Origin of the sequence: Streptomyces sp. NPDC057307, from assembly GCF_042667665.1 — a bacterium.
In the GTDB taxonomy this organism is placed as follows: Bacteria; Actinomycetota; Actinomycetes; order Streptomycetales; family Streptomycetaceae; genus Streptomyces.
Map to the genome: position 1 here is coordinate 54992 of NZ_JBHUZM010000010.1, position 55457 is coordinate 110448.

Here is a 55457-nt window from a genome sequence, read left to right on the forward strand (position 1 = left end):
GGCCAGGGATCTGCTCGCGGCGACCCGCGTCGGTGCGGAGTGGGAGCGGCGCGGCGGGTACGTGCCGCGGCTGGCCGAGAGCGCGTTGCACAGCCCCGGCTGGCTCGACGCGTGGCTCGCCGAGTCGCCGCAGGATCCGGACGCCGTACTGGTGAAGGCCGAGCACAGCGTCCAGCAGGCGTGGGAGATACGGACGGGCGCCCGCGCGAGCAGCGTGGCACGCGACCAGTTCCAGGCGTTCTTCGCGCTGCTCGACGACGCGGTCCCGGTGCTCGGAGCGGCGGCCGAGCTGAACCCCACCGACCCCGTGCCCTGGCAGGTCGCGCTGACGCACGCGCGCGGGAGCCAGGCGCCGCGCGAGGTGTTCGACGCGTACTGGGCGGAGGCGACCGCCCGCGCCCCGCACCACTACGGCTGCCATGTCTCGGCGCTCCAGTACCTGTGCGACAAGTGGTACGGCTCGCACACGGAGATGTTCGACTTCGCCGAGCGCGCGGCGGAGGAGGCGCTGCCGGGCTCGAAGCTGCACGCGCTGCCGCTGCTGGCGGCCGTCGAGTACGACGTGGTGGCCGGCGGCCCGTCGCGGGAGGGCGGGCGGATCGAACGCTCGCGCATCCAGGCGGCACTGGACCGGGCGCGGAAACTGTCGGACGCGTACCCGCCGGGCGACCCGGAGGTGGCCGAGGTCCGGAACCATCTGGCGCTGATGCTGGTGCTGGCGGACCGGCACGAGGAGGCACTGGAGCAGTTCCGGGCGGTGGGGGTGCACGCGACGGAGTATCCGTGGGCGTATCTCGGGGACGCGCGGGGCGAGTTCCTGGACTTCCGGGCGGGTGTGCGGATGCGTGTGGCGGCGCGGATGCCGTTCTTCTCGCGGTCGAAGCCGACGGGGCGGATGGGACCGACGGGGCCGACGGGGCCGACGGGGCCGACGGGAGCGTACGAGGTCGAGACCGAGGCCGTCGCCACCTCCCGCCCCTCCCCCGTCACCCCGCACTGCCTCGCGCTCGTCGCCGCCCCGCCGCACACCGTCGCCGACGCCGCGCTGATGTGCGGTGTCCCGCTGCGCATAGCCCCGGCGCCGGGCCGGTCGTCGTACGTCGAACTCGCCGCCGACTCCGAGCCCGGCATCCGCGCCACCCTCCTCGGCGAGGACCGGCTCACGGCCGCCGCCGACAACTTCACCACCGGCGAACCGTGGCCCGCGCTGGTCCTCCGGCGGACCGGTGACCGGTACGGCTTCACGCTGCTCCGGCAGGGCAAGAAGGTCGCCGACCACGACTGGGACCCGGCGGCGCCGGTCCCCGACCACGCCGCCGTGGCGGCCACCGCCGCGACGCTGGCGGCGGTGTACGGCGTCGCCGACGCCCGCCCGGTCACCAACCTCCTCCGCGGCTCGGACGACCCGGCCCGCCGCCAGTCCGCCCTGGTCAAAGCACTCGGCCTGCCCCCGATCCCGGCCGGTTTCGGCACCCGCGACGAAGTCCTCACCACCCTCGCAGGCGCACAGGTACTGGCCCGCCGCGGCTTCCTGGCAGGCATCCTGGACACCCTGTCGGGCGACCCGTCCGGCCGCCCGCCGGTACCACGCCGGCCTCGCTGGTGGGTGCTGCGCATCGCGGGACTGGTGCTGTTCGTACCGGTCATGGCGTACGCCTGGTGGTCACCGGACATCGGCTGGTTCCGCGCGTCGCTGTCGACGATCGCGACGTGCTACATAGCGGGCCAACTGACGGGCGCGTGGCGGCGGCGGGGGCGCGTCAGAAAGGACTGAGGCCGGACCGGGGGTGGTGCGGGCGGTATCTCGGAGACGGGGGCGTGCTCTCTCGGCCCGTCGCGTGATCGTCGCTGGCGTTCTCAGTGGCTCGGAGCTTGTACTCGTGGGGACCACTGAGAGGCGGGGCTGCCGGTGGCCGGCAGGGATACGTTCAACGGTGCGCGTGAGCACGTACATGCGGACACGGACGCGGTCGTATTGGAGGGTGTGGCTCGAACTGTCACCGAAAGCCCAGTGGGACTCATGACTCCTGATCCGCAGTTCGAGCCGCCCAGTTCATACACACGTTGCCGACGATATTGCTGCTGATCACCCGTGCATCGAGGTTGATTTCAGGCGACGGCGCAATCCGACGCAGGCTCGGGGCCCGCCTGACATATCCTGGCGGGCCCCGAAAAACTTATGCCGTGGATCCAGACTGCGATTCTGCCTCGACCCAGCGGTCGTCGTCCGCCTCCAGGATCCCCTGATCACTCACGAAGAAAATTCCAGTACGGTAGAAATCACAGAAGGCATTCACCATGGCTTCGATGCTCTCATACACGAACCCTGATTCTCCGCCAATCATTGCATGAGCAACCTTGGGCGACCGCGATGACGCATCGTAAACCGCCGCATAGAAATCCCCACCACCTGTCGCAAGGAGCGGCGTGAAGAAATCTCCGAGCACAGGATCGCCGATCTCATACGATTCCCGCATCCCCATCGCTTCACGCAGCGAGAGCGGCTCATAGCCCGGCACCAGAGCAGCATCGTCCTGAACCTGTCCCGAGCGATACTCCACACCATTTGACCAGCCGAACCATACGGCAATGTCTTCTGGTACGGGACCTTGAAACACCGCCTCAATCTCACTTGCCGAGATGCCAGGCACACGAGATTCGACAACGGGACGATTCAGGTCCGCAACCTGCTGCCAGAGTCGCTCGATGGACTGAATTAGCATTTCTATTGCCACCCACCCACTACAAGATACGAACCGCGAAACGATCACCGTCACCGACTTTGTTCCTACTCCAGAACCACCTCAGCAGCGACCCATGACTCGAGTTTATAGACCCGGGAGAAAGGGTGAGGGTTGCCCCTCTCCCACCTTCATTGGTATGAGCGAAGGGGTATTCCTCCCATGTCGCATTGGACCCGAATTGACGGGGCCGCGGTGCGTGCGCCTGAGCTCGTCGTCGGTTGGCTCGCTCACGCGCCTGACTCGTGTGACGAGTCAGGATCGCCGGAGCACCATTATCAATCGCCCGCTGGGCATTGTCTGCTTGTGCGGCGTGAGTGCTGGAGTCGATCACATGCACCGGCAGGATCTCAGCGTTTCCGCTGGAGTCAACCGCAAACACTCTGGGGTCGCAGTTATGGACCAGGACCGGGGTGGCCCCCGCCAACACGTAGTACGTGTGGATGTCACTGACAGTCAGGTCGTGCGTCCGCTGCCGCTGGTCGAACTCACGCGTCGCGTCGATCGTCGCCGTGTCGCCGTCCGGTGTGCGCAGCGTCATCCCCAACTTGAGGTCGCCGGCTTCGATCCACTCCTTCTCGGATTCGACCCAGAAGGGGTGCGTCGTCGTGGAGACCAGCGCCGCCGACATCGGCGGCTCACCGTCGTTCTCGGCCTTCGCCGTGATCGTCAGATCGACGAAGTGCTTGTCGTCCTCGGTGACGATCGTGCCGACGACCTCGCGGGTCGTCGTCCCGCCCGTCTCCGGGTCCGTGACCGTGATCCTGTCGCCGAGTTCGACCTCCTCGATCGGCTTGGTCGTGCCGTCCGCGAGGAGTACGTCCGTACCTGGCAGGAAGCTGTGCTGCTCACCGACGGCACACCCCGGCCCGTCCGCCGACTTCCCCTTGCCCGCCGCGGCCTTGGCCTTCTCACGGGCGGTGGCGAGCGCGCTCTTCGCCTTGTTGACCGCCTTGGAGGTCTTGAAGTAGTCCTTCACCCCGCCGATGAGGTCGCCGACGAGGCCCACTATTCGTTTGGCGAGTCTCGCGCCGTCGGCCCATTTCCACGGAGCGCCGTATTTGGCGAGAACCTTGCCGGCCAGACCTCCCGCGAAGCTTCCCGCGATGTTGAGCAGCGTTTCGCCGCACGCGCCGATGTCGCCGCTGGAGAAGCAGTCCAGGGCCGCGTCCACTCCGGTGAGCGCACGGACGATGTTGACGAGTGCTTTCGCGGACTGCACCACACGCTGCTTGGCCTGCGACTGCTGTTCCTCGGCCGACGCGACTGCCTTCTCCGCCGAGTGCTCGGGGGTGATTCCGCCGACCACCCAGCTCCCGTCCCCGTTGGGCTTGCACGTGACGCCTGTCATCGCGCAGTCGTCAGGGGCCAGGCCGGTCGGGTCGGACTGGGTGACGGGGCTGTTGTGCGCGTACGCGTACGCGTTCATCTGCTCGGGCTGTGTGTAGTCGATCACCGGATCGACGGACATGAACTTGCCGAGACCCGGGTCGTACTCGCGTGCCCCGAGGTGCGTCAGACCGCTCTGGGCGTCGATCGTTCCGCCGACGAAGCCCTTCTCGCCCGGCCAGGAGCCGCTCGCCTCACCGCGCTCCGCCCCGAACGGGTCGAAACGCCGTTGTGAGACCGCGCCGGTGGTCGCGTCGATGGCGAGGCCGCTGGTGCCCTGGTGGTCGGCGGCGAGGTAGGACAGCCCGCCCCCGTCCTCCCGGACGGCGACCGTCTGGCCCGCGAGGGAGTAGTAACGCGTCGCCTCGACCTTGGTGCCGCCCTTGGGGAGGCTCAGTTCCATACCCGGCAGATAGACCGTCGTTGCCGAGGCGTCGCGACGGACCACACGGTTGCCGCCCGCGTCGTAGAGGTACGTGGTCTCCTTGCCGTCCGCCTCGGTGGTGCTGGTGAGTTCGCCCGAGTCGTTCCATTCCAGGACCTGGGTGTCACCGCCCACCGTGCGCTCGGTGGTGTTCCCGGAGGCGTCGTACGCGAAGGTCGACTGCCGGTCACCGGTCGGGGTGTTGTCGACCACCTTGGTGAGCGCGTGCGGTCCCGCCGGTCCCTCTCCGTAGGTGTAGCTGCGAGTGGTGTCCTTCGCGGCGTCGAGGCCCGTGTCGTGAACGACTTCCTTGGTCCGGTTACCGATCGCGTCGACGCTGTACGACTTCCAGTACGGGGCCGGTCCCCCCAGCGACTGCTCTCCCGGTGCCGCGGCACAGGCCGTTGGCGTCTTCGCGCCCGGCTGACCGCCGACCGTGCCCGACCCCTCCGCCGCTGTTCCGGTCGCCGCCGGGGTCCATGCCTCGGCCAGCCGCTGCGAGTTGTCGTAGGAGAAGCACTGGGTGTCGGGGGCGGTGCCGGCCGTGTCCGATATCGACAGGACGTTCCCGGCCTGGTCGTAGGAGTAGTCGGACCTCTTCACCGGTCCGTTCAATCCTTCGATGTCCACGACGGAGCGCGTCAGACGCTCGGTGCCCTTCTCGTGGAAGAAGGTCTGCCAGGCCCGCTGGTCGACCCCCATATTCAACTGCTTGAGCTGGCTGGTCGGCCCGTACTCCGCGGACGCGTACGTCGTGGCGCCGGTGAGGGTCGTCGGACGCTGGAGTTCGTCGTACCTGATGTCCGTGCTCTCGGCGGGCAGACCACCCGCCGCGGGCATCCCGTTGCCCTGGACGGTGCCGTCACGGTTGTAGCTGGTGCTGAAGGTGTAGATGCCCTTCAGCGCACCCTCGGAAGCCGGCACCGAGTAGGCGGTCTGAAGCGGACGGTAGAACGCGTCCATCGACTGGATGACCGACGCGAAGTACTCCGTTGCGCTGGTGTACCGGAGCGCCGCGTACGCCTGGCCGAGCCAGCCGGCCTTGTCGTAGCGGGTCTCGGTCAGTCTCGTGCCGGTGTTCGGCTCGCCCTCCCAGGTGGTCAGTGGCCGGTCGAGCTTGTCGTAGACCGTGGAGATCTTCTTGCCCCGGCCGTCGGTCGTGGAGACCGGACGGTCCAGGGCGTCGTACGCGGTGGTCGACGTGCCCGCGTCCGGATCGACGGTCTCGGTCACGCGGCCGAGCTGGTCGTACGTGTAGTCCCAGGTGTTGCCCTTGGCGTCGGTGACCGTCTTCAGCCGGCCGGCGTGGTCGTGGGTGTACTTGGTGGCGTCGTACTGCTCACCCGGGCCGGCGGGCAGCGGAGTGTCCGTGCGGTAGTGCCGCAGCTCGACCGTTCTGTCCTGACCGTCCTTGACGGAGGTCACCGGCACCTGGCCGGCCGGTGGGTCGACATGGGTGAGCTCGCCGTCGTAGGACGTTGTCGTACGCCACTGCTCGACACCGGCCACCTGGAAGATCTCGGCGGTCGTCCGACCGAGGCCGTCGTACTCGACCACCGACTGGGCACCGACCTCGCCGTTGGCCACCGTCAGTAGTTCGCCGGAGGGCGCGCCTTTCGCGTTGTACGTCTCGTTGGTCGCCCTGGGCTTTCCGGTTCCGTCGTAGAAGACGTCTCCGACGAGACGCGTGCCCTCCGGCCCCTCGGTCTGCTTCTGACGTGGCCGGAGCAGACCGTCGTAGAGCTGGTACTCCACGCCGTAGGTGCCACCAATCTCGATCTTCTCGGTCTTGATGGCGACGGGCTTGTCCCGGCTGACGACGTACGAGTACTTGATGCTCGGGATCGTGCGCTTCGGCTGGTCGGGCAGCCATACGGAGGTCAGCCGGCCGAGGGCGTCGTACGCGAGGTCGGTGCGCTTGCCGTTGGGGTCGGTCTGGCCCGCCGACATGCCCCAGGCGGGCGCGAAGTCCGTGATGGTGGCGTGCCCGAGAACGTTGGTCACCTTGGTCTGGCTGATCAGGCCGTTGACGTCGGTGTACTCGGTGGTGGTCTTCGTTCCGGCCGCGTCGGTCTGGGCGGTCGCCCGGCCGAACGCGTCGTACACGGTCGTACCGGTGGCCTGGTACGTGCCGGTCGTGCCGTTGTGCGAGGTCAGGCGTTCGGTCCTGGTGGCGTCGCCCTTCGTGGGGGCGGCGCCCCAGGCCGCTCCGTCGTACGACGTGCGCTCGTCGGCCAGGACCTGTGTCTTACGGTCCGGTGTGGCGGAGCAGTCGACGGAGACGGCCTCGCTGCGCGAGGGCAGTTCGTAGAGGTTCTTCGCCGGGTTGTCCGCGTACCAGAGCCGGGCGCACGAGTCGTCGTCGGCCGTGGCCAGATCACCGAAGTCCTCGATACGGACGGGGCGCCCGGTGGGGCTGTCGGTGTCGAAGTGCTGGACCGACTTCGTCGAGCGCCAGCCGCCCGCGGAGAGCGGCGTGTAGCCACGGCTCGTCTTCGCCTTGACGAGGGTCGCCCTGGTCGTGGCCCAGGACTTGGTCTGGGTGGCGGTGTCGTGCTTCCACGGCTCGGTGATCGACCGGGCGACCGCCTTGCCCTTGTCGAAGGTCTGCGCCTCGACCTGGAATCCGGTGTACTCCTTGTGGCCGGTGTACACCGTGCCGGAGGAGTCCGTGACCTGTTCGGTACGGGTGCCGCCGCCGGGCTTCTTGTCTCCGTCGAGCCCCTGAAGGAAGGTGTGGTCGACGCGGTTCGTCATGGTCTGGCCGTTGCCGCCGACGATGCTGACCTTGCCGTATCCCTGCCACTGACCCCAGGTCAGATACTTCTCGTCGGTGATGCCGTCCGGCTCGGCGTGCCGCCAGCCCGCGGGCCCCTGGTAGTCGTACCGCGTGACCAGGTCGTCGCCCTTGCCGGTGCGGTCGGTCTCGGTGATCTGCTTGACGACGTACTTGTGGAACCAGTCGGTCTTCGGGTCGATGCTGCCGGGTGGCGCCCATACGACGGGATAGCAGCGCTTGGTGGATTCGCCAGGCTTGGGCAGGGCGTCGGCCGTGCACTCGGTGGGTGCGTATGTCACATCGAGTTGAGCACCGGTCTCGCTGAGGACCCTCACGAGGCGGAACCGGTGGAAGGCGTCGATGTTGTCGTCGTCGCTGTCGACACGGTTGGTCAGATGCATTCCCTGGAGTTCCAGGGACGGCAGTTTGACGCTGCCGTCGACGCGGCCCTCGTGGTCGATCTTCGACAGCCACAGCGTCTTGGTGTCGTCGCCGTTGTCGGTGAACGTATGGGTCAGCGTCCAGGCGTCGACCTCGTCCTCGTAGGTGCCGGCGGTGCCGCGCATCTGTGTGGTGATGCCGGTCAGCCGCTTGGTCGTCCAGAAGGTGGCGGTCGACTGACTCGCGTCGCACTTCGTGGCCGCCTTGCAGTGACGGTCGACCGGTGTGTCCGGCCAGTACTTGGCGTTGGCGCCGGTGAACTTCGACTCGGCGCAGTCGAAGTCGGCGGTCTTCAGGCAGCGTTCCGAGGTGTCGAACACCATGCGGGCGGGCGCCTTCGCGGCGTAGACCTGACCGTCGCGCTGCCCGTAGTCGATCCGCTTGAGGTATCCGCCGCGGTCGTACTCGGTTCCGTTGACGTCGGTCTTGCCGTTGAGCGCGTAGCGATTGGTCTCGGCCCCGTAGAAGTAGGACAGCACGTTGCCGTGGGTGTCCTTGACGTGGTCGAGGTTCCATCTCCATGCCTGCTTGCAGTGGGCGCTGGTGAACGTCGCCTTGTAGCAGGGCTCGTCGGTGTCGTCACCGAAGACCGGGGCCGTCCAGGTGGAGCGTGTCTCCTCCTTGCCCGTGGTCCAGCCGGGCAGGCGGTTGAGGCCGAAGTAGTACTCCGTGCCGTCCGCCGTGGTGATCTTCCAGTGCTCACCGTCGTTGTCGCCGTTCCCGGTGACGCGATCGGTGTTGGTGAGCTGCTCGATCTTGCTGCCGTTCTCAGCGGCGAAGTGCCACTTCTTGGTCGTGTCGTCCTTGATCAGCTGAGAGGCCGACCCGTTCAGCATCACGGTGGCGTTGTCGTACGCCCAGCACTGCTCGGCGGATTCCTTGTGCCCGTCGTCGGAACAGGGTTTGTACGACCGCTCGACGTACCCCGGCTCGTACGAGAAGCCCTCACCGATCCAGGAGCCCTGGTTGTTGGTGGCGGAGGTTCGGCCGTCGGCCGACTGTGAGGAGTAGCCCAGTCCGACCGTGGGGGTGAGGCCGCCGGGCGTGGGGATCGCGCGTAGCGGATAGTCCCAGGAGAATCCGCCCGACGATTTGGCGACCGACCAACTGGCCGACGGGGAAAGGGAAGTGGCCTTGTAGTCGCCCTTGTCCGACGAGTCGCCCGCCTGAAGCGCGAGAACGGTGGATCCGGCCGCGTCCGCCTCCGCCATCCGCGCTCCGGGCGCGGTCGCCGTGGACCTCACCGGCTTCGCGGTCGCCGGATCGGCCAGCGTGACGGTCGCGCCGACCGACTTGGTGTCGGAGTCGTTGACGGATCGCAGGACCTTGGGACGCCCGTCGCACTCGTCGGTGCCCAGATCGTGGACGGCCGCGCACTCAGGGAGTTCGACGAGTCTCAGTCTCGACCCGTAGCTCCCGCCGTACGCCTCGTCGAAGGCGGAGTAGTCGACGGCGATCCGCACCGTGGACGGCCCGGTGGGGGCGTCGACGGGTTTGATCCGGATGACGGCTCCCGCCCCGAGGCGCCGGGCCCGGTCCTGGTCGAGCACCTCCACTCTTGCCTCGGCGGGGGACACCGTGACCGCGCCCCTGGCGCTCTTCCCCTGCCCTGCCACTCCGGTGAGCGTCACCGGCAGCCCGCCCACCTTGACGGGCGTGCCATCGGCCACGGCGACCGTGGCCACGTCGCGTACGGGCAGCGCGGCAGCATCGAGTCGCTTCACGGCGGCCTTTGCCACCGGGTCGGCCGGACGTGGCTCGGTCGTGGCGTTCTTGCCCGTCGCGGGGTCGGCGTCCTCCTGGACTCCCGGAGGTTTCGCCGTCCCGGGTTCGGCGGGCAGCGCCTGCACGGTGCTCGCCGACAGGGCGAGCAGCACGCCGAGCACCACGGCGCTGACCGTGTGCCGAGGCATACGAGCGGCAAGCGGGCGACCACGCAGAGACATCACACAACTCCGTAAGGACACGTCGGTCGAGCTCAGGGCAGGTGGGAACGTCGCGGGTCCGTCGGTGTCGGGGCCGAACCGAAACAGTCCAGACACCGACGGATCTCAGGACTTACAGATTCGGATCGCCGAGCAGCCGGTTCATACGCGAGACGCCGATGGGATCAATCGCCCCCGCGTACGCCCTGACTTCGTCCAGGGCCCCGGCGAAGTAGTCACGACCGCCCCCTTGTGCGGAGCGCCCGATCTGGAGCCCGCCCGAAGAGAGCCAGGCAGTGTGGTCGACCCCGACGGCGGTGGCCGTCAACTGACCGTCGATATAGAGACGGATCTCGTGGGTGAGGGCGTCGAAGACCACGGCGAGATGCTGACCGGAGCCGTCCGCGCTGGGCAGCACGACATCATCGGCCACAGTGGTGACGGCGGCCGTGGCACTATCGGCGTCGGTGACCGCCAACTCCCACAGTCCGGTGGCCCCTTGGTAGCGGACGGCCAGCCGGTCGGCCTTGGTCCCGGGCAGAGAGAGAACTGTCTGAGTGGCCGTCCCGTCGACGGCGGTCAGGTGCGCCCGCACCGCGACGGTGTAGCTCTTCGCCGTGTTCACCACCGCTGTCGCCGACGCACCCCAGTCACCGGCACCGTCGAGGGCGAGATGCCCGTCACCGACCAACGCGGCTTCGTCGAACAGCGGATCCGCCGGGCGGTACACGCTCGCGTCGCCGTGCAACGTCACCGGCTCGCCACCGCTCTGTACGTTCGCGGAACTGCCGCCCGGCGCCTCGTCCAGCGGCCAGTACGCCTTGCGTTGCGGTTTGACGGTCACCAACTCGGCAACCTGGCTCTGCGGCAGCACCCGGTCGTACGCCCGTACCTCCGCCACATCACCCTCGAAGTGGTCGCGGTAGCCGGACTTCGCCAGTGCTCGGCCGATCTGAAGGCTCCGCAGCGACGACCACACCGTGTGGCGTGCCGCCTTGCCCGCCTCCGTACCGCCTACATAGATACGCAGCTCGGGCCCGGTCGCGGCGGAGGCGTCGAACACGCCCGTCAGGAGGGTCCATTCGTCCTGGACCACGTCGATGCCCTTCGCGGTGGCCTGCCAGCGGCTCATCGATTCGACGTCCAGGTCCGGCGTGGAGAAGGCCCACGCCCGCTCGGTCGCGTCGTAGCCGAGGACGAATCCGGGCTCGCCGGTGCTGTCCTGACTCACCACCGCCATGTCGCGATTCAGGGCGGTGGGCCGGACCCAGGCACTGACCGTGAAACTGCGACCCGTGTCCATGACGGTGCCCCAGGCGTCGAGGTAGCCGTCGGCCGTCCCGTCGAACCGGGCAGCGCTGTCTGCGGTGCCACCGGGGCCGGGAACTCCGAAGGTCACGCCGGGCCCGGGAACGGCGGGATGCCGACCGGACTCGTCGTGCGCGTTCTCGGCGTCGGCCTCGTCAGCGAGATTCCACTGGCCGGCCGCCTGTTTTCCGTCGGTGACAAGGAATTCGTACTGGGCGGGGACGCTGGAGTTGTTCGCGGCGTCGTACGCCTCGACCGTCACCCAATGACGTCCGGCGCTTGTCGGCATCCAGTCCACCGAAGCCTTGCCGCCACTGGCCGCCACGGTCTTCAGGGGTGCGCCGTCGAAGGCGTACCGGAACTCCTTCACATCCTTGTCGGCGGCCGTGAAGGTGAATCCACCCGCGGTGCCGACGCCGTGGTGCCACGCCTCGTCCGCCGGATACTCGGCGGAGGTGACACGGGGAGCCTTCGGCCGGGTGCTGTCCCACACGATCTCGCAGCGCTGCGTCGTTCCGGTCGAACTCCACGGTCCCCAGCCGTCCCCGTCATTGGCGCGGGCCTCCCAGTAGATGACCGCGTTCTGCGGTATCTGGGGCTGGCCCGAGGGCCGTTGAGTGACGTTGTGGACGAAGGCGGTTCCCGCGGTGGGCGATTTGTAGCCGGTGTCGTAGGTGTAGGTGAGTTCCGTACCGGCGGCGTTCTTCCAGGCCACCCGGAACTGCATCTTCACCGGGTCCGAGCGTGACGACGTCTGGTCGGGATCGCGTGCTTCTGCCCGGAGCTGAGGCAGCACGTCGGTGTACGGGCGCCCCGCACCCCAGGTGCACTTCCCGCCGGGGTTGGTGGACATCAGCCGGTAGTCGACCTGCTTGGGCGGGGTGTTGTACTGAATGCTCAGATAGGTGTTGCCGCAGACGCGTTTCCAGCCGGGGTAGTCACTCTCGTCCTTGGCACGCAGTCCGAGACTGATGTTCGACCAGGAGTCGGCGGCGGCCGCCTGCATCTCGTCGAGCAACTCCCCGTTACTGAAATGGAGGTTGGCGGCGCCGGAGCAGGTGGTCGGCGAAATCTTGGTGTCCGTCGTCAGCAGGTAGTCGGACCATTCGTCCTGGGTGTTGGACCAGTTCGCGGCCGAGGTGATGACGCGGTTCTTCCCTCCGATCCGGTACAGATCGATGGGCTCTGCCTTGGCGTCGGCCCAGTACACATGCTCGACACGGGCGGACAGCTGGGCGCTGACGATCTGCTTGCCGGCGTAGAAGGACGTGGGAAAGGTGTAGAGGAGCCGCCGTACGCCGATGTCCTTGCAGGTGGTCGGGTTGTAGTTGATCGGGCACTTGCCGACACCGGCGCTGCCCGAGTACTTCCAGTCCTTCTCGGACGGGATCCCCGACATCACCCCGCTCCACGCGGTGCGCGACGTGGTCTTCGGTGTGGGGTCGATGACGACGGGATAGATCGTGTCGGCGCCTCGCAACAGGTCTTGGTCCGGCGCCAGCGTGAGGCGGTCGTCCGTCACGGAGAGACCGACGGGCGCGGTTCGGCCGGCGCGGCCGGCGTCGAGTGCTGCCTCCTGGGTGCCTGCTTCCGAGCGAAGGCCCGCCGGCTTCGCCGACACGTCCCCGCCCCGCTGACCGCCGGGCCCCTCCGGCGTGGCCGACGAGTCCCACATAACCGGTCGGCCGGCCTCGAAAACGGTACCGCCTGCGGTGTTGTCGACCGCCCGCAGCACACCGTCCTCGCTTTCCTCGGCCGTCAGCCCACGCAGAGTCAGACCGAGTTCGATCCGCTCCAGTTCCGGATCGTCCGCCGCCGCCGCGTTCTTGACGATGAAGTAGTGGCCGAAGCCTTCCGGTTCGGCCCGCACCGCCAGGTCGACTCCGTCAAGGACGTCCTTGTACGTCGCGACGGTGCCCTCGACCGTCGGAGTCGGGAGGGCTCCCGACGGCCAGGTCAACGCGTACTCTCGTCCAGCCTTGGTCATCCGGGCGAACGGGCCTTCCCCGCCACCCGAGAACTCAAGTCCGACGGTGGAGGCTTTGGCCGCCCAGTCACCCTCCGAGTTCCGGACCAGAGTGCCGTCGACCGGAACCCATGCTCCGTCCCGGACAGTACGTACCGGCTGTGTGTACTCCTGAGCGGTGAACGAGCCGTCCGGATTGGCGAAGACCTCCCGCCGCTCCTGACGCAGTCCCGTGACTTCGATCCGAGTCCCCTCCGCCTCGGCGGCGGCACTCGCCAGCGCCTCCGTGGGAGCGTCTCCGCGCTTCCCGGCCTCCGTGACGGCGCTGTCGAAAGCCGTCGCCGCGGCGGCGTCGGTCGCGTCGTCTCCGGGCAGCGCCCCCGTTCCCGACGCCAGTACCGCGGTCAGTGCTCCGACCACAGTGACGGCCCGCCACGCGCGTCTTCTCTTCTCGGCCGTACTCATCCCCACCCCTGAATTCCGTACCGTGCCGAATCGTCCCGGCGTCACTGGATCTCGGCCCCGAACGCCGTTCCACCGGTCGGGATTCCGTCCTCACCAGGCTTGAAGGTCTGCGAGGGCGCGGCGCCACTCGCGGCGGTCCAACCGAACCCGTACACCGCGCCCGGCGCCTGGCCGGACTCGTACGCGACGCCCACCAGCACCCCCGTCGGCGTCGCCGCGAGACTTGTGCCGACGAACATCTGGTGCGCGGGATCCACCGGGATGCCGTCGCCCGGTTCCCGCCACACATCGGACGCGCCCGCGGCGCCGACAGCGGGGAAGACCTGCACGCCACCCTTGTCCAGGTGTTCGCCGGACGACTCGTTGCCCGGCACGCCGACGGCGAGTTTCACGGTGGTGGCGGAGGAGACCTGGGTCGGCGCCGTATTGACGAGCGCGACGTCCTGACCGAAGAAGTCGCCCGGCGCGGCGACTCCTTCCACATCGGTGTAGTCCTGATCAAGCATGTTGTTCACCGTGGTGAGAGTGCTGTCCGGATTGACGCGGTACAGCGCCACACCGCCCGCGTCGACGAGGTCGTCCACGTCTTCGCCCGGAATGCCGACCGCGAGCAGGGCGCCGGTCGGCGCGGTCTCGGCGGTCGTCCTGTTGGCGACCATGGCCACCGACGTGCCGAAGCGGTCGGCGGCCTCGGCGGAGGCGTCGGAGCCGGGTGCGCGCGTCTGCGAGAAGCCGAACACGGGAGCGGGAATCCCGTCGGTGTTGAGGGACGGCCGGAACACCGAGACGCCGCCGGCGAAGGTCTTGCCTTCCACCGACTCCCCCGGCACACCGACGGTGAAGTAGCGGTCGGTCGCCGCCAACGATGCGCCGAAACGATCCTGCGGCTCGGCGTCCTCCCATACGCCGGCGCTGTCCTGGGTCACGTTCACGACCTGCTGCGAAACCCCGCTGACATAGTGCAGAAAGCCGACGTCCATACCCCCCACGCCGTCCTCTCCCGGGACGCCGATGACCATGTAGGCGATGCCCGTCGAGGAGGTCTCGGCCGCCACCGCGTAGCCGAGCAGGTCCCCGGACTCGGCCACACCCCCCAGCGGCTCGTCAGCTCCCTGGATGAACCCCTTACTCACCTTGCCCTGACCGATTCCGGCGGTGGAGCCGTAGATGATCTGGACGTAGCCGGCATCGCGAACCGCGCCCACATCCTCGTACGGAGTACCGACCACCAGATCGTCACAGCCGTCCTTGTCGGCGTCGTACGTCGCCAGTGAGTAGCCGAACCGGTCCCCCGCCTCGGCAGGGGTCGCGACATTGACGCTGTCCTGCCACACGACCGTCACGCCTTTTCCCCCGCCGTGGACAACAGTGACCCGACCGGCTCGCTCCTTGCCCTCCACTGTCGCGTCGGGGTCGGCGATCGCCGTGTCCCTGATGCCGTCCCCGTTGTAGTCGGATCCGGTGCCGCCGGAGCACGCCGCCTCGGCGGCCGTCGCCTTCCCGCCTCCGAGCCCCGGCCCCGAAATGGCGACGCAACCCAGCACCGTCAGACCGGCGATCCATCTCCGCACACGACCTCTGCTGCCCCACACCTGTCTGCCGCCCCTCCCCAGGAACCGAAGTCAGCAGTCAACTCGATCAAGGAAAGCCGCTCAAGACCACAAGTCCCAACATAAATGGACACGTTCAGTCACAGGACCATCACAGAATCTTCATGCTCACGTCGCACGGCTTATCCCCCCGTGATTCCCCGTGACCCCACGTGACCCACCGCACCCCACCCCCCACAACCACCCCCCACCCCCGACAATGGCGACGTGATCACACCGTCTTCGTCAGCACCCTCGCGCAGCGTCCAGCGGCGCGCCGAGCATGGGCCGACCCCCTTCGTCGATCTCAGCCGCGCCGAGTGGAGCGCGCTGCGCGACAAAACGCCCCTGCCGCTCAGCGCCGAGGAGGTCGAGCGGCTGCGCGGGCTCGGGGACGTCATCGATCTGGACGAGGTGCGGGACGTCTATCTGCCGATCTCCCGGCTGCTCAACCTGTACGTGCAGGCCACCGGCCAGCTCCGCGGCGCGCTCAACACCTTCCTCGGGGAAGCGGGCAACGGCCACGGCGCCCAGCGCGGCACCCCCTTCGTCATAGGAGTCGCCGGGAGCGTGGCCGTCGGGAAGTCGACCGTCGCGCGGCTCCTCCAGGCGCTGCTCGCCCGCTGGCCCGAGCACCCGCGCGTCGAGCGCGTGACCACCGACGGGTTCCTGTTGCCGATGAAGGAGCTCCAGGCGCGCGGTCTGATGTCGAGGAAGGGCTTCCCGGAGTCGTACGACCGCCGGGCACTGACCCGCTTCGTCGCCGACATCAAGGCCGGCAAGGACGAGGTGACCGCGCCCGTCTACTCACACCTCAAGTACGACATCGTGCCGGGCGAGAAGCTGACCGTACGGCGCCCCGACATCCTCATCGTCGAGGGCCTCAACGTCCTCCAGCCCGCGCTCCCCGGCCAGGACGGCCGCACCCGCGTCGGGCTCGCCGACTTCTTCGACTTCAGCGTGTACGTCGACGCGCGCGCCGAGGACATCGAGAGCTGGTATCTGAACCGCTTCCGCGAGCTGCGCGAGACGGCCTTCCAGAATCCGTCCTCGTACTTCAGGAAGTACACCCAGGTCTCCGAGGAGGAGGCCCTCGACTACGCGCGCACCACCTGGCGCACCGTCAACCGCCTCAATCTGCTGGAGAACGTCGCACCCACCCGCGGCCGTGCCACCCTGGTCGTCCGCAAGGGCCCGGACCACAAGGTGCAGCGCCTGTCCCTCCGTAAGCTCTGACAACTCCAACCGAGCGTCTGAGAGCCGTCGTGCTGCATTTGCGCCTGATCGTCCCCGCCGACCTGACCGACCAGGTCGTACGTACGGTGGAACAGACCGTCGGCACCACCCACCTGGTCGTCGTCCCCGGCGCCGCCCGCGATCCGGCGGGCGATCTCGTCCTGTGCGACGTCGCACGCGAGGCCGGCGACGGGCTCATCGCCGAGCTGCGCGAACTCGGCCTCGACCAAAGCGGTTCGATCGCCGCCGACGAAATCGGCCTGTCCCTGTCCCGGCGCGCCGACAAGGCGGAGGCGGACGCCCCCGGCGAGGGCGCCGACGCCGTGCTGTGGGACCAACTGGCGGACGCGACCCACGAGGAGTCCACCCTCTCGGTCACCTATCTCGCCTTCCTCACCCTCGCGACGATGATCGCCGCCTGCGGTGTGGTGCTGGACAACGCGATCCTGATCGTCGGCGCGATGGCCGTGGGACCGGAGTTCGGCCCGCTCGCCGGGCTCTGTACGGCGGTTGTACGGCGCTCCGCGCGGCTCGCCCTGCGCGCTCTGGCCGCGCTGATCGTGGGATTCGCGGCGGCGATGGTGCTGACGACCGGCTTCAGCCTGATGATGAACGGGTTCGGCCTGTTCAGCGAGTCCATGCTGGAGGCCGACCGCCCGAACACCTCCTTCGTCTACGCCCCCGACCTGTTCTCGTTCGTGGTCGCGATCCTGGCCGGCGTGGCGGGCATGCTCTCCCTGACGTCGGCGAAGTCCGGCCTGCTGGTCGGCGTCGCCATCTCGGTCACCACGGTCCCCGCCGCCGCCAACGCCGCGGTCGCTCTCGGCTACGGGGACTTCGACCAGGTGTGGGGCTCCAGCGTCCAACTCCTCGTCAACCTGGGCGGGATCGTCCTCGCGGGGACGCTCACGCTGCTGATCCAGAAGGCCCTCTGGAAGAGGACGCGCCTCGCCAGTCCTCGTCCGCGTCGGACAGCGCCTCGGTGAGAGGGCGGGTGGCGAATCCCGCCCCATCTGCCGATCGGGCGGGATCTCGTCAGCCGGTCACAACGACCGTTCGTCGGCGAGCATTAGCAGGGGCTGAGGTACCAGACCCAGGTCCAGTCCGCCGCGCGGTCCTCGCTGTAGCCGCCCGGTGAGGTCCAGCGCAGCACGCGGCCGCTGTCGTAGAACTTCGCCCGCAGCGCGGAGCGTTGGTTGTTGATCCATGACCCGGTCCCGCTCCAGTAGATGCGGGCTTGGTAGTCGCAGGTGAACAGACGCAGCTCGGTACCGGTGAAGTCTCTCCCCGGGTACGCGCACACATAGGTGTACGGGCAGGAGGCCGCGGCAGTACGTGCGCCGCCCTTGGCGTTGAGGTCGCGCGCGTACTTCTCACCGGGCAGGACGAGAGTCAGCTCCCCGCCGGGCAACTGGATCCTGTTGGCGGCCGTCTGGGTCCCGCCCCACTTGGCCAGATGGGCGTTGGCCTCGGCCTGAAGGGCCTTGGCCTCGGAGCCCGTCAGCCCGGCGCCCCTCGCCTGAGCCGCGAAGTCCGCCCGGCTCGGCAGTTTCTGGCGATTCGTCAGATCCAGCCGCTCCGTCGGAGCCTGCCGGTCCGGACGCGTATCCGCGTTGGCCGCGCCCACCGTGGTCACACACGCGGCCAGCGCCAGCATCAGCGCGACGGCCAGTCTTCCCACCCCGGTGGATCTGTGCGTGCGCTGCGGGTTCCAAGTCACTGAGTTGCCCCTCCTGTTGACAGCCCCCATGGGGATCGCCCCATGGTGCTGCTCAGTGCCCCCTGCGGTCGTCAGCGCGGAGCGCAGTCATCCTGTGCAGAGAGCGCACGGTGCGCGGCGTGCGTGAGGGAGGGCGTGACGGCGGGCGCGGCGTGCGTAACGGAGGACGTAACGGAGGGCGTCGCGTGCCTGTCCTCCGACAACGAATCTTGTTCGATTGCCATCGAAGTCTGACGAACCGCACTTTCCTGTCATCGGAGCTTGAGCACTCGTAGCGATCGCTGGTCTGGGGCATGGTGGGGGCACCTGCGCGTGCGTACGGGGATGCAGCGTTATCGGCCTTTGAGCTGGACTTTTCCGTGTCGGGTGAGCGGGTGAGGGTGCCTCTGGCAGAGGGGTGGAGCGCGAGGTTCGAGGAGGCCGAGCCGGTTCGCGGCTTCCGGTGGGACAAGGGGGCCCGGGGCTTCGCGGGCTGGTACTAGGCGGTCACCGCGGCGGACTTGATCGGGTTCGAGTCCTGGCTGGAGCGGGACCGGCTGATCCTGCTGGACCGGGATCCGGAGGTCGTGGGGGTGGCCTCCCAGCCGTTCTGGCTGCACTGGCACGACGGACAGCGTCCGCGCCGGCACGCGCCGGACTACTTCGTACGCCTCGCGGACGGACGGGCGCGCGTGGTCGACGTCCGGGCCGGTGACCGATGCCGAGACCAGGACTACCTCCAGCGCCAGCAGAACCCCGCCCAACCCCTCGCCGGCCACAGCGTCCCCACGGGCCCGACATGCGGCTTCTGCCGCACCCCCATGCAGCCGGCCTCAGCAGCCCGACGGTGGTGTTCGCACGCCTGCCGACAGGCCGCCTACCGAGCACGGAAACTCGGTGAGCTCCCGGCGACAGCTCTCTCCCGTCAGAACCGAGCGAACTGAGGCACCAGCGCTCGGCTCGACGAAGAAGCCTGCGTTTCGCTGGACTGCTCAGTGTGTTGCGGACCAATCGGCACTGACCTGATCAGCTACGGAGAAGCCGGTTTCGCAGTCCGGGCACGTCGCATCGCCGAAGACGTAGGTCGTCGCGCTGGCGACGTCCTGGTGCCCGTCGGCGAGGGCGATGTCGTGGAGCCGGCGGCCGATGCCGTCCATGGCCGCGGGGCTGGCGGGACGCAGGGGCGTCGTCTCGACGTCATCCTCCGACAGCGCGTAGTCACCGCTCGTGGAGAAGAATCCGCGGTCGCCGATGACGATGAACAGGTTGGCTTGGCAGCCAGGGCAGTTGACCTCGTACTCCTCGTTCACGAGGCCCCCGGCGAGGTCTTCGCCCCAGCTCACGACGCCTTCGAAGCTCAGCATGGATTCCAGGAGATAGGCGTACTCGTTCCGATCGGACGATGTCCGGAGGTGTTCGTTCACCACTACCAGCAGGGTCTCGACCTCCGCGGCGTGCTGGGCGCGGACGTCGCCGGCCCCGTGCGGCTGGTCAGAGCCCGCCAAGATCGCACCCGCCAGGTTCAAGGCGCTGACCGCCTGCTCCCGGTCATCGCGGCCGGCTACGTCGGCCAGCCACGGCAAGGCCGCGAAGCTGGCCGAGTAGACACTGCCTTGATGGCAGAGCGCCGACCACAGGTCGTTCCATCGCTCGGGGCTCGGCTCCGAAGCGATCTGGTCCAGCAGCACCGGTATGTCTTCCGCCGAGCCGTAGGCATGGCTGAGTTGCGCCCAATCCGTCATGCCGGAATCCAAGCAGGTCAGTCCTATCCACCGCGACTCCGGCCCTCGGACAGGGAAAGCTCCTGACCTGCACGGTTAAGGTTCGATGTCCCGAAACCGGTAGTCATCACGCTTCGATGGCAAACGAGCAAGATCCGATGGCAGAGGACAGTGCCGCCGCTCGCCCGGTGTGATCCCGTAGACGCCGCGGAACATCCGGCCGAACGCGGCCCCGTTCCCCAGCCCCCACCGCGCGCCGATGTCCTGGACCGACAGTCCGCGCAGACGTGGCTCCGCCAGATCCGCGTAGCAGCCCTCCAGCCGCCGGCGCCTTATCGAGGCGGCAACGGTCTCCTCCCGCTGCCGGAAAAGCTGATGCAGCAGTCGTACGGAGATGTGATGCCGCGCGGCGATCGCACCAGGGGTGAGCGCCGGGTCGGCCAGGTTGTCCCGGATGAACACGTCGATACGGCGCAGCAGCGACTCGTGCCGCGCCTCGGGCGCCAAGTGCTCCTGTGCGTCGAGCCGGTGGGCGAGGAACCCGGCCGCGAGATCGAGCCCCGTCTCGCCGAGCCGCGCGCGGCTCCGCTCGTCCAGCACGGCCGCCTCCCCCATCAGCGAGCCGAGAAAGCCGGCGAGCACCCTCCCGATTCCGGCGCGGGCCGACAGACCGTGGGCCAGCAGCCGATCGATCCTGGCCTCGGGCAACGGCACGAGCGCGCGCGGCAGATGCAGTATGAGCGCCTCCGAGGCCCCGATCACCGGCCCGCCCGCCGTCCGCCCGCCCGTCACCCGGCCACCCGCCGTCCGCCCGCCCGCCGTCCGCTCCCCCGTCACCCGGCCACCCATCACCGGCCCACTTGTCACCGGCCCGCTCATCGCCTGACCGCTGTAGGGCCGGGACGACGACCACATGGCGATGTCACCTGCGGCGAGCCGGCTCGTCTGACGCCCCTGCGAGATACCCATCAACCCGCCGAGGATCAGGGTCAGTTCATACGTCTCGGGATCCGCCCGCCGGATCAGATCCGCGGTGCGTTCCGACCGAAGGGCCGGGAACGAGATCCTCGTCAGCTGAAGGCGCCCCAGATCGAGAGCGCTGACGCTTCCCACGAAGTCGGAGGCGAAATCGCTGGTGATCCGGGTCGGCGCGACCCCTTGCCCGACGACCTCCCGCCACCAGTCGAACCGCTGCTCCCTCGGTAACAGCCCGGTGTCGAACTCCGTGAACGCCATCGGATCCCCCACCCCCAGGCGGTACGTGATTGCGCGCCCACAGTGTCCAACGGGGCCCACCACGCGCAATCCCACCTGGGAGCAGGACAGGGAAGGGGCCGGAAACCGCCCCCGGCTCCTCGAACCCGGCTCCTCGACCCCGACTCCGCCACCCCAAGCCCGCTGCCTACCCCAGCGCCGACTTCACCACGTCCGCCAGCCGCCCGGCCACCGCCCGCGCCTGTTCGATGTCGGCCGCCTCCACCATCACCCGTACCAGCGGCTCCGTGCCCGAGGGACGCAGCAGCACCCGGCCCGTCGAGCCGAGCTGGCGCTCGGCCTCCGACACCGCCGTCGCCAGCTCCGCCGACGTCGTGACACGTGACTTGTCCACGTCCGGCACATTCGTCAGCACCTGCGGCAGTCGCCGCATCACGCCCGCCAGGTCGGCCAGCGAACGGCCCGTGGCCGCCACGCGCGCCGCCAGCATCAGTCCGGTCAGCGTGCCGTCGCCGGTCGTCGCGTGGTCGAGGACGATGACGTGCCCGGACTGCTCGCCGCCGAGCGCGTAACCGTGCTCCTTCATCGACTCCAGTACGTAACGGTCGCCGACCGCCGTCTCCACGAGGGTGATGCCCTCACGCTCCATCGCGATCTTGAAGCCGAGGTTGGACATCACCGTCCCCACGACCGCGTCCCCGCGCAGCGTGCCCGCCTCGCGCATCGCGAGGGCCAGCACGGCCAGGATCTGGTCGCCGTCGACCTCCTCGCCCGCCGCGTCCACGGCCAGGCAGCGGTCGGCGTCGCCGTCGTGCGCGATGCCGAGGTCGGCGCCGTGCTCGACCACGGCGGCCTTCAGCAGGTCCAGGTGCGTGGAGCCGCAGCCGTCGTTGATGTTCAGTCCGTCCGGCTCCGCGCCGATCGTGACGATCTCCGCGCCGGCGCGTGTGAACGCCTCCGGCGACACACGGGCGGCCGCGCCGTGCGCCTCGTCCAGGACGACCTTGAGCCCGTCGAGCCGGTTCGGCAGCACCCCGATGAGATGCGCGACGTACTGGTCGAAGCCCTCGTCGTAGTTACGGATCCGGCCCACGCCCGCGCCGGTCGGCCGCTCCCACGGGGCACCCGTGCGGTGCTCGTCGTACACGGCCTCGATCCGGTCCTCCAGCTCGTCGGCCAGCTTGTGGCCGCCGCGCGCGAAGAACTTGACTCCGTTGTCCGGCATGGCGTTGTGGCTCGCGGAGAGCATCACGCCGAGGTCGGCGCCCAGCGCCCCGGTGAGATACGCCACCGCGGGGGTGGGCAGCACACCGACGCGCAGGACGTCCACGCCCGCGCTCGCGAGACCCGCCACCACGGCGGCCTCCAGGAACTCACCCGACGCGCGGGGATCGCGCCCGACCACCGCCGTCGCCCGATGGCCCTCGAACGTGCCCGCCTCGGCGAGCACATGCGCCGCCGCGACCGAGAGGCCGAGCGTCAGCTCCGCCGTCAGATCCGCGTTGGCCACGCCGCGCACGCCGTCCGTGCCGAAGAGTCGTCCCACAGCTGTCCCTCCGAAAAATGCTCAGAAAATGCCCCGAAGAGCTTCGCCAAGATCCAAGGAGAACACGGGGATTGCCCGAGGGATCGTCCAGGGGATCAGGAAGCTCGGAAAACGAACGCCCCGGCAGCACCTGAGTGCCGCCGGGGCGAACATATGCCATACATACGCCGTGAGGCCGTAAGGGCCCTGGCGCGGTAAGGCCGAGCGAGCGTTTAGCGCTTGCTGTACTGCGGCGCCTTGCGGGCCTTCTTGAGACCGGCCTTCTTGCGCTCGACGGCGCGGTCGTCGCGGCTCAGGAAGCCGGCCTTCTTCAGCGGGGCGCGGTTGTTGTCCACGTCCGCCTCGTTCAGCGAGCGGGCCACACCGAGGCGCAGCGCGCCGGCCTGGCCGGAGACGCCGCCACCCGAGATACGGGCGATGACGTCGTAGCGGTTGTCGAGCTCAAGCACCTTGAAGGGCTCGTTGACAGCCTGCTGGTGGACCTTGTTCGGGAAGTAGTCCTCGAGCGAACGCCCGTTGATCTTCCACTTGCCGGAGCCCGGAACGATCCGGACGCGGGCGATGGCGTTCTTACGACGGCCCAGGCCGGCGGCCGGCTGGGGGTCGCCGAAGCGGGAAGCCAGCGACTCGGAGGTGTACTCGCCCTCGACGGGGGTCTCCGACTCGAAAGTCGTCACCTCCGCGAAGGTCTCCTCCGCCTCGGGGGCGTCCACGGGGGTCTCTGCAGTGGTCTCGGCCACGATGTTCCTCAGATTTCTTTTCGTCTTAGGCGGTGGCCGGAATTACTGCGCGACCTGGGTGATCTCGAACGGAACCGGCTGCTGGGCAGCGTGCGGGTGCTGGTCGCCCGCGTAGATCTTCAGCTTCGAGAGCATCTGACGGCCCAGGGTGTTCTTGGGAATCATGCCCTTGATGGCCTTCTCGACGGCCTTCTCGGGGTTCTTCGCCAGCAGCTCGTCGTAGCGGACGGAACGCAGACCACCCGGGTAACCGGAGTGGCGGTACGCCATCTTCTGGGTCTTCTTGTTGCCGGAGAGGTGGACCTTCTCGGCGTTGATGATGACGACGAAGTCGCCCATGTCCATGTGAGGGGCGTAGATCGGCTTGTGCTTGCCCCGGAGGAGGTTCGCTGCCGTAGTCGCCAGACGGCCCAGGACGATGTCCTGCGCGTCGATGATGTGCCACTGGCGCGTGACATCGCCGGGCTTGGGGCTGTACGTACGCACGGTCGTAGCCTTCGCTTCTTCAGTGAGTGAGTCCTGACAAGGCCACCCGGACGATCACGACAGCCCTGGCAGACATACGGGGACGCAACCCGTGCCTGCCGCTGGATCATCGGCCCGGTGGACCGGCGTAAGGGCCTCTCACGTGAGAATGAACAAGCCAATACGCATAACGAACCAGAAGGATACCCAGGGTGCGCCGTACGGGTCAAAACGAGGCCCCGCCCCGCACCCTGCCCAGCCCTTCGCGGGCTCCGCCCCGGACCCCGCCCGTCACACGCGTCACCGCGCCCGCACCACCCGGCGCTCGTCCCACACCGGCTCCACGGACTCCCGCACGACCCCGTCCGACCCGAAGACCAGATACCGGTCGAAGGACTTCGCGAACCACCGGTCGTGCGTCACGGCCAGCACCGTCCCGTCGTACGCCTCCAGCCCGTCCTGCAGGGCCTCCGCCGACTCCAGGTCCAGGTTGTCCGTCGGCTCGTCCAGCAGCAGCGCCGTCGTCCCGCGCAGCTCCAGCAGCAGGATCTGGAAGCGGGCCTGCTGCCCGCCCGACAGCTTGTCGAACGGCTGGTCCCCCTGCCGCTCCAGCTCGTAGCGCCGCAGCACGCTCATCGCGCCGCCCCGGTCCTTCGCGTGCTCGGTCCACAGGATGTCGACCAGCGTCCGGCCCAGCAGCTCCGGATGCGCGTGCGTCTGCGCGAAGTGGCCCGGCAGCACCCGCGCGCCCAGCTTCCACCGCCCGGTGTGCCCCACCGAGGGATCGCCCGCCAGCAGCCGCAGGAAGTGCGACTTGCCGGAGCCGTTCGACCCGAGGACCGCGACCCGCTCGCCGTAGTAGATCTCCAGCGAGAACGGCTTCATCAGCCCGGTCAGCTCCAGGTTCTCGCAGGTCACCGCCCGTACACCGGTCCGGCCGCCCTTGAGCCGCATGGTGATCGCCTGCTCGCGCGGCGGCTCCGGCGGCGGGCCCGCGTCCTCGAACTTCTTGAAGCGCGTCTGCATCGCGCGATAGCGCGACGCCATGTCGGGGCTGATCGCCGCCTGCTGCCGCAGCCGCAGCACCAGTGCCTTCAGCCGCGCGTGCTCCTCGTCCCAGCGCCGCTTCAGCTCCTCGAAGCGCGCGAAGCGCTCCTGGCGGGCCTGGTGGTACGTCCCGAACCCGCCGCCGTGCACCCACACGTCCGAGCCGGCCGGGCTCGGCTCCACGCTGACGATCTTCTCCGCCGCCCTGGCCAGCAACTCCCGGTCGTGGGAGACGAAGAGCACAGTCTTACGAGTCTCCTTGAGCCGCTCCTCCAGCCACCGCTTCCCGGGCACGTCCAGATAGTTGTCCGGCTCGTCGAGCAGCAGGACCTCGTCGGGCCCGCGCAGCAGCGCCTCCAGCACCAGCCGTTTCTGCTCGCCGCCGGACAGCGTGGTCAGGGCGCGGAACTGCGCCTTCTCGTACGGGACACCCAGCGCGGCCGTCGTGCACATGTCCCAGACCGTCTCGGCCTCGTACCCGCGCGCCTCCGCCCAGTCGCTGAGCGCCTGCGCGTACCGCATCTGCGCGGCCTCGTCGTCGACCGTCATGATCAGGTGCTCGGCCTCGTCCACCGCGCGGGCCGCCTCGCGGATCCGCGGCTGCGCGACCGAGACCAGCAGGTCACGGACCGTACGGTCGTCGCGCACCGAACCCACGAACTGCGACATGACGCCGAGCCCGCCGCTGACCGTCACCGTGCCGCCGTGCGGCTGCAGCTCTCCGGCGATCAGCCGCAGCAGCGTCGTCTTGCCCGCCCCGTTGGCTCCGACGAGCGCCACGACGGCACCCTCACCCACCCGGAACGAGGCATCGTTGAGGAGCACCCGTCCGTCCGGTAGGTAGTACTCCAGGTGCGCGGCCTCTAGATGTCCCATGCTTCGCATTGTCGCGGCCAGGACCCCACTCTCCCAACCGATTTCCGTCCGAATCCGGTTCTCGGCCCGGAACCGGAACCCGCTCCGCGCGGTTTAAACTCCCGCCATGAGCTTTGGTCAAGGGGGGCCTTACGGGCCGCCCCCACAGGGGCCGTACGGATCACGGGACCCGCAGGGGCAGACACCGGACTGGGCCGCGCTCGCCGACGCCTCGGCACAGCGGGCCCGTCGCCGGCGGTGGATGCTGATAGGCGGCGGCGCGCTGGCGACCGCCGCCGTCGCGGCGATCGTCGCGACGGCTGTCGTGTCCATGAACGGCGACAGCGCTGACCGGGGCGGCGACAAGAACGCGAGCGATCTGCCCGCCCCGCCCGACCTGCCCAGCGAGAGCGCCGACCCCGAGCCGTCGTTCTCCGACGCCGTGCCGCTGCCGCCGCCGAACCCGAAGGACTTCATCTCCAGCGAGGACAAGGACACGGCGCCGCTCAGCGCCGACACCCTCTTCCCGGGCTCGAAGCTGACGATGGGCGACCGCGTCTACGCGAAGGGGCCGACGAACCGCACCACGAACTGCGCGGGCGCGACCCAGGGCGCCCTCGGCTCGATCCTCGCCGCCAACACCTGCGACCAGGTAATCCGCGCCACGTACACCCGGGGCGGCACGGCGGTGACCGTCGGCGTCGCCGTCTTCTCCACCGAGACGCAGGCGCTGAAGGCGAAGAAGGAGGCGAGCGGCGGTCTGGCCTCGCTCTCCGGCTCGGGTGTCCCGACGTTCTGCCGGGGCGGCACGATCTGCCGCAAGACCACCAACTCGGTCGGCCGGTACGTGTACTTCACCGTCGGCGGCTTCACCAACGGCAAGAACGTGGTGAAGGGCGACCAGGACGTCTTCGACACCGGCGACGACGTCGCGGAGTTCACGTTCCTCCAGATCCGCCGCCGCGGCGAGGCCCAGGCGTCAGCCGCAGCCACCGCACCCGTCGACGAGTGACGCACCGGCTCCACCGGAGCCTCCCGCCGCCGGCAGGGTCCGCTTGTTGCGGGCCAGCCGGTTGCGCGCGGCGAGCTGGTCGTCGGCCGGGTAGCCGACCTCCTCAAGGGTGAGGCCGTGCGGCCGTACGACATGGACGGCCGAGTCCCGCACCCCGGCGGCCAGCACCTTCGCCGGCCACTCCACGGGCCGGTGCCCGTCGCCCACGAACAGCAGCGCGCCGACGAGCGAGCGCACCATGTTGTGGCAGAAGGCGTCGGCCCGCACGGTCGCGGTGACGACGCCGTGCGCGTCGCGCTCCCACTCCAGCCGCTGGAGCGTACGGATCGTCGTCGCGCCCTCGCGCTTCTTGCAGTACGCCGCGAAGTCGTGCTCGCCGAGCAGCCCGGCCGACGCCGCGTTCATCGCGTCCACGTCCAACGTCCAGTCGTGCCACAGGACATGGCTGCGCAGCAGCGGGTCGACGCCACCGGGGTCGTCGGTGACGCGGTAGGCGTAGCGCCGCCAGATCGCCGAGAAACGGGCGTTGAAGCCCCGCGGTGCCTCCTCGGCCCGCCACACCCTCACGTCGTGCGCCAGCCGCCCCGCGAGGCGCCGCAGCAGCCTCTCCCGGTGCTCGGCCCACAGCTCGGCGGGCAGATCGACGTGCGCGACCTGTCCGCGCGCGTGCACGCCCGCGTCGGTCCGCCCCGCGACGGTCAGGTCGTACGTCTCCGAGGACCGCGTCACGACCTTCAGCGCGTCCTCGATGTCCCCCTGGACGGTCCGGCGGGTGGCCTGCCGCGCCCAGCCGGAGAAGTCCTTCCCGTCGTAACTCAGATCGAGCCGCACCCGTACGAACCCGGGCGCCGCACCCTCGATGTCCTCACTCACCACTCACCCCATTCATACGGAACGGGCCCGCACCGCCCCTGAGGGTGATGCGGGCCCGTTCTGCGACCTCGGAAAAACAGGTCAGGCGTCCTTGGAGTCCTTGGACTCCGCCTCGACCGGCTTGGCGTCCTCGACGGGGGCGTCCTCCGTGGAGGCGTCCTCCTTCTTGAGGGCGTCTTCCTTGACGGCGCGCTTCGTCGCGGCCTCGGCCTCACCGGTGGCCTTCTGCGCCACGGTCAGGGCCTCGACCAGCTCGATGACCGCCATCGGGGCGTTGTCGCCACGACGGGGGCCGATCTTGGTGATACGGGTGTAGCCACCGGGGCGGTTCTCGTACCGCGGAGCGATCTCGGTGAAGAGCGTGTGGACGATGCTCTTGTCCGTGATCGTCTGAAGAACGAGGCGACGGTTGTGGATGTCGCCCTTCTTCGCCTTGGTGACCAGACGCTCGGCGACCGGACGCAGGCGGCGGGCCTTGGCCTCGGTCGTCGTGATCTTGCCGTGCTCGAACAGCGCCTTCGCGAGGTTCGCGAGAAGCAGCCGCTCGTGCGCGGCGCTGCCGCCCAGACGGGCACCCTTGGCGGGCTTCGGCATGGTGTTACTCCTTCATATCTGCACCGGCCGTATCAGGTACCGATGTCAGTTCCCCGCAGACGGTCGTCTGCGGAAAGGCAAACTCAGCCCGTCCGGCGTTTGAGGACAGAGCCCCAACCCCGGGCCCGGGGTCCTAGTACTGCTCGGTCTCCACGAACCCGGCATCCGCGTCGTCGTCCGCGCCGAACGCGTCCGCCGCGGCGGTGGGGTCGAATCCGGGCGGGCTGTCCTTGAGGGCGAGACCCATCCCGGCCAGCTTCGCCTTGACCTCGTCGATCGACTTGGCGCCGAAGTTACGGATGTCGAGCAGGTCCGCCTCGGACCGCGCCACGAGCTCACCCACGGAGTGGATGCCCTCGCGCTTGAGGCAGTTGTACGACCGAACGGTGAGCTCCAGCTCCTCGATCGGCAGGGCGAGATCGGCGGCGAGCGCCGCGTCCGTCGGCGACGGGCCCATGTCGATGCCCTCGGCGTCGATGTTGAGCTCGCGCGCCAGACCGAACAGCTCGACCAGCGTCTTACCGGCGGACGCCATGGCGTCGCGGGGGCGCATGGCCTGCTTGGTCTCGACGTCGACGATCAGCTTGTCGAAGTCGGTGCGCTGCTCGACACGGGTCGCCTCGACCTTGTACGTGACCTTGAGCACCGGCGAGTAGATGGAGTCGACCGGAATACGGCCGATCTCCTGGCCCACCTGCTTGTTCTGGACGGCGGAGACGTAGCCGCGACCGCGCTCGACGGTCAGCTCCATCTCCAGCTTGCCCTTGCCGTTCAGCGTCGCCAGGACGAGGTCCGGGTTGTGGACCTCGACACCGGCCGGGGGCGCGATGTCGGCGGCGGTGACCAGGCCGGGGCCCTGCTTGCGCAGGTACATCACGACCGGCTCGTCGTGCTCCGAGGAGACGACCAGCTGCTTGATGTTGAGGATGAGGTCGGTGACGTCCTCCTTGACGCCCGGCACGGTGGTGAACTCGTGCAGGACCCCGTCGATCCGGATGCTGGTGACAGCGGCACCGGGGATCGAGGAGAGGAGCGTACGACGCAGGGAGTTACCGAGCGTGTAGCCGAAACCCGGCTCCAGGGGCTCGATCACGAACCGCGAGCGGTATTCGTCGACGACCTCTTCGGTCAGCGACGGACGCTGAGCGATAAGCATGGAAAATGCCTCCAGTCTTGGCACCCACTATTTGATGCCAACAGGAACAAGGGTACGGGCGGTACGGAGCCGAGGCCCCGTACCGCCCGCGATCCGTACCCTCAGGGGGTACAGAAGATCAAACGCGGCGACGCTTCGGGGGGCGGCAGCCGTTGTGCGGGGTGGGGGTGACGTCCTGGATCGAACCCACCTCCAGGCCGGTGGCCTGGAGCGAGCGGATCGCGGTCTCACGGCCGGAGCCGGGACCCTTGACGAAGACGTCGACCTTGCGCATGCCGTGCTCCTGCGCGCGGCGGGCGGCCGACTCGGCGGCCATCTGCGCGGCGAAGGGGGTGGACTTGCGCGAGCCCTTGAAGCCGACGTGGCCGGCGGAGGCCCAGGAGATCACGTTGCCCGAGGGGTCCGTGATCGAGACGATGGTGTTGTTGAACGTGCTCTTGATGTGGGCGTGCCCATGAGCGACGTTCTTCTTTTCCTTGCGGCGCACCTTCTTGGCAGCGCCCTGACGACCCTTGGGGGGCATCTATTACTCCTACGGGAGGTGGTCGGTCCTACAGCGAAGACCGCTGATGAGCGTCCGCTGAGGACTACTTCTTGCCCGGCTTCTTCTTGCCGGCGATGGCGCGACGCGGACCCTTGCGGGTACGTGCGTTCGTGCTCGTGCGCTGGCCGTGGACCGGCAGGCCGCGACGGTGACGCAGACCCTGGTAGCAGCCGATCTCGACCTTGCGGCGGATGTCGGCCTGGATCTCGCGACGGAGGTCACCCTCGGTCTTGAGGTTGCCGTCCACGTACTCGCGGAGCTTGACGAGGTCTTCCTCGGCAAGGTCGCGGACGCGGACGTTGGGGTCAACGCCGGTGGCGGCGAGGGTCTCCTTGGACCGGGTGCGCCCGATGCCGAAGACATAGGTGAGGGCGACCTCGACGCGCTTTTCGCGCGGGAGGTCAACGCCTGCGAGGCGTGCCATTCATGGCTCCTGTGTGATTTCGGAGGTCTTCCGCAGTGACTCTCCCGGACGACGTGCTCTCTCCGGGTCCCCGGCCTCCGCCGGAGGTGTCGGCGCCATCAGCTGGTGCGGATGACGTCGGACACTGCGTATATACGTGTTTCGCTCGCGTCGCGCGAAGTACTGCGAGATGCAGGGGGGTCGTGCGTCAGCCCTGGCGCTGCTTGTGGCGCAGGTTGTCGCAGATGACCATGACCCGACCGTGACGGCGGATCACCTTGCACTTGTCGCAGATCTTCTTGACGCTCGGCTTGACCTTCATGGTGTGAGGTTCTCCGGGTCAGTGCCGGCACCCCGGAAGCGGGGTGAGGCAAGATCTACTTGTATCGGTAGACGATCCGGCCACGCGTCAGGTCGTAGGGAGACAGCTCCACCACTACCCGGTCATCGGGAAGGATTCGGATGTAGTGCATCCGCATCTTGCCGCTGATGTGCGCGAGGACCTTGTGACCGTTCTGGAGCTCCACCTTGAACATGGCGTTCGGGAGAGACTCGATCACGGTGCCCTCAATTTCGATGGCACCTTGCTTCTTGGCCACGCTTCGCCCTTCGAATCGGCTACCTTGATCGATTCTGGGCCACCGTATGTGGACACACGGGTACACCAGAGCCGACGCGTCAGTCTACGGCAGGGCTCTCGAAAAGACGAATCCGTGGAGTTTGCCCACCCTCGTAGATCGTCAACCCCCTGATCCCCCGAATGCCCCGCTCGCGGGCTCGGCGCCAGGGGCGCCTCACAAGCTCCGCGAGGCTGTGCCGGACTCCGTCCGGCCGGCCGGGGCCGGGGCCGCGGGTTCCTCGTCAGGCCAACGGGTCCGGCGCCGCCGTCACGCCCAGCTCCGCCAGCTTCGCCCTGCCACCGTCGACCGCAGTCAGGACCAGCGGGCCGGCCTCCGTCAGGGCGACCGAGTGCTCCCAGTGCGAGGACCAGGTGCCGTCGGTCGTGATGACCGTCCACTCGTCCGCCAGGACCTCCGTGTGCGGCGTGCCGAGTGACACCATCGGCTCGATCGCCAGGCAGAAGCCGGGAATCAGCTTCGGGCCCTTGCCGCGCTTGCGCGAGACGTAGTTCAGCAGGTGCGGGTCCATGTGCATCTGGGTGCCGATGCCGTGGCCGCCGTAGTCCTCGACGATGCCGTACTTGCCGCCGCCCGGCTTCGGCTGGCGGCGGATGTACGTCTCGATCGCCCGCGACACGTCGACGAGCCGGTTACCGAGCCGCATCGCGGCGATCCCCGCCCACATCGACTCCTCCGTCACGCGGGAGAGTTCGATCAGCTCCGGTGCGTGACCGCCGCCGACGAACGCCGTGAAGGCAGCGTCGCCGTGCCAGCCGTCCACGATCGCGCCGGCGTCGATCGAGATGATGTCGCCGTCCTTCAGTACGGTCTCGGTGTCCGGGATCCCGTGCACCACCACCTCGTTGACCGAGGTGCAGATCGTCGCGGGGAACCCGCCGTAACCGAGGAAGTTGGGCTTCGCGCCGTGGTCCGCGAGGACCTTGCGCGCCACCTCGTCCAGATCCTTCGTGGTGGCGCCGGGCACCGCGGCCTCGCCGGTGGCCGCGTGGATCGCGGCGACGACCAGCCCCGCCTCACGCATCTTCGCGATCTGCTCGGGGGTCTTGATCTCCACCATGACGGCGGCCTGCCTCACTCGGTCGAAGAAACGATGTGTCCGCGCTGGGAGTCCGCGCCAGGACACCTACGGTAGTCCCCCGGACAGCAGTACGGCCGTGGTGCCCCTGGGGGCGCCCCGGCCGTATCACTGTGCCGTGCTGTCGTGCTTGTCGCGCTGTCGTGCCGTACGTACTGTGCCGTGCTCGGTGGTGCGGTCGCGCCGTGCCTCGCGGGGGAACCGGACCTATGCGGCCCGGCCGCCACCCTCCAGAGCCGCCATCGCGCGCTTGGTCACCTCGGCGACCTTGCCGAGCGCCGAGATGGTGACCACGAGGCCCTGCTCCCGGTAGTGGTCGATGATCGGCTCGGTCTGCGTGTGGTAGACCTCCAGCCGCGTGCGGACCGTCTCCTCGGAGTCGTCGTGCCGCTGGTACAGCTCGCCGCCGCACTCGTCACACACACCCTGCTCCTTCGGCGGGCTGTACGTGAGGTGAAAGACGTGCGAGCTGTCGTTGCGGCAGGTGCGCCGACCGGCGATCCGCTTGACCACCTCATCCTCGTCGACCTCCAGGTCCAGCACGGCGTCCAGGTGCAACCCCTCGGCCGTGAGCGCCTTGTCGAGCGCTTCGGCCTGCGGGACGTTGCGGGGGAAGCCGTCCAGAAGGAAGCCGTTCGCGGCGTCCGGCTGTGCCATCCGCTCCAGCGCCATCCCGATGGTGACCTCGTCGGGAACCAGGTTCCCGGCGTGGATGTAACTCTGCGCCTGCTTGCCGAGGTCGGTGCCCTGGCTGATGTTGGCGCGGAAGAGGTCACCTGTGGAGATGTGCGGAATGGAGAGGTTCTGGGCGAGGTACGCAGCCTGCGTTCCCTTGCCGGCACCGGGCGGTCCGACGAGGACGATTCGCATCAGCGGAGGAACCCTTCGTAATTACGCTGCTGGAGCTGGCTCTCGATCTGCTTCACGGTCTCCAGACCCACACCCACGATGATCAGGATGCTTGTCCCGCCGAACGGGAAGTTCTGGTTCGCGCCGCCGAAGCCTGCCAACGCCATCGTTGGGACGAGAGCGATCAACCCCAAGTACAGCGAGCCCGGCCAAGTGATCCGGTTGAGTACGTAACTCAGATACTCGGCAGTAGGTCGACCTGCCCGGATGCCCGGGATGAAGCCACCATACTTCTTCATGTTGTCCGCGACTTCTTCGGGGTTGAACGTGATGGCCACGTAGAAGAAGGCGAAGAACACGACAAGGATGAAGTACGTCGCGATGTAGTACGGATGGTCGCCCTTGATGAAGTGGGCTTCGATCCAGGTCTTCCAGCCGGACTGCTGACTGGAGAACTGCGCGATCAGCGCCGGGATGTAGAGCAGCGACGACGCGAAGATGACGGGGATCACACCCGCCTGGTTGACCTTCAGCGGGATGTACGTGGACGTACCGCCGTAGGACCTCCGCCCGATCATCCGCTTCGCGTACTGAACGGGGATCCGGCGCTGCGCCTGCTCGACGAAGACGACGAGTCCCACCATCACGAAGCCGATGAGGATGACCGTGCCGAACTCGATCCAGCCCTGAGCGAGCTTGCCGCTCTCCTTGATGGCCCACAGCGCACCGGGGAAACCGGCGGCGATCGAGATGAACATCAGGATGGACATGCCGTTGCCGATGCCCTTGTCGGTGATCATCTCACCGAGCCACATGACGGCGGCCGTACCGGCGGTCATCGTGATGACCATCGTGATGGTGATGAAGATCGACTGGTCCGGAACGATCTCCGAGGCGACCGGGCAGCCGCTGAAGAGCGCGCCGCTGCGGGCGGTTGCCACCAGACCGGTGCCCTGGAGCACCGCGAGGGCGACCGTCAGGTATCGGGTGTACTGAGTGATCTTGGCCTGACCGGACTGCCCTTCCTTCTTGAGGGCTTCGAGTCGGGGGATGACCACAGTCAGCAGCTGCAGGATGATGCTTGCCGTGATGTACGGCATGATGCCGAGCGCGAAGATCGTAATCTGCAGCAGCGCTCCGCCGCTGAACATGTTCACCAGCCCGAACAGGCTGTTATTGCCCTTCTGCGCTGCGTCGACGCACGTCTGCACGTTCTCGTAGCTGACGCCCGGTACGGGAATGTGCGCCCCGAACCGGTACAGCACGATGATGAACAGCGTGAAGAGCAGCTTCTTGCGCAGGTCGGGCGTCTTGAACGCCCGGGCGAACGCGGTGAGCACGGTGCCTCCTGCGACCCCCGCGCTCGCGCGTCAAGGGTGACGGTCTTGAGGATCGACAGATACATATCAGGCAAAAAGCCACACGAACACCCCTGCGGAGAGTCCGCGTGGCTCGGGGTCCGAGGGTGGACCCCCGGGTTCAATACAGCAACAGTGCACGCCACCTTACCGGCGTACCTGCCCCCCTAGGAACGACCAACCGGGGATGCCCCTTTTGAGAGGCATCCCCGGTTGGGTGTTCAGTCCATCAACTTGTCCGAGTCGTCTCAGACGAGCTCAGTGACGGAGCCGCCGGCGGCGGCAATCTTCTCCTTGGCGGAGCCGGAAGCGGCGTCAACCGAAACCGTCACCGCTACGGAGATCTCGCCCTGGCCCAGGACCTTGACGAGGCTGTTCTTACGGACCGCACCCTTGTCGACCAGATCGGCCACCGTGACCTCGCCACCCTGCGGGTAGAGCTCGGCCAGCTTGTCCAGGTTCACGACCTGGTACTCGGTGCGGAACGGGTTCTTGAAGCCCTTGAGCTTCGGGAGACGCATGTGGAGGGGCATCTGCCCGCCCTCGAAGCGCTCCGGAACCTGGTAACGGGCCTTGGTGCCCTTGGTGCCACGACCGGCCGTCTTACCCTTGGACGCCTCGCCACGGCCCACACGGGTCTTGGCGGTCTTGGCTCCGGGGGCGGGACGGAGGTTGTGGACCTTCAGCGGCTTCTGCTCCGCCATGTCAGTCGACCTCCTCAACCGTCACGAGGTGCCGCACGGTGTTGGCCATGCCGCGGAACTCGGGACGATCCTCCTTGACAACCACGTCGTTGAGCCGCTTGAGGCCCAGCGAACGAAGGGTGTCGCGGTGGTTCTGCTTGCTGCCGATGTACGACTTCGTCTGCGTGATCTTGAGACGGGCCATTACGCACCCGCTCCCGCACGTGCACGAAGCAGAGCCGCGGGGGCGACGTCCTCAAGGGGCAGACCGCGGCGGGCCGCGATCTCCTCGGGACGCTGCAGACCCTGGAGGGCCGCCACGGTCGCGTGCACGATGTTGATCGGGTTCGACGAACCGAGCGACTTCGACAGGATGTCGTGGACGCCGGCGCACTCGAGCACCGCACGCACCGGGCCACCGGCGATGACGCCGGTACCGGGGGACGCGGGCTTGAGCAGGACGACGCCCGCCGCCTTCTCACCCTGGATCGGGTGCGGGATGGTGCCCTGGATACGGGGGACCTTGAAGAAGTGCTTCTTGGCCTCCTCAACACCCTTGGCGATGGCGGCCGGCACCTCCTTGGCCTTGCCGTAACCGACACCCACGGTGCCGTCACCGTCGCCCACCACGACCAGCGCGGTGAAGCTGAAGCGACGACCACCCTTCACGACCTTGGCAACGCGGTTGATCGCGACGACACGCTCGACGTACGCGGTCTTCTCGGCGGCAGCGCCACCGTCACGGCCCTTCCGGTCCCGCCGCTCGCCGCCACCGGCACCGCTTCCGCGGCGCTGGGGTCCAGCCATTGGATTTACCTCTCTCTGTTACGTCCGCTAGCTCCGGAACCGGGGCTTAGAACTTCAGCCCGGCTTCACGGGCGGCGTCGGCCAGAGCGGCAATCCGCCCGGCGTACTGGTTGCCACCACGGTCGAACACGACAGCCTCGACGCCGGCGGCCTTGGCGCGCTCGGCGACCAGGGCACCGACCTGCTGTGCCTGGGCGCTCTTGTCGCCTTCGCCACTGCGGATCGACGTGTCCAGGCTCGACGCCGAAGCGAGCGTGTGGCCCGCGATGTCGTCGATGACCTGGGCCACCATGTGGCGGTTGGAACGCGTCACAACGAGGCGGGGGCGCGCTACCGTGCCCGAGACCTTCTTGCGTACGCGGATGTGACGGCGCTTGATGGCAGCGGCCTTGTAGGCCTTGCCCTTGGCGATCTTTACACCGTATGCCATGGCTACTTACCCGCCTTTCCGACCTTGCGGCGGATGACCTCGCCGGCGTACTTGACGCCCTTGGCCTTGTACGGGTCGGGCTTCCGCAGCTTGCGGATGTTCGCCGCGACCTCGCCGACCTTCTGCTTGTCGATGCCCTCGACGCTGAGCTTGGTCGGGGACTCGACCTTGAAGGTGATGCCCTCAGGGGCCTCGACGACGACGGGGTGGCTGTAGCCCAGGGCGAACTCCAGATTGGAGCCCTTCGCCTGGACGCGGTAACCGACTCCGCTGATTTCGAGCGCCTTGCTGTATCCCTGGGTCACACCGGTGATCATGTTCGCCACCAGCGTGCGGGACAGGCCGTGCAGGGCCTTGTTCAGACGCTCGTCGTTCGGACGCAGCACCTTGAGGGTGCCGTCATCGTCCTTGGTGACCTCGATCGGCGCTGCGACGGTGTGCGAGAGGGTCCCCTTGGGGCCCTTCACCGCGACCGTACGGCCATCGATGGTGACGTCCACACCGGTGGGAACCTGGATGGGGAGCTTGCCGATTCGCGACATGAGCTTTTCCTCCGTTCCCGACTACCAGACGTAGGCGAGGACTTCCCCACCTACGCCCTTCTTGCCTGCCTGCTGGCCGGTGAGGAGACCGTGGGACGTGGAGATGATCGCCACGCCCAGGCCGCCGAGCACCTTGGGCAGGTTGGTGGACTTGGCATACACACGCAGACCGGGCTTCGAGATGCGCTTGATGCCGGCGATCGAACGCTCGCGGTTCGGGCCGAACTTCAGCTCCAGGGTCAGCTTCTTGCCGACCTCGGCGTCCTCGACCTTCCAGCCGGTGATGAAGCCCTCCTGCTGGAGGATTTCCGCGATGTGCGACTTGATCTTGCTGTGCGGCATCACGACATCGTCGTGGTATGCCGAGTTCGCGTTACGCAGACGGGTCAGCATGTCTGCGATGGGATCAGTCATGGTCATGAATTGGCCTTCGGCCTCTCTCGCCGGGGTTTCCTGTATGCGCCATCCCTCTCCCCACTCAACGGCGGGACGGGTGCGGTGCGGGGACCTACGGCGTAGTAAGTTTCGGGCGGCGGACGCCCAACCCCCCAAGCCTACGGCATGGGGAGCAGGGCTTCCGCCGACCAGTTGCTTACCGAGAGCTCTGGTTGATTCCGTACTTCAACTCAACGCTGAAGTAAGGGAATTACCAGGAGCTCTTGGTGACGCCCGGCAGCTCGCCGCGGTGTGCCATCTCACGAAGGCAGACACGGCAGAGGCCGAACTTGCGGTAGACGGAGTGGGGACGCCCACAGCGCTGGCAGCGCGTGTAACCGCGCACGCCGAACTTCGGCTTGCGGGCGGCCTTAGCGATCAGAGCCTTCTTCGCCACGGTCAGTTCTCCTTGAACGGGAAGCCGAGGTGACGAAGGAGGGCACGACCCTCGTCGTCGTTGGTCGCCGTGGTGACCACGGTGATGTCCATGCCCCGGACCCGGTCGATCTTGTCCTGGTCGATCTCGTGGAACATGACCTGCTCCGTGAGACCGAAGGTGTAGTTGCCACGGCCGTCGAACTGCTTGGGCGACAGGCCGCGGAAGTCACGGATACGCGGCAGCGCGAGCGACAGCGTACGGTCCAGGAACTCCCACATGCGGTCACCGCGGAGGGTGACGTGGCAGCCGATCGGCTGCCCCTCGCGCAGCTTGAACTGCGCGATCGACTTGCGGGCCTTGGTCACGGCCGGCTTCTGGCCGGTGATCGTGGTGAGGTCCTTGATGGCACCCTCGATCAGCTTGGAGTCGCGGGCGGCGTCGCCCACACCCATGTTGACCACGATCTTGACGAGACCGGGGACCTGCATGACGTTCTCCAGGGAGAACTCCTCACGCAGCTTGCCGGCGATCTCCTCGCGGTAGCGCAGCTTCAGACGCGGCGCGGTTGTGGTCGTCATCAGATGTCCTCACCGGTCCGCTTGGCAACGCGGATCTTGTTGCCCTCGTCGTCAAAGCGGTAGCCGACGCGGGTGACGACCTTCTTGCCGTCCTTCTCCACGACCAGCTGAACGTTGCTGATGTGGACAGGGGCCTCGGTCGTCACGATGCCACCGGTCTGCGAACCACGAGCGGTCTGGCCGGCCTTGGTGTGCTTCTTGACCCGGTTGACACCCTCGACGAGGACGCGGTTCTGCGTGGGGATGGCCTGAATGACCTTGCCCTGCTTGCCCTTGTCCTTACCGGTGATGACCTGAACCAGGTCGCCCTTCTTGATCTTCATGCTTACAGCACCTCCGGCGCGAGCGAGATGATCTTCATGAACTTCTTCTCGCGCAGCTCACGGCCGACCGGGCCGAAGATACGGGTGCCGCGAGGGTCGCCGTCGTTCTTCAGAATGACGGCGGCGTTCTCGTCGAAGCGGATGTACGAGCCGTCCTGGCGGCGGCGCTCCTTCACGGTGCGAACGATGACCGCCTTGATGACGTCACCCTTCTTCACGTTGCCACCGGGGATCGCGTCCTTGACGGTGGCGACGATGACGTCACCGATGCCCGCGTAGCGGCGACCCGAGCCACCGAGAACACGGATGCAAAGGATCTCCTTGGCACCAGTGTTGTCGGCGACACGCAGTCGCGACTCCTGCTGGATCACGTGTTTCTCCTGATCGTCTGCCGGTTCCCGGCGGGGTCCGTCCTACTGGGGTCGGACCCCACCGAGCCTGGCGGAACTACTCCTAGGGAATGCCCTGGGAGGAATTGCTCGGCCTGGACTACTTGGCCTTCTCAAGGATCTCGACGATGCGCCAGCGCTTCGTCGCGGACAGCGGCCGGGTCTCCATGAGGAGGACACGGTCGCCGATCCCGGCGGCGTTCGCCTCGTCGTGCGCCTTGAGCTTGTTCGTACGGCGGATGACCTTGCCGTACAGGGCGTGCTTCACACGGTCCTCGACAGCGACGACGACGGTCTTGTCCATCTTGTCGCTGACGACCAGACCCTCGCGGGTCTTGCGGAATCCGCGCTCGCTCTTCTCGGTCGTCTCAGTCACGTTGCTCTCAGTCATCAGGCGCTCTCCACCGTCTCGATGCCCAGCTCGCGCTCACGCATCAGGGTGTAGATCCGCGCGATGTCCTTCCGGACCAGCTTCAGCCGGCCGTGGTTCTCGAGCTGACCGGTCGCCGCCTGGAAGCGGAGGTTGAACAGCTCTTCCTTGGCCTCGCGAAGCTTGTCGACAAGCTCCTCGCTACCCAGTTCACGCAGCTCGGACGCCTTGGTAACGGCCGCCATCACGACTCACCTGCCTCGCGCCGAACGATGCGGCACTTCATCGGAAGCTTGTGGGCGGCGCGGGTGAGCGCCTCCTTGGCAACCTTCTCGTTCGGGTAGGACAGCTCGAACATCACCCGGCCGGGCTTGACGTTCGCGATCCACCACTCGGGAGAACCCTTACCGGAACCCATGCGGGTCTCGGCGGGCTTCTTCGTCAGGGGACGGTCCGGGTAAATGTTGATCCAGACCTTGCCGCCACGCTTGATGTGACGGGTCATCGCGATACGAGCGGCCTCGATCTGACGGTTCGTCACGTATGCCGGGGTCAGCGCCTGGATGCCGTACTCGCCGAACGCAACCTGCGTGCCACCCTTGGACATTCCGCTGCGCTTCGGGTGGTGCTGCTTGCGGTGCTTGACCCTACGGGGGATCAGCATTTCGGTCAGGCCTCCGTTCCGCCGGTAGAAGTGGGCGCGGCCTCCGCGGCCGGAGCAGCCGTGGCGTCGGCCTTGGGGGCCTCGGCACCGGGAGCCTGCTGCGGCTTGCGGCCACCGCGACCGCCACGCTCGCCACCGCGGCCACCGCGGCCGGCGGGACGGTCGTTGCCGCCACCACGGGCCGGACGGTTGCCCGCGCGCGCCGCGGCGTTCTCGGCGCGCACCTCGGCGATGTTCTTGACGTCGCCCTTGTAGATCCAGACCTTCACACCGATACGGCCGAAGGTCGTCTTGGCCTCGAAGAAGCCGTAGTCGACGTTGGCCCGGAGCGTGTGCAGGGGCACGCGGCCCTCGCGGTAGAACTCCGAGCGCGACATCTCGGCGCCGCCGAGGCGGCCACCGCACTGGATCTTGATGCCCTTGGCGCCGGCCTTCATCGTCGACTGCATGCTCTTACGCATGGCGCGACGGAAGGAGACACGCGAGGACAGCTGCTCGGCGACGGCCTGGGCCACCAGCTGAGCGTCCACCTCGGGGTTCTTGACCTCAAGGATGTTCAGCTGGACCTGCTTGCCGGTCAGCTTCTCCAGCTCGCCGCGGATACGGTCGGCCTCGGCGCCGCGGCGGCCGATGACGATGCCCGGACGTGCGGTGTGGATGTCCACGCGGACGCGGTCACGGGTGCGCTCGATCTCCACCTTGGAGATACCGGCACGCTCCATCCCCTTCGTCATCATGCGACGAATGGCGACGTCTTCCTTGACGTAGTCCTTGTACAGCTTGTCGGCGTACCAACGGGACTTGAAGTCCGTGGTGATGCCGAGCCGGAACCCATGCGGGTTAACCTTCTGGCCCATTACCGGGTTCCTTCCTTGCTGCTGAGGACCACGGTGATGTGGCTGGTCCGCTTACGGATCCGGTAGGCACGCCCCTGGGCGCGCGGCCGGAACCGCTTGAGGGTCGGACCCTCGTCCACGTACGCCTCGCTGATGACCAGCGAAGTGGCGTCTGGGTGGTCGTAGTTGTGCGCGGCGTTGGCAATGGCGCTGTCAAGCACCTTGCCGACCGGCACGCTCGCGGCCTGCGGGGCGAAACGCAGGACCGCCTGAGCCTCCGTGGCATCCATGCCACGGATGAGGTCCACCACGCGGCGGGCCTTCATGGGCGTGACGCGGATGTACCGCGCCTGGGCCCTGGCTTCCATGGTTGTCCCTTCGGTGTGAGTCATAGTCGTTTCCACCCCGCCTTAGCGGCGCTTCGACTTCCGGTCGTCCTTGACGTGGCCGCGGAAGGTGCGAGTCGGCGAGAACTCGCCGAGCTTGTGGCCGACCATCGACTCGGTGACGAACACCGGGACATGGATCTTGCCGTTGTGCACCGCGATGGTGTGGCCCAGCATTGCCGGGATGATCATCGAGCGACGGGACCAGGTCTTGATGACGGTTTTGGTGCCAGCTTCGTTCTGGACATCCACCTTCTTGATGAGGTGGCCGTCGACGAAGGGCCCCTTCTTCAGACTGCGCGGCATCTAAACCCGCTCCTAGCGCTTCTTGTTCGTCTTGCGGCGGCGGACGATGTACTTGTTGCTCGCCTTCTTCGGCGAACGCGTACGACCTTCCTTCTGACCCCACGGGCTGACCGGGTGGCGACCACCTGAAGTCTTGCCCTCACCACCACCGTGCGGGTGGTCAACGGGGTTCATGGCGACACCGCGGACGGTCGGGCGGACGCCCTTCCAGCGCATCCGGCCGGCCTTGCCCCAGTTGATGTTCGACTGTTCGGCGTTGCCGACCTCACCGATGGTGGCGCGGCAGCGGACGTCGACCAGCCGGATCTCTCCGGACGGCATACGAAGGTGGGCCATGGAGCCCTCCTTCGCCAGCAGCTGTACGGAAGTGCCCGCGGAACGGGCGAACTTCGCGCCGCCGCCGGGACGCAGCTCGATGGCGTGGATGGTCGTACCGACCGGGATGTTGCGCAGCGCCAGGTTGTTGCCGGGCTTGATGTCGGCGGACGGGCCGTTCTCGACACGGCTGCCCTGCGCCAGGCCACGCGGCGCGAGAATGTAGCGCTTCTCGCCGTCCGCGTAGTGCAGGAGCGCGATGCGCGCGGTGCGGTTCGGGTCGTACTCGATGTGCGCGACCTTGGCCGGCACGCCGTCCTTGTCGTGACGACGGAAGTCGATCAGACGGAAGGCACGCTTGTGTCCACCACCTTGGTGGCGAACGGTCACACGACCGGCGTTGTTACGGCCGCCCTTGCTGTGCAGGGGGCGGACCAGCGACTTCTCCGGCGTGGACCGCGTGATCTCTACGAAGTCGGCGACGCTGGAGCCACGACGGCCCGGGGTCGTCGGCTTGTACTTGCGGATACCCATTTCTCAGTCCTCGGAATATTCCGGACTTCGATTCGATCCGACTCCCGTTAGGAAGTCGGGCCGCCGAAGATGTCGATACGGTCGCCCTCGGCGAGGGTCACGATGGCGCGCTTGGTGTCCGAGCGCTTGCCGAAACCGGTGCGGGTGCGCTTGCGCTTGCCCTGCCGGTTGATCGTGTTGACCCCGGTGACCTTGACCGAGAAGACCGCCTCGACGGCCTGCTTGATCTGAGTCTTGTTGGAGCCGGGCGCGACGATGAACGTGTACTTGTTCTCGTCGAGCAGCGCGTAGCTCTTCTCGGACACCACGGGCTTGACGAGAACGTCACGCGGGTCCGTGAAGGTCTTGCTGGTGATCTCGGCCATCAGGCTTCGCTCCCCTCGGTGTCGGCAGTCTGTCGCGCAGCCCCGCCGGACACGAAGGACTCGAAGGCGGCCTTGGTGAAGACCACGTCGTCGGAGACAAGCACGTCGTACGTGTTGAGCTGTCCCGGGTCCAGCAGGTGGACCTCGGGGAGGTTGCGCGCGGACAGCCACGCGGCCTCGTCGCTCCGCTCGACGACCAGGAGCACGTGCTTGCGCTCACTGACCTTGCCGAGCAGGGTCTTGGCGGCCTTGGTGGACGCCGCGCCCTCGACCACGTCGGAGACGACGTGGATACGAGCGTTGCGGGCCCGGTCGGAGAGGGCACCGCGCAGGGCGGCGACCTTCATCTTCTTCGGGGTCCGCTGCGAGTAGTCACGCGGGGTGGGGCCGTGTACGACGCCACCGCCGGCGAACTGCGGCGCACGGGTCGAACCCTGACGGGCGCGGCCGGTGCCCTTCTGGCGGTAAGGCTTCTTGCCACCACCACGGACCTCGCCACGGCGCTTGACCTTGTGCGTGCCCTGACGGGCGGCGGCCAGCTGCGCGACGACGACCTGGTGGATCAGCGGGATGCTGACCTTGGCGTCGAAGATCTCGGCCGGGAGCTCTACGGTCCCGGACTTGTCGCCCGAGGGCGACATGATGTCAATGGTGCTGCTCATGTCTTCAGGCCCCCTTCGCCGCGGTGCGGACCAGGACGAGGCCGCCGTTCGGACCAGGAACCGCACCCTTGATCAGGATGAGGCCCTTCTCCGCGTCAACGGCGTGAACGGTCAGGTTCTGGGTGGTGACCCGCTCATTGCCCATACGGCCGGCCATCCGCATGCCCTTGAACACGCGGCCCGGGGTGGCGCAGCCACCGATGGAGCCGGGAGAGCGGTGCTTGCGCTGGGTTCCGTGACCGGCGCCGAGGCCCTTGAAGTTGTGACGCTTCATGACACCGGCGAAGCCCTTGCCCTTGCTCTTGCCCGTGACGTCCACGCGGACGCCGGACTCGAACACAGCGGCGGTGACCTCCTGGCCGAGCGTGTACTCGGACGCGTCGGAGGTGCGGAGCTCCACCAGGTGGCGGCGGGGGGTCACGTCGGCCTTGGCGAAGTGGCCCTTGAGGGGCTTGTTCACCTTGCGCGGGTCGATCTCGCCGAAGGCGATCTGGACCGACTCGTAGCCGTCGGAGTCATTCGTACGGACCTGGGTAACGACGCAGGGTCCGGCCTTGACCACGGTCACCGGGACGACACGGTTGTTCTCGTCCCAGACCTGGGTCATGCCGAGCTTCTCGCCCAGGACACCCTTGATCTGCTTTGCCATCTCTTCCGCGCCTCTCAGAGCTTGATCTCGATGTCGACGCCGGCCGGAAGGTCCAGGCGCATCAACGAGTCAACGGTCTTGGGCGTCGGGTCGAGGATGTCGATCAGGCGCTTGTGCGTGCGCATCTCGAAGTGCTCGCGCGAGTCCTTGTACTTGTGCGGCGACTTGATGACGCAGTACACGTTCTTCTCAGTGGGCAGCGGCACCGGGCCCGCGACCGACGCACCAGTGCGAGTCACCGTCTCGACGATCTTCTTCGCCGAAGAGTCGATGACCTCGTGGTCGTAGGCCTTGAGCCGGATGCGGATCTTCTGTCCCGCCATGGCTACTCAGTAGTCCTGTTCTCTCGAAACGCTCTGGCCCCGGTTGGGCTGTGCACTCTTCTCTCCGACCCACGCGGTCGGGCGTGTCGCATTCCCTCCACGTAGAAATTCCCGAAGGATTTCCCTGCCAAGGGGTGCGGGCCTGATGACCGCGAGCCGGGGGAGAAACCCCACCGGGTGCCTGGCCGGTACCCCGCTGACACTTCCCAGAAGATTCCCGTACGTCCGCCCCAGCGCTGCCGTGAGAGGCAGATGGGACGACGAGTACTGTGGGACTCGCTTCCGGTCCTCCCGACGGGAGGCGCGCAGCATCGGCACTCAACCGAGCAACCTGTGCAGTGTGCCATATGGGCCCGAGCCCTGGCCAATCGCGGCCGGAGAGCGTACCCCACGGGGTGAGCGGCGAATCCTGGGGCGGACGCGAGGCGCGTGCGCGACCTGTCCAGAACCCCCCGTACGGGAGGACACTGGTACATGGAGGTGCATCATGCGCAAAGTAGTCGATTGCCGTGACATGCCGAGCGAGACGAACTGCACCCTCGCCATCACCGGCGAGGAGGACGAGGTCGTCCGCGCCGCGAGCGAACACGCGGCATCGGTCCACGGCCACGAGAACACGGCGGAACTGCGGGCCCAGATCCGGTCCAACCTGAAGGACGAGATGCCGCAGCACGCGTGACACGTGCCGTTCGGCGCCGCGGGGCGGGTACGAGAACCCTCACCCGTGCGGGTGAATATCCCCAACTGGCCCCCGCCCAGGGCGGATTGTCTGCTTACGCTCAGCGGGCCAGGCTCTGAACAAGTCGCCTCTCGCGGAGGAGATCCGGGCCGAAGGCCGGGACATGGGCCTCGCAGAGGGCCGGGACGTGGGGCTCGCCGAAGGGCGTGCGCAGCAGGGCGTCAGGAGTGTTCTCCGGGTCCTGGAGGTGCGTGGCATCGCGGTCTCCGACGAGGTGCGTGAGCGCATCAGCGGCTGCGGCGACGTCGAGCTTCTGGAGCGTTGGATGGACCGTGCCCTCACGGCCGGCTCCGCCGAGGAGATCTTCGCGGCCGAGTAGTCCTGTCGGCAATGGTTTCCGAAAATGGGTCGGCGCATTACTTGAGGACGATGGCATTCCGGCGTAACAGGATCGCCTTCACGACGTCAAGGGACCCTATTTGGACAAGCGATCCGGTGACATGGACCTGCACCGGATGCGGCGCATAGTGTCTTGATCGCACGGGCCGGGTCCCGGTCGGCAACTCCGACCGGGACCCGGTCATGCGTGGACGCTGAACCGCATACCGGAAAGGCGAGATCGCATCATGGCCGGATCAAAAGACGGAACTTTCGCCGAGAAGATATCCCCCTATCTGCGCCAGAAAATGAACGAGCGCAAAGACGAGGGCGGATTCCCGTTCTTGGACCTTCAGTACGCCGTGGACCCGGCGGAAGCCGTCGACAGGACCCACGAAGTCGGCAGACATTACCAGTCCGAGCTCCGGACCACCTTCGAGGGCCGAATACTCAAGGGTGTTGAGAAGCTCTACCGCAGGACGCTCCTCGTCGAGCCCACGACGATATGCGCGGCACACTGCCGCTGGTGCATTCGCGGACAGTACGAGACGTTAACCTTATCGAAGGACGACCTTGAGCGGATCGCCCGCTACTGCGGCTCCGCCCCCGAGAATGAAGACGTGCGGGAAATCCTGGTGACGGGCGGAGACCCGCTGATCCTGGTCGACCGTATCGAGTTCCTGCTGGACGCGGTCGAGCGGTACGCCCCCCAGGTCGAAGTCGTCCGTCTAGCCACCAGGGTTCCTCTCCAGGACCCCCGTCGGGTCGACGCGCGCATGCTGCACGCTCTGCGCCCGCGGCCGACGTTCCGGGTGGAGATCGCGACCCATATCAACCACCCGGGCGAGCTGTTTCCCGAAGTACGTGAGGCGTACGCGGCCCTGCAGGCCGCAGGGGCCAGGATCTACGACCAGACGGTGCTTCTGCGCGGCGTGAACGACAGTCTCGACACCCTGGTCGAGCTGTACGACGAACTGCGCCACCTCGACATCGAGGCGCACTACCTCTTCCACTGCGTCCCGATACGCGGCATGGACCACCACCGCACCTCGATCGCACAGGGACTCGACCTCTTCCGCCGGCTCGTCTCCTCGGGGATGACATCCGGGCGGGCCAAACCCCAGTACACCCTGATGACCGACGTCGGGAAGGTCTCCTTGTACGAGGGGACGATCATCGACCGTGACGACGACGGCCGGGTGCTGATCCAGACGGGGTACACCTACAAGGACCGGCTGAGCTGGGTCCCCGACTGGGCGCTCCCGCCCACCGCCCGCGTGGATGACGACGGTTGTCTCCAGGTCTGGTACCTGGACAGCGACGGCGGAAAGGCCGAGGCGTAATGCCCCGGCTGTGGCTCGGAAACGCCTGCACCGAGCACATGGTCGACCGCATGGACCTCCTCACCGACGAGGACTTCCGCGGCATTCTCTTCGCGATGAAAAGGCTGATCTGGCTGCTGAGGGACGGCGACGCGATCGTCCTTCCCCGCCCGGCCCCCGACACGTTCCTGCGATACGTCGCCGGCCACACCGGACTCGACACCGGGAGCGTCCACGTCATCAGCCCGGACGCCGACCTCCTCACCCAGGAGCTGCTCCACGGCAAGGAAGTCCTGGGCCGTCTCCAGGACATCGTCACGCCGGACTGGGAGTTCCGCCCGTACATCTACGACCGGGGTGCGGTGACGTTCGCCCGCGAGCTGGGTTTGCACACGGACAGGGCACGGCCGTTCCTGGGACAGGGCGGCGCCGAGCTGTTCAACAGCAAGGTGTTCTTCCGGGCCTTCGCGGCGGGGGCGGGCTTCTCCGTCCCCGCCGGCATGCCCTGCCGGACCGTCGACGACCTCAAGCACATCGTGGGCCAACTGCTGGCGAGAACCGCTTCGGTGATCGTCAAGCGTGACCGGGCCGTGGGCGGACACGGCAACTTCGTCGTCACCACGGACCCGCGTCTCGTCGTGACGGGAGCCCTGTCGAAGACGTACCTCACCGATCCACGGGATCTCGACGCGGTGGTCGCGGCCGCCGGTCTCGCTCGCACTCACGCGCCACAGGGCGAAGTGGTGGTGGAGGAGTTCCTCCCCGATTGCCGGTCCGTCTACGTCGAGGTCGTCTGCCCCGAGGACGGCGGCGAACCCTCGATAGTGAACTCCGGCGAGCTTCGAGCAGCCGATGATCCCCCCGTACTCGTGGGGCTTGAAATGCCACTGCAGACAATTCCGGACAGCTCCCGGAAAGAGTTCTTCGCGGAAGCGCTGCGGATGGCTAGGATGATGCGGGACCTCGGCTACACCGGTCTGGCAAGCATTGATGCAGTCATAGCATCATCGGGCGAAATATGGTTCAACGAAGTGAATGCCCGAATGGGTGGCAGCACTCACCTGCACCATATCGCCGAAACACTGGTCGGCCCTGACTGGGCGGACAGTCATACGCTCCTGAGCCGCTTCAACGTACGATCCGCGAATCTGCGGAAGCTTCTGGGTCTGCTGACGGCGAACGGTCTCGCATGGGACCCGGAGAGCCGACGGGGCGTCGTGATCGCTTCGGACGACACGGAAGTCAGCGGAAACATCGAGTACGTCATTCTGGCGCCCAGCTGGGCGGAAGGGCGCACTTTGGAATCCGGGCTAGGGGAAATTCTCGCCGAAAGCGCTCCACCGCAGGTCTGAAGCCGTTCAACCAACGTACATGGACAGGGGATTCCAGCCGGTGGCCTACCGTGGTCTCGTCAACAAGAAAATGCTCACCTGGTCGTTCGTCGTCGCGGTGAGCAGACTTCCTGTTGCCATGGCTCCACTGGCTTTCGTGTTCCTGGGCCGGGAAACCTCCGGCGGCTACACCATCGGTGCCGTGATGGCCGCGGTGTACACGGCGGCGGAGGCAGCAGGGGCACCCCTGTTGGGGTCCCGGCTCAGGACCAGGGCTTTTCGCGGCGAGATCGCCGCCGGGCTGGTGGTCAGCTCGGCGGCTTTCGCGGCCCTTGCCTTTTTCCCCGGAATCGGGGCGGGCGCGTCCATCGGTCTGGCCGCCGTGGCCGGCGCCGGCTGCGCGGCGGCGCCCGGGGCCTTACGGACCATGGTCTCCGACCTGGTGGGCGAGAAGGACCTCAACTCCGCGCTGAGCCTGGAGTCGTCTCTGAACATGGCGGTCTGGGCAGCCTCACCGGCCGTGGTCGCGGCCGCCGCCCTGCACTACTCCGCGACACTCCCCTTCTTCGCCGCGGCGGCGTCCGCCCTCATGGGCGCGGCCTGCGTGTTCCTCCTCCCGGAGAAGACCGGCAAGCCCGCGGAGTCCGGGCACTCGCGCAGCGCGACGCGGCATCTGGTGAGCGTCTGGCCCATCTACCTGACCAGCGTCGCGGTCATGTATCTGCTGGCCACCGTCGAACTCAGTCTCCCCGCCCTGCTTGAGCAGCGAGACCACGCCGTCGCGTACAGCGGCCCCCTGCTCACCTGCTTCGCCCTGGCCAGCATTCTCGGCGGGATCGTCTACGGGCTCCGCACCTGGCCGGGCGACCCCGAGAAACAGAGCACCGTCCTGTTGCTCGTCACGACCGTCCTGATATCGATCATGGCGCTGTCGTCGGCGATCCCCGCGATGGCCACGTATCTGCTCCTGGCCGGGTTCGCCCAGGCCATCGTGCTCATCGCCCGGAACCTGTCGTTGCGAACCGCTCTCCGGGACGACCTGCACCCTGTCGGCTACTCCATCCTGTACGCGGGCAGCGGCATCGGCTACGGCGTCAGCGCGGCGACGACAGGCGTTCTGCTCGCCTACTTCCGGCCTTCGTACGTGGTGCTGAGCGCCGCGGCCGTCACGCTCCTCCTGACGGCGGTCTCGGCACTGGGCCGAGGGAGAGTGGAACAGAACAGGGTGGAACGAAGCAGGGTGGAACAGAAGCCGCAGGGTGCGAAGCGGTTCGACTCCCCCGACGCCCAGTCCGAAACCGGAAGCGGCTGACGTCCCGCGGGCGGTCCCCCGCGGACCGGCCGCGTTGGACAGGACGCGCCCGCGGTCGCAACCTGAATGAGGGGAGTTCACCGCCGCTGGAGAAGAGGTCTTCATGACTGACGTTCCTCTCGCCCACCCGGAGAAAGCGGAAGCGGCGCCCGACGGGCAGGCGCTCCTTATTCTCGCGGCGGACCACAGAAACAGTCTGGAGTCGGGTCTCTACGGGATCACCGCGCCGCCCACCCCGGCGCAGGAGGCCCGGATCTGCGCCGACAAGCTGCTGATCTACCAGGCGCTGCTGGACGCCGCCGAGAAATTGCCGGCGGGCGCGCAGCCCGGAATCCTCATCGATGAGCAGTACGGTGCCGACGTCGTCGAACTCGCGGCGCGTTCGGGCGGCGCGGTGGATCTGGCGGTGCCGATCGAGGCCAGCGGCAGCGACTGGTTCGAGTTCGCCTACGGCGACCGGTGGCGCCGCCACGCGGAGTTCTTTCCCGCCGACTACGCCAAGGTCCTCGTACGTGACAATCCGGGGTTCGACGCGGGCCGCCGGGCGCGGCAGGCCAAGGATCTGGCCGAGGTCTCCTCGTGGGCCGCGGACACCGGTCGGCCGCTGATCCTGGAACTCCTCGTCCCGGCGGGCGACTCCGACAAGCAGGCCGTCGGCGACGACACGGCACGTTACGACGCCGAACTCCGGCCCGGCCTCACGGTCTCGGTGATCGAGTATCTCCAGGACCACGGTGTGGAGCCCGCGATCTGGAAGATCGAAGGACTCGAACGCCACGAGGACACCGTCGCCGTGCTGGCCGCCGCCCGACGCGACGCGCGGACAGCCGACTGCATCGTGCTCGGGCGCCACGCGACGCACGGCCGGCTCGACCACTGGCTGAAGGTCGCGGCACCCGTCCCCGGCTTCGTGGGCTTCGCGATCGGCCGCAGCATCTGGTGGGACGCGCTGCACGCGCACCTGTACCACCACTCCACCGACGGCGAGACCCGTGGCCGGATCACCGGCCAGTACCTCGACTTCGCGCGCTACTACCTGACGGCACGCGACGGCGCGCTCGCTCCCGCCTGGGCGCAAACCCCGCGCACGCAGCGGTGAAGAGGTTGCCTCCACGCGCCGGGCACATAAAGCTCCCGATCGACTACCCTGAGTGACCCGGCGGATCGCATCACGCGCGGTCCGCTCCACGAGGGGAACTCACCATGATGCGACGACGCTTGGCCCTGTCCCTGGGCGCGCTGGCGGCCGGCGTGACCCTGGCAGTCGGGGTGTCCGGATCGGCGTACGCGGCGGAAGGCGTCCTGATCGTCAACGGCAACGAGTACAAGGACCCGAGCGGCTGCTATGCCATCGACTGGTACCCGTCGTCGGTGACCAACCACACCGACGCCATCGCCGAGGTCCACTCCGGGCCGAACTGCACCGGCCAGGTCGAGTGGCTGGTCTACCCGGGCGAGACGTACCACACGGAGACAGCCCAGAGCGTCTTCGTCCTCTGAGCCCACCAGTCGGACCGACGTCACCGGCGGCGCGTGCCCGGACCGGGTGAGCGCCGTACGGCTCCGGCCCTCAGTGCTGGATCAGCCCGCCGACCGTGACGGGAGCGACGTGACCGGTCGCCGGAAGGGTCCGGGCCAGGGCCAGGCCGATGTCGACCAGCGACGACCGGCGCAGGCCGGCGACGTCGGGAAGCGGGGTCCAGACCGACTCGACGATCTCGCCGTTCGGCTCGGGCCGCAGCCGGCCGCCGGTGATGCGGACCTGGTAGAAGATGCCGACATTCTGGTGTTCCGGCCCGCCGGGGACGGTGCGTTCGGCCGCGGGAACGACCCGTGAGTCCACGCCCAGCAGGCGCTCGACCACCGCGTCGCAGCCGGTCTCCTCGGCGACCTCCCGGATCACCGCGTCGTACGGATCCTCCGCGTGCTCGACCCGGCCGCCCGGAAGGGTCCAGGTGGCCTCACCCCGCGGTGATACGTGACAGCCGAGCAGCACCCGCCCGTCCTCGACGCACACGGCGTACGCCGCCAACCGGAAACTCATCCCGCCATCTCCCCATCTCCCCATCTCCCCGCCGGACGCCGTCTCGACGGACGTTCGCAGCCTGATGTCGAGTATCGCCACTCAGCGCCTCAGCCGGACCCCGAATCCAGCCAGGGCCTGCGCCCGGGTCCGGTCGGGTGGGTGCCCGTGGCGCTCATGACGACCGAGTAGAGGCTGGTCTCCGCCGTGATGAAGAGGCGGTTGCGCTTGGGGCCGCCCCAGGCGATGTTGGCCACCGCCTCCGGGATGTCGAGGCGCCCGATCAGCGTGCCGTCGAGGTCGTAGCAGTGCACTCCGTCGTCCATCGCGGCCGCCCAGAGCCGGCCCGCGTCGTCGAAGCGGAGGTTGTCGAAGCGGGCCCGTTCGCGGGCCGCGGCCTCGGCGAAGATCTCGCCGTCCGACAGCGTGCCGTCGTCGCGTACGTCAAAGACGCGGATGAGGCCGGCCCGGGTGTCGGAGACGAAGAGCCGCCGTTCGTCGGCCGAGAAGACGAGGCCGTTCGGGGCGCCGAAGCAGTCGGCGACGAGGCGCACTTCGCCGGTGGCGGGATCGATCCGGTAGACGTTGTTGGAGTTGATCTCGCTCTGCGCGCGGTGGCCCTCGTAGTCGCTGGTGATACCGAAGTCCGGGTCGGAGAACCAGATCGAGCCGTCGGACTTGACCGCCGCGTCGTTCGGGCTGTTCAGGCGCTTGCCCTGCCAGCGGTCGGCCAGCACCGTGACCGTGCCGTCGTGTTCGGTACGTGTCACCCGGCGGTTGCCCTGCTCGCAGGTGACGAGTCGGCCCTGGCGGTCGAGGGTGTTGCCGTTCGTGTGCCCGGCGGAGCGGCGGAAGACGCTGACGGCCCCGGTCTCCTCGTCCCAGCGCAGCATCCGGTCGTTGGGGATGTCGCTCCAGATCAGCTGCCGCCAGGCGGGCAGATAGATCGGCCCCTCCGCCCAGCGGCAGCCGGTGTACAGGACCTCCAGGCCGTCGTCGCCGTTCATGCACCGACCGGTACGGAACCGGTCGTCGAGCATCTCGTACAGCGGGGGGCGTTCGCCGGTCATACGGGTCCTTCCCATGCCAGGCGGGTTCCAGGCGGGTTCCACGTGCACACGATACCGAATGTGCTTCGGCATGAATGGAACAGTGCAGGATGGGATACGGTCAAGACAAGATCGGGCCGAATGGAGAATCGTGGATCATATCGATCGTGCCCTGCTGGAACAGCTCCAGCTGGACGCCACCCAGCCCTACGCCGCGCTGGGCCAGGCCGTGGGCCTCTCCGCCGGCGCGGCTCACGAACGCGTACGGAAGCTGCGGGAACGCGGCGCGATCCGGCGTACCACCGTCGAGGTGGACCCGGCGGCGGTGGGCGGCGGCGTCCTGGCCTATGTGATGGTCAACTCGGTCTCATGGATGGGTGATTCGGCGGAGGGTTTCGCCGCGCTCCCCGAGATCCTGGAGGCGCACGTCATCGCCGGCAGCGCGTCGGTACTGGTGAAGGTCAGGACCGGGACCACCGAGCAGTTGCAGGACGTGCTGCGCCGGATCTACGCGATCGACGGGGTCAGCGGGACGCAGGCCACGGTGGTGCTGGAGACCTTCTTCGAGCGGCCCGTCTCCCCACGCGCCGCCGATCAGGACTGAACTCCCGCGACACCGGCCGGTGTTGCCCGCGACCGTACTCCGTCGCGGCCGCCCGTCAGGAAGGCGCTCGGGATCAGGGCGAGCGCCGTGATGGACAGCGCCCGCCAGAAGGACGTCCCGAACGCCTCCGCGATGTGGGGGCTGTCCCCCGAGGCCTGTCCCTTCAGCGTACGTCCGCGTGGCGTCAGCTCAGTGTCGGTACGTCGCCGCTCCGCGCCCACGCGACCTCCACGTTCCGTAGACCACGGCCCCAGGGACCCACGATCTCCGCGAGCGCGGCGGCGTCCGGCGGGCCGGCGCCGAGGCCGATCGCGTACCGAATCGCGCCCCCATCAGCCGCGTACGGGCGCGGCCAGGCGTGCGCGTCCCGCACCCCGGCGGCTTCGAGCGCGGTGAGCAGCGCCCGTACACGGCCCCGGAAGCGCCCCAGGGTGTCGGGGCGTCGCGTGTCCACGGTCACCACCGCCCAGGCGGCGTGGCGGCGGTGCATGGGCGGGGGTGGGGTCAGTTCCCAGGCCCCGTACAACTCCTGTATCAGCAGGTCGCGTTGGCCCGGACCGACCTGGTCCGTGCAGCTGCGGATCGGGGCGGTCGGGGTCAGTACGGTGACGGGGGCGGGGGCGGCGGCAGGAGCGGGAGCCGGAGCGGCGGCAACTCCGAGGGAGACCGGTACGCGCCAGTCCCATGCCGCCCACGTGCCGAAGAAGTGCCTCAGCAGGTCCTCGCGCCCCAGCGGGCCGGCCTCCGCGACCGTGCGCGCCGCCAGCACCGCCCAGGCCAGGCCGGGCAGCCCGCCGAAGGGAGCGGAGTCCAGCCCGCGCGCCCCGGCCCAGGTCTTCACGTCCCTCGCCAGCCGGGCGAAGGCGTCGTGGCGGTCGCCGACCGCGTCTCGTACGGCCACCGCGTCACTCACCGCACTCAGCGCGACGGCCGCCGCCACGCCCAACTCGGCGCGGCGGTCGACAGCCTGCGCCGGAGGCAGCGAACCGGTCGCGACCGCGGCCAGATCAACGCCCAACTCGCCCACCGCGAACCGGAGTCCGGGCACGCGCGCGCCGACCACCTCCCGTACGTGAGCCACGGGCAACGCGGCGCTCACCCGGCGCCGTATCTCGCCCATGTCCACCGTCGCGCCCGGCAGCGCCGCCACCAAGTCAAGGTCCGCCCCGGCGGACGCGCAGCCCATGCGGCGGGAGCCGACGACATGTACGGCGCCCTCGGGCAGGGCGCGGGCGAGAAGTCTCGCGGTGTCTCCGGCGTCGACATCGGGCGGGCTCGCGACCGGACCGTCGTCCGGGAGCCAGTTGATCGCGCCCGTCCCGAGCGCGACCGTCGCCCGTACGCGCATCGGCTCGTCACCCCTGCGCGACAGCAGCGCCAACTCCCCCACGGGCGAGGACACTTCGCCGAGCCGGGCCTCGATCCCCGCGGCGACCCGCTGCGGGTCGCGGCTCCGCCCGAGCGTCAGATGCGGCGTGAAGCCCTCGGCCCGCCGCCCACCGCAGCGCGGGAAGCGCCGCTCCAGCGCCTCCCGAAGCCCCGCCCACGGAGCCTCGCCCTCCCCCACCGGGTCGAGCCAGAGCGTGGCGTCCTCGCGGTGCCCGAAGGTGTGCACGCCGGCCAGCCGCGCCGTGAAGGGCGCGATCTCGGCGGCGGCAGCGGCGAGCAGCGGGGCCGCGCGCTCGAAGTCGGACTCCGGGACGAAGCCGAAGAGCAGGTTCACATGTGGCGGCCAGCGGTCGACCTGCGGATCGTGCTCCCGCCGTACGGCCTGGAGGGGACCCCACAGCTCGTGGGGCGGCAGCCAGGCGACTGCGGTACGGGCGGTGGCAGCGACGTCGAGGGCGTCCGCGTGCGAACTCCCCTCCACCGCACCGAGATCGACCTCCGCCGCCACCCCGTAGTGGTCGGAGATGTAGAGCCCGCCCGCGTCCGGCGTGTCGCCACGCAGCGCGGCCCCGGCCACCACCCCGCTCCCCCGCAGCAGCACCCGGTCCAGCCGCGCGGCACGGCCCGACAACGAGGCCACCGCCGCCAGCGGATTGGTGACCGGATCGAAGGTGGGCGTGCGGTCCTCGGAGCCGTACACCTCGCTCCACGCGTCACGCAGCCCGAGCGCGGCGGCCGGTCCGTCGTCCCCGCCGGAGCCGTCGTTGAAGTCGCCCAGCAGGATCAGGTCGGCGTCGACTCCGCCCAACCCCTCGGCGAGGGCGGCCAGTTCGTTACGGCGCCGGGCCGCGCCGTCCTTGGAGTGGTCACTGCTCAGGTGCGTGGCGGCCACGACGAGCGGCCCGGCGGCGGTCTCCACGGTGAACGCGGTGACGGCCTTGTGCGAACCGAGGACATGGTGCCCCGCCTCACGCACGGGCAGGCGGCTGAGGAGCAGCAGCCCGTTGTCGTCCACGTCACGCCCGCCCGGGTCGCTGCCGACGGTGTAACTCACCCGCACCCAGGGTGCGTTCAGCAGCATCGTGAGCAGTTCGCGCTCGACCTCCTGCAGCGCGATGACGTCGGCGTCGGCCTCCTCCAGGGCGGCGAGCAGCAGGGGCCGCCGCGCGGCGGTGTGGACGCGGTCGCTGTCGTAGCGGTCCCAGAGGGTGTTCCAGGTGAGAACGCGCAGCGAGACGGAGGCGGGCGCGGGCGGTGGTGCGGCCTCGGAAGGGCGCCAGCCCTCGGGGCCGTACGCGTAGGCCGTACTCGCCGTGAAGAACGGCGCCCGCAGCAGCC

The 55457-nt window shown here is 68.2% G+C and carries 58 protein-coding genes (2 of these 58 running past the window's edge); 13 read left to right on the plus strand and 45 right to left on the minus strand.

Annotated elements, in window-relative coordinates; translation table 11 throughout:
* On the plus strand, nucleotides 1-1774 hold the 3' portion of the coding sequence (locus tag ACFUN8_RS06545) for a hypothetical protein (RefSeq protein ID WP_383632421.1). The gene continues 173 nt to the left of window position 1, outside the view; 1774 of the gene's 1947 nt are visible here — the last part of the coding sequence; its start codon lies beyond the left edge, outside the window; its stop codon occupies nucleotides 1772-1774.
* A 403-nt stretch (nucleotides 1775-2177) separates the two neighbouring features.
* Here ACFUN8_RS06545 and ACFUN8_RS06550 read toward each other — a convergent pair whose 3' ends face one another.
* The 4 genes from ACFUN8_RS06550 to ACFUN8_RS06565 form a co-directional block, all read right to left on the minus strand.
* Nucleotides 2178-2735, minus strand: a complete 558-nt coding sequence (locus ACFUN8_RS06550; protein ID WP_383632424.1) for a hypothetical protein — start codon at nucleotides 2733-2735, stop codon at nucleotides 2178-2180.
* Nucleotides 2736-2742: 7 nt separating this feature from the next.
* Nucleotides 2743-9720 carry an RHS repeat-associated core domain-containing protein gene (locus tag ACFUN8_RS06555; RefSeq protein ID WP_383632427.1) on the minus strand — a complete coding sequence of 2326 codons (6978 nt, stop codon included), beginning with the start codon at nucleotides 9718-9720 and terminating at the stop codon, nucleotides 2743-2745.
* 112 nt (nucleotides 9721-9832) lie between these two features.
* The gene (locus ACFUN8_RS06560) at nucleotides 9833-13438 is read right to left on the minus strand and encodes a LamG domain-containing protein (RefSeq protein ID WP_383632430.1); all 3606 of its coding nucleotides are present in this window, start codon (nucleotides 13436-13438) and stop codon (nucleotides 9833-9835) included.
* Between the two features lie 41 nt (nucleotides 13439-13479).
* Nucleotides 13480-15009 carry an FG-GAP repeat protein gene (locus ACFUN8_RS06565; protein ID WP_383632433.1) on the minus strand — a complete coding sequence of 510 codons (1530 nt, stop codon included), beginning with the start codon at nucleotides 15007-15009 and terminating at the stop codon, nucleotides 13480-13482.
* A gap of 249 nt (nucleotides 15010-15258) precedes the next feature.
* On the opposite strand from ACFUN8_RS06565, the gene coaA reads away from it, so the two are divergent.
* Both coaA and ACFUN8_RS06575 read left to right on the plus strand, forming a co-directional pair.
* Entirely contained in the window at nucleotides 15259-16263 is a 1005-nt protein-coding gene (gene coaA, locus ACFUN8_RS06570) for a type I pantothenate kinase (protein WP_383632529.1), read from the plus strand.
* 29 nt (nucleotides 16264-16292) lie between these two features.
* Nucleotides 16293-17249 carry a DUF389 domain-containing protein gene (locus ACFUN8_RS06575; protein WP_383632436.1) on the plus strand — a complete coding sequence of 319 codons (957 nt, stop codon included), beginning with the start codon at nucleotides 16293-16295 and terminating at the stop codon, nucleotides 17247-17249.
* Between the two features lie 83 nt (nucleotides 17250-17332).
* Here ACFUN8_RS06575 and ACFUN8_RS06580 read toward each other — a convergent pair whose 3' ends face one another.
* A complete protein-coding gene (locus ACFUN8_RS06580; RefSeq protein WP_383632439.1) occupies nucleotides 17333-17983 on the minus strand; it encodes a peptidase inhibitor family I36 protein in 651 nt (216 codons plus the stop codon).
* Between the two features lie 500 nt (nucleotides 17984-18483).
* Here ACFUN8_RS06580 and ACFUN8_RS06585 point away from each other — a divergent pair, with 500 nt between their 5' ends.
* On the plus strand, nucleotides 18484-18906 hold the full coding sequence (locus tag ACFUN8_RS06585; protein ID WP_383632442.1) for a hypothetical protein: 423 nt from the start codon (nucleotides 18484-18486) through the stop codon (nucleotides 18904-18906).
* 48 nt (nucleotides 18907-18954) lie between these two features.
* Here ACFUN8_RS06585 and ACFUN8_RS06590 read toward each other — a convergent pair whose 3' ends face one another.
* From ACFUN8_RS06590 to ACFUN8_RS06615, 6 genes are all read right to left on the minus strand, one after another.
* A complete protein-coding gene (locus tag ACFUN8_RS06590) occupies nucleotides 18955-19716 on the minus strand; it encodes a hypothetical protein (protein WP_383632445.1) in 762 nt (253 codons plus the stop codon).
* A gap of 63 nt (nucleotides 19717-19779) precedes the next feature.
* Nucleotides 19780-20919 carry a helix-turn-helix domain-containing protein gene (locus ACFUN8_RS06595; RefSeq protein WP_383632448.1) on the minus strand — a complete coding sequence of 380 codons (1140 nt, stop codon included), beginning with the start codon at nucleotides 20917-20919 and terminating at the stop codon, nucleotides 19780-19782.
* 166 nt (nucleotides 20920-21085) lie between these two features.
* Nucleotides 21086-22444, minus strand: coding sequence for a phosphoglucosamine mutase (gene glmM, locus ACFUN8_RS06600; RefSeq protein WP_383632451.1), 1359 nt, complete (start codon nucleotides 22442-22444; stop codon nucleotides 21086-21088).
* Between the two features lie 212 nt (nucleotides 22445-22656).
* Nucleotides 22657-23184 carry a 30S ribosomal protein S9 gene (gene rpsI / locus ACFUN8_RS06605; protein ID WP_354609323.1) on the minus strand — a complete coding sequence of 176 codons (528 nt, stop codon included), beginning with the start codon at nucleotides 23182-23184 and terminating at the stop codon, nucleotides 22657-22659.
* A gap of 42 nt (nucleotides 23185-23226) precedes the next feature.
* Complete coding sequence (gene rplM, locus ACFUN8_RS06610; protein WP_354609322.1) at nucleotides 23227-23670, minus strand: 50S ribosomal protein L13; 444 nt, start codon at nucleotides 23668-23670, stop codon at nucleotides 23227-23229.
* Between the two features lie 279 nt (nucleotides 23671-23949).
* Nucleotides 23950-25572 carry an ABC-F family ATP-binding cassette domain-containing protein gene (locus ACFUN8_RS06615; RefSeq protein WP_383632455.1) on the minus strand — a complete coding sequence of 541 codons (1623 nt, stop codon included), beginning with the start codon at nucleotides 25570-25572 and terminating at the stop codon, nucleotides 23950-23952.
* A gap of 106 nt (nucleotides 25573-25678) precedes the next feature.
* On the opposite strand from ACFUN8_RS06615, the gene ACFUN8_RS06620 reads away from it, so the two are divergent.
* Nucleotides 25679-26563: a hypothetical protein gene (locus ACFUN8_RS06620; RefSeq protein WP_383632458.1), complete on the plus strand. Its 885-nt coding sequence runs from the start codon at nucleotides 25679-25681 to the stop codon at nucleotides 26561-26563.
* Here the strand turns inward: ACFUN8_RS06620 and truA are convergent.
* The 31 genes from truA to rpsJ form a co-directional block, all read right to left on the minus strand.
* Entirely contained in the window at nucleotides 26531-27436 is a 906-nt protein-coding gene (gene truA, locus ACFUN8_RS06625; protein WP_383632461.1) for a tRNA pseudouridine(38-40) synthase TruA, read from the minus strand. The two genes, ACFUN8_RS06620 and truA, sit on opposite strands and share 33 nt — an antisense overlap.
* Before the next feature lie 81 nt (nucleotides 27437-27517).
* Nucleotides 27518-28030: a 50S ribosomal protein L17 gene (gene rplQ, locus ACFUN8_RS06630; protein ID WP_383632464.1), complete on the minus strand. Its 513-nt coding sequence runs from the start codon at nucleotides 28028-28030 to the stop codon at nucleotides 27518-27520.
* A gap of 133 nt (nucleotides 28031-28163) precedes the next feature.
* A complete protein-coding gene (locus ACFUN8_RS06635) occupies nucleotides 28164-29186 on the minus strand; it encodes a DNA-directed RNA polymerase subunit alpha (RefSeq protein ID WP_003956430.1) in 1023 nt (340 codons plus the stop codon).
* A 118-nt stretch (nucleotides 29187-29304) separates the two neighbouring features.
* Nucleotides 29305-29709: a 30S ribosomal protein S11 gene (gene rpsK, locus ACFUN8_RS06640; RefSeq protein ID WP_003956432.1), complete on the minus strand. Its 405-nt coding sequence runs from the start codon at nucleotides 29707-29709 to the stop codon at nucleotides 29305-29307.
* Between the two features lie 64 nt (nucleotides 29710-29773).
* A complete protein-coding gene (gene rpsM, locus ACFUN8_RS06645) occupies nucleotides 29774-30154 on the minus strand; it encodes a 30S ribosomal protein S13 (RefSeq protein WP_164252337.1) in 381 nt (126 codons plus the stop codon).
* A gap of 187 nt (nucleotides 30155-30341) precedes the next feature.
* Nucleotides 30342-30455, minus strand: coding sequence for a 50S ribosomal protein L36 (gene rpmJ / locus ACFUN8_RS06650; protein ID WP_003956441.1), 114 nt, complete (start codon nucleotides 30453-30455; stop codon nucleotides 30342-30344).
* 55 nt (nucleotides 30456-30510) lie between these two features.
* Nucleotides 30511-30732 carry a translation initiation factor IF-1 gene (infA, locus tag ACFUN8_RS06655; RefSeq protein WP_003956442.1) on the minus strand — a complete coding sequence of 74 codons (222 nt, stop codon included), beginning with the start codon at nucleotides 30730-30732 and terminating at the stop codon, nucleotides 30511-30513.
* Between the two features lie 262 nt (nucleotides 30733-30994).
* Entirely contained in the window at nucleotides 30995-31831 is an 837-nt protein-coding gene (gene map, locus ACFUN8_RS06660) for a type I methionyl aminopeptidase (protein ID WP_383632532.1), read from the minus strand.
* Nucleotides 31832-32056: 225 nt separating this feature from the next.
* Nucleotides 32057-32719 carry an adenylate kinase gene (locus ACFUN8_RS06665; protein ID WP_383632469.1) on the minus strand — a complete coding sequence of 221 codons (663 nt, stop codon included), beginning with the start codon at nucleotides 32717-32719 and terminating at the stop codon, nucleotides 32057-32059.
* Complete coding sequence (gene secY, locus ACFUN8_RS06670; RefSeq protein ID WP_382561734.1) at nucleotides 32719-34038, minus strand: preprotein translocase subunit SecY; 1320 nt, start codon at nucleotides 34036-34038, stop codon at nucleotides 32719-32721. The genes ACFUN8_RS06665 and secY overlap by 1 nt, the downstream gene beginning before the upstream one ends.
* 266 nt (nucleotides 34039-34304) lie before the next feature.
* On the minus strand, nucleotides 34305-34760 hold the full coding sequence (rplO, locus tag ACFUN8_RS06675) for a 50S ribosomal protein L15 (protein ID WP_364465936.1): 456 nt from the start codon (nucleotides 34758-34760) through the stop codon (nucleotides 34305-34307).
* Nucleotide 34761: 1 nt separating this feature from the next.
* Complete coding sequence (gene rpmD / locus ACFUN8_RS06680) at nucleotides 34762-34944, minus strand: 50S ribosomal protein L30 (protein ID WP_041985698.1); 183 nt, start codon at nucleotides 34942-34944, stop codon at nucleotides 34762-34764.
* Nucleotides 34944-35546, minus strand: a complete 603-nt coding sequence (gene rpsE / locus ACFUN8_RS06685; RefSeq protein WP_023539330.1) for a 30S ribosomal protein S5 — start codon at nucleotides 35544-35546, stop codon at nucleotides 34944-34946. Before rpsE ends, rpmD begins: the two co-directional genes overlap by 1 nt.
* A 46-nt stretch (nucleotides 35547-35592) precedes the next feature.
* Entirely contained in the window at nucleotides 35593-35976 is a 384-nt protein-coding gene (gene rplR, locus ACFUN8_RS06690; protein WP_078075539.1) for a 50S ribosomal protein L18, read from the minus strand.
* A 2-nt stretch (nucleotides 35977-35978) separates the two neighbouring features.
* Complete coding sequence (gene rplF / locus ACFUN8_RS06695; RefSeq protein ID WP_382561739.1) at nucleotides 35979-36518, minus strand: 50S ribosomal protein L6; 540 nt, start codon at nucleotides 36516-36518, stop codon at nucleotides 35979-35981.
* A 21-nt stretch (nucleotides 36519-36539) separates the two neighbouring features.
* The gene (gene rpsH / locus ACFUN8_RS06700; RefSeq protein WP_382561741.1) at nucleotides 36540-36938 is read right to left on the minus strand and encodes a 30S ribosomal protein S8; all 399 of its coding nucleotides are present in this window, start codon (nucleotides 36936-36938) and stop codon (nucleotides 36540-36542) included.
* A gap of 226 nt (nucleotides 36939-37164) precedes the next feature.
* Nucleotides 37165-37350 carry a type Z 30S ribosomal protein S14 gene (locus tag ACFUN8_RS06705; RefSeq protein ID WP_003948630.1) on the minus strand — a complete coding sequence of 62 codons (186 nt, stop codon included), beginning with the start codon at nucleotides 37348-37350 and terminating at the stop codon, nucleotides 37165-37167.
* Between the two features lie 2 nt (nucleotides 37351-37352).
* Nucleotides 37353-37910, minus strand: coding sequence for a 50S ribosomal protein L5 (gene rplE, locus ACFUN8_RS06710; RefSeq protein ID WP_023539334.1), 558 nt, complete (start codon nucleotides 37908-37910; stop codon nucleotides 37353-37355).
* Nucleotides 37910-38233 carry a 50S ribosomal protein L24 gene (rplX, locus tag ACFUN8_RS06715; protein ID WP_354607256.1) on the minus strand — a complete coding sequence of 108 codons (324 nt, stop codon included), beginning with the start codon at nucleotides 38231-38233 and terminating at the stop codon, nucleotides 37910-37912. Before rplX ends, rplE begins: the two co-directional genes overlap by 1 nt.
* A gap of 2 nt (nucleotides 38234-38235) precedes the next feature.
* Nucleotides 38236-38604 (minus strand): 50S ribosomal protein L14, encoded by a 369-nt coding sequence (gene rplN / locus ACFUN8_RS06720; RefSeq protein ID WP_023539336.1) that lies wholly within the window; start codon nucleotides 38602-38604, stop codon nucleotides 38236-38238.
* 118 nt (nucleotides 38605-38722) lie between these two features.
* Nucleotides 38723-39013, minus strand: coding sequence for a 30S ribosomal protein S17 (gene rpsQ / locus ACFUN8_RS06725; protein WP_382561744.1), 291 nt, complete (start codon nucleotides 39011-39013; stop codon nucleotides 38723-38725).
* Nucleotides 39013-39237 (minus strand): 50S ribosomal protein L29, encoded by a 225-nt coding sequence (rpmC, locus tag ACFUN8_RS06730; protein ID WP_354607257.1) that lies wholly within the window; start codon nucleotides 39235-39237, stop codon nucleotides 39013-39015. The genes rpsQ and rpmC overlap by 1 nt, the downstream gene beginning before the upstream one ends.
* Nucleotides 39237-39656 carry a 50S ribosomal protein L16 gene (gene rplP / locus ACFUN8_RS06735; RefSeq protein WP_023539339.1) on the minus strand — a complete coding sequence of 140 codons (420 nt, stop codon included), beginning with the start codon at nucleotides 39654-39656 and terminating at the stop codon, nucleotides 39237-39239. Before rplP ends, rpmC begins: the two co-directional genes overlap by 1 nt.
* Before the next feature lie 5 nt (nucleotides 39657-39661).
* The gene (gene rpsC / locus ACFUN8_RS06740) at nucleotides 39662-40513 is read right to left on the minus strand and encodes a 30S ribosomal protein S3 (RefSeq protein ID WP_356586771.1); all 852 of its coding nucleotides are present in this window, start codon (nucleotides 40511-40513) and stop codon (nucleotides 39662-39664) included.
* The gene (gene rplV, locus ACFUN8_RS06745) at nucleotides 40513-40860 is read right to left on the minus strand and encodes a 50S ribosomal protein L22 (RefSeq protein WP_364605559.1); all 348 of its coding nucleotides are present in this window, start codon (nucleotides 40858-40860) and stop codon (nucleotides 40513-40515) included. Before rplV ends, rpsC begins: the two co-directional genes overlap by 1 nt.
* Nucleotides 40861-40902: 42 nt before the next feature.
* Nucleotides 40903-41184, minus strand: coding sequence for a 30S ribosomal protein S19 (gene rpsS, locus ACFUN8_RS06750; protein WP_112447747.1), 282 nt, complete (start codon nucleotides 41182-41184; stop codon nucleotides 40903-40905).
* A 12-nt stretch (nucleotides 41185-41196) separates the two neighbouring features.
* Nucleotides 41197-42033 (minus strand): 50S ribosomal protein L2, encoded by an 837-nt coding sequence (gene rplB / locus ACFUN8_RS06755; protein WP_329383126.1) that lies wholly within the window; start codon nucleotides 42031-42033, stop codon nucleotides 41197-41199.
* 47 nt (nucleotides 42034-42080) lie between these two features.
* Nucleotides 42081-42398 (minus strand): 50S ribosomal protein L23, encoded by a 318-nt coding sequence (gene rplW / locus ACFUN8_RS06760; protein ID WP_078075546.1) that lies wholly within the window; start codon nucleotides 42396-42398, stop codon nucleotides 42081-42083.
* A complete protein-coding gene (gene rplD / locus ACFUN8_RS06765) occupies nucleotides 42398-43060 on the minus strand; it encodes a 50S ribosomal protein L4 (RefSeq protein WP_383632481.1) in 663 nt (220 codons plus the stop codon). The genes rplW and rplD overlap by 1 nt, the downstream gene beginning before the upstream one ends.
* Nucleotides 43061-43064: 4 nt before the next feature.
* Nucleotides 43065-43709, minus strand: coding sequence for a 50S ribosomal protein L3 (gene rplC / locus ACFUN8_RS06770; RefSeq protein ID WP_354607261.1), 645 nt, complete (start codon nucleotides 43707-43709; stop codon nucleotides 43065-43067).
* Nucleotides 43710-43723: 14 nt separating this feature from the next.
* Nucleotides 43724-44032 carry a 30S ribosomal protein S10 gene (rpsJ, locus tag ACFUN8_RS06775; protein ID WP_003948644.1) on the minus strand — a complete coding sequence of 103 codons (309 nt, stop codon included), beginning with the start codon at nucleotides 44030-44032 and terminating at the stop codon, nucleotides 43724-43726.
* A gap of 487 nt (nucleotides 44033-44519) precedes the next feature.
* Between rpsJ and ACFUN8_RS06780 the strand changes: the two genes are divergently transcribed.
* From ACFUN8_RS06780 to ACFUN8_RS06810, 7 genes are all read left to right on the plus strand, one after another.
* Nucleotides 44520-44711 (plus strand): DUF1059 domain-containing protein, encoded by a 192-nt coding sequence (locus tag ACFUN8_RS06780; RefSeq protein ID WP_078079541.1) that lies wholly within the window; start codon nucleotides 44520-44522, stop codon nucleotides 44709-44711.
* Between the two features lie 163 nt (nucleotides 44712-44874).
* Entirely contained in the window at nucleotides 44875-45090 is a 216-nt protein-coding gene (locus ACFUN8_RS06785; RefSeq protein ID WP_383632486.1) for a hypothetical protein, read from the plus strand.
* Nucleotides 45091-45397: 307 nt separating this feature from the next.
* Nucleotides 45398-46432 (plus strand): radical SAM protein, encoded by a 1035-nt coding sequence (locus tag ACFUN8_RS06790; RefSeq protein ID WP_383632489.1) that lies wholly within the window; start codon nucleotides 45398-45400, stop codon nucleotides 46430-46432.
* Nucleotides 46433-46482: 50 nt separating this feature from the next.
* Nucleotides 46483-47763: a peptide ligase PGM1-related protein gene (locus ACFUN8_RS06795; protein ID WP_383632492.1), complete on the plus strand. Its 1281-nt coding sequence runs from the start codon at nucleotides 46483-46485 to the stop codon at nucleotides 47761-47763.
* Nucleotides 47764-47782: 19 nt separating this feature from the next.
* The gene (locus ACFUN8_RS06800; protein ID WP_383632495.1) at nucleotides 47783-49054 is read left to right on the plus strand and encodes an MFS transporter; all 1272 of its coding nucleotides are present in this window, start codon (nucleotides 47783-47785) and stop codon (nucleotides 49052-49054) included.
* A 103-nt stretch (nucleotides 49055-49157) separates the two neighbouring features.
* Nucleotides 49158-50153, plus strand: a complete 996-nt coding sequence (locus ACFUN8_RS06805; RefSeq protein WP_383632498.1) for a 2-deoxy-5-keto-D-gluconate 6-phosphate aldolase domain-containing protein — start codon at nucleotides 49158-49160, stop codon at nucleotides 50151-50153.
* A 104-nt stretch (nucleotides 50154-50257) separates the two neighbouring features.
* Nucleotides 50258-50554 (plus strand): hypothetical protein, encoded by a 297-nt coding sequence (locus tag ACFUN8_RS06810; protein WP_383632501.1) that lies wholly within the window; start codon nucleotides 50258-50260, stop codon nucleotides 50552-50554.
* Nucleotides 50555-50624: 70 nt separating this feature from the next.
* Here ACFUN8_RS06810 and ACFUN8_RS06815 read toward each other — a convergent pair whose 3' ends face one another.
* Nucleotides 50625-51098, minus strand: coding sequence for an NUDIX hydrolase (locus ACFUN8_RS06815; protein ID WP_383632504.1), 474 nt, complete (start codon nucleotides 51096-51098; stop codon nucleotides 50625-50627).
* A gap of 89 nt (nucleotides 51099-51187) precedes the next feature.
* Complete coding sequence (locus tag ACFUN8_RS06820; protein WP_383632507.1) at nucleotides 51188-52147, minus strand: SMP-30/gluconolactonase/LRE family protein; 960 nt, start codon at nucleotides 52145-52147, stop codon at nucleotides 51188-51190.
* 130 nt (nucleotides 52148-52277) lie between these two features.
* Between ACFUN8_RS06820 and ACFUN8_RS06825 the strand changes: the two genes are divergently transcribed.
* Complete coding sequence (locus ACFUN8_RS06825; RefSeq protein WP_383632510.1) at nucleotides 52278-52730, plus strand: Lrp/AsnC family transcriptional regulator; 453 nt, start codon at nucleotides 52278-52280, stop codon at nucleotides 52728-52730.
* A gap of 184 nt (nucleotides 52731-52914) precedes the next feature.
* On the opposite strand, the gene ACFUN8_RS06830 is transcribed toward ACFUN8_RS06825, so the two are convergent.
* Nucleotides 52915-55457: the 3' portion of a poly(A) polymerase gene (locus ACFUN8_RS06830; RefSeq protein WP_383632513.1), read on the minus strand. It continues 250 nt past the right edge of the window; the window shows 2543 of its 2793 coding nt (coding positions 251-2793); its start codon lies off the right edge, out of view; the stop codon is at nucleotides 52915-52917.

What these genes read in the sequence shown, in the direction of transcription:
- ACFUN8_RS06555 (WP_383632427.1), bottom strand. Translation starts at nt 9,720, where the DNA reads ATGTCTCTGCGTGGTCGCCCGCTTGCCGCTCGTATGCCTCGGCACACG.
- ACFUN8_RS06560 (WP_383632430.1), bottom strand. Translation starts at nt 13,438, where the DNA reads ATGAGTACGGCCGAGAAGAGAAGACGCGCGTGGCGGGCCGTCACTGTG.
- ACFUN8_RS06595 (WP_383632448.1), bottom strand. Translation starts at nt 20,919, where the DNA reads ATGGCGTTCACGGAGTTCGACACCGGGCTGTTACCGAGGGAGCAGCGG.
- ACFUN8_RS06615 (WP_383632455.1), bottom strand. Translation starts at nt 25,572, where the DNA reads ATGGGACATCTAGAGGCCGCGCACCTGGAGTACTACCTACCGGACGGA.
- ACFUN8_RS06620 (WP_383632458.1), top strand. Translation starts at nt 25,679, where the DNA reads ATGAGCTTTGGTCAAGGGGGGCCTTACGGGCCGCCCCCACAGGGGCCG.
- rplQ (WP_383632464.1), bottom strand. Translation starts at nt 28,030, where the DNA reads ATGCCGAAGCCCGCCAAGGGTGCCCGTCTGGGCGGCAGCGCCGCGCAC.
- ACFUN8_RS06635 (WP_003956430.1), bottom strand. Translation starts at nt 29,186, where the DNA reads ATGCTTATCGCTCAGCGTCCGTCGCTGACCGAAGAGGTCGTCGACGAA.
- rpsK (WP_003956432.1), bottom strand. Translation starts at nt 29,709, where the DNA reads ATGCCCCCCAAGGGTCGTCAGGGCGCTGCCAAGAAGGTGCGCCGCAAG.
- rpsM (WP_164252337.1), bottom strand. Translation starts at nt 30,154, where the DNA reads ATGGCACGCCTCGCAGGCGTTGACCTCCCGCGCGAAAAGCGCGTCGAG.
- rpmJ (WP_003956441.1), bottom strand. Translation starts at nt 30,455, where the DNA reads ATGAAGGTCAAGCCGAGCGTCAAGAAGATCTGCGACAAGTGCAAGGTG.
- map (WP_383632532.1), bottom strand. Translation starts at nt 31,831, where the DNA reads ATGGTGGAGATCAAGACCCCCGAGCAGATCGCGAAGATGCGTGAGGCG.
- ACFUN8_RS06665 (WP_383632469.1), bottom strand. Translation starts at nt 32,719, where the DNA reads ATGCGAATCGTCCTCGTCGGACCGCCCGGTGCCGGCAAGGGAACGCAG.
- rplO (WP_364465936.1), bottom strand. Translation starts at nt 34,760, where the DNA reads ATGGCGGAGCAGAAGCCGCTGAAGGTCCACAACCTCCGTCCCGCCCCC.
- rpmD (WP_041985698.1), bottom strand. Translation starts at nt 34,944, where the DNA reads ATGGCCCGTCTCAAGATCACGCAGACGAAGTCGTACATCGGCAGCAAG.
- rpsE (WP_023539330.1), bottom strand. Translation starts at nt 35,546, where the DNA reads ATGGCTGGACCCCAGCGCCGCGGAAGCGGTGCCGGTGGCGGCGAGCGG.
- rplR (WP_078075539.1), bottom strand. Translation starts at nt 35,976, where the DNA reads ATGGCATACGGTGTAAAGATCGCCAAGGGCAAGGCCTACAAGGCCGCT.
- rplF (WP_382561739.1), bottom strand. Translation starts at nt 36,518, where the DNA reads ATGTCGCGAATCGGCAAGCTCCCCATCCAGGTTCCCACCGGTGTGGAC.
- rpsH (WP_382561741.1), bottom strand. Translation starts at nt 36,938, where the DNA reads ATGACCATGACTGATCCCATCGCAGACATGCTGACCCGTCTGCGTAAC.
- rplE (WP_023539334.1), bottom strand. Translation starts at nt 37,910, where the DNA reads ATGACGACCACAACCGCGCCGCGTCTGAAGCTGCGCTACCGCGAGGAG.
- rplX (WP_354607256.1), bottom strand. Translation starts at nt 38,233, where the DNA reads ATGAAGATCAAGAAGGGCGACCTGGTTCAGGTCATCACCGGTAAGGAC.
- rpsQ (WP_382561744.1), bottom strand. Translation starts at nt 39,013, where the DNA reads ATGACTGAGAGCAACGTGACTGAGACGACCGAGAAGAGCGAGCGCGGA.
- rpmC (WP_354607257.1), bottom strand. Translation starts at nt 39,237, where the DNA reads ATGGCGGCCGTTACCAAGGCGTCCGAGCTGCGTGAACTGGGTAGCGAG.
- rplP (WP_023539339.1), bottom strand. Translation starts at nt 39,656, where the DNA reads ATGCTGATCCCCCGTAGGGTCAAGCACCGCAAGCAGCACCACCCGAAG.
- rpsC (WP_356586771.1), bottom strand. Translation starts at nt 40,513, where the DNA reads ATGGGCCAGAAGGTTAACCCGCATGGGTTCCGGCTCGGCATCACCACG.
- rplV (WP_364605559.1), bottom strand. Translation starts at nt 40,860, where the DNA reads ATGGAAGCCAGGGCCCAGGCGCGGTACATCCGCGTCACGCCCATGAAG.
- rpsS (WP_112447747.1), bottom strand. Translation starts at nt 41,184, where the DNA reads ATGCCGCGCAGTCTGAAGAAGGGGCCCTTCGTCGACGGCCACCTCATC.
- rplB (WP_329383126.1), bottom strand. Translation starts at nt 42,033, where the DNA reads ATGGGTATCCGCAAGTACAAGCCGACGACCCCGGGCCGTCGTGGCTCC.
- rplW (WP_078075546.1), bottom strand. Translation starts at nt 42,398, where the DNA reads ATGGCCGAGATCACCAGCAAGACCTTCACGGACCCGCGTGACGTTCTC.
- rplD (WP_383632481.1), bottom strand. Translation starts at nt 43,060, where the DNA reads ATGAGCAGCACCATTGACATCATGTCGCCCTCGGGCGACAAGTCCGGG.
- rplC (WP_354607261.1), bottom strand. Translation starts at nt 43,709, where the DNA reads ATGGCAAAGCAGATCAAGGGTGTCCTGGGCGAGAAGCTCGGCATGACC.
- rpsJ (WP_003948644.1), bottom strand. Translation starts at nt 44,032, where the DNA reads ATGGCGGGACAGAAGATCCGCATCCGGCTCAAGGCCTACGACCACGAG.
- ACFUN8_RS06780 (WP_078079541.1), top strand. Translation starts at nt 44,520, where the DNA reads ATGCGCAAAGTAGTCGATTGCCGTGACATGCCGAGCGAGACGAACTGC.
- ACFUN8_RS06785 (WP_383632486.1), top strand. Translation starts at nt 44,875, where the DNA reads ATGGGCCTCGCAGAGGGCCGGGACGTGGGGCTCGCCGAAGGGCGTGCG.
- ACFUN8_RS06790 (WP_383632489.1), top strand. Translation starts at nt 45,398, where the DNA reads ATGAACGAGCGCAAAGACGAGGGCGGATTCCCGTTCTTGGACCTTCAG.
- ACFUN8_RS06795 (WP_383632492.1), top strand. Translation starts at nt 46,483, where the DNA reads ATGGACCTCCTCACCGACGAGGACTTCCGCGGCATTCTCTTCGCGATG.
- ACFUN8_RS06800 (WP_383632495.1), top strand. Translation starts at nt 47,783, where the DNA reads ATGGACAGGGGATTCCAGCCGGTGGCCTACCGTGGTCTCGTCAACAAG.
- ACFUN8_RS06805 (WP_383632498.1), top strand. Translation starts at nt 49,158, where the DNA reads ATGACTGACGTTCCTCTCGCCCACCCGGAGAAAGCGGAAGCGGCGCCC.
- ACFUN8_RS06810 (WP_383632501.1), top strand. Translation starts at nt 50,258, where the DNA reads ATGATGCGACGACGCTTGGCCCTGTCCCTGGGCGCGCTGGCGGCCGGC.
- ACFUN8_RS06815 (WP_383632504.1), bottom strand. Translation starts at nt 51,098, where the DNA reads ATGAGTTTCCGGTTGGCGGCGTACGCCGTGTGCGTCGAGGACGGGCGG.
- ACFUN8_RS06820 (WP_383632507.1), bottom strand. Translation starts at nt 52,147, where the DNA reads ATGACCGGCGAACGCCCCCCGCTGTACGAGATGCTCGACGACCGGTTC.